Origin of the sequence: Caulobacter sp. HMWF025, from assembly GCF_003060965.1 — a bacterium.
GTDB lineage: Bacteria > Pseudomonadota > Alphaproteobacteria > Caulobacterales > Caulobacteraceae > Caulobacter.
Genome location: NZ_QAII01000176.1, coordinates 10,838 through 62,617, shown reverse-complemented (window position 1 = coordinate 62,617; position 51,780 = coordinate 10,838). Strand labels below are relative to the sequence as shown.

Below are 51,780 nucleotides of genomic sequence, written 5' to 3'. Positions count from 1 at the left end.
CGTCCGCCCCCCGACCCCCTCAGTCGGCTTCGCCGACAGCTCCCCCGAAGGGGAGCATGGGGGCGGATGATCTCATCTTCCCCCTCCGGGGGAAGACGGTCGCGAAGCGACCCGTAGGGGGCCTGCGTCGACCCTACAGCGAAATCCCGAACAGCCGGCAGTCGCGGCGCTCGCCTTCGCGGTGGATGTGGCCCTTCTGATAGCCTTCCTCGATGAAGCCCACGCGCTTGAGCAGGGCCTCGGCGCGGTTGTCGCCGACATGGGTGCGGGCGTTCAGGCGCTTGAGGCCGATCGAGGCGGCGTGGGCCAGGACGGCGCTGACGGCTTCCAGGGCGATGGCCTGGCCCCAGCGGTCACGGGCCAGCATGAAGCGCAGCTCGGCGGTGTGGTGGCGCAGATCGAGGTCGACCAGCTCGCAGCTGCCGAGCACCGCACTGTCCCCGGCCTGGCGGATGGCCCAGGACAGGGCCTGGCCGGCCTGCATGGCCTCGACCTGGGCGGCGACGCAGGCCTCGACCTCGGCGGGCTCCTCGAGGGCGTCATGGTCCCAGTGGGCCATGACCTCGGGATCGCTGAGCAGCGGATAGAGTTGCGCCGCGTCCGCCACCGTCAGGGGCGCGAGGACCAGGCGTTCGGTTTCGAGGATCATCGGCGGTTCCGGACGGGGGCAGGGGCCTTGAGTTCAGGATCCCCCGTTCCCAGCTATGGCGTGAACGCCGCTCTGGTGGTAGAGGGGCCGCTTCGTTTTACACGGCGGACCGTCCCGTCGCCCGGATCGAGATCAGTTTCCTCATGCTCATCGGCATTCTGCTGGCTATCAACATCGTCGTCTGCCTCGGCCTGATCGGCGTCGTCCTGCTGCAACGGTCCGAGGGCGGTGCCCTGGGCATGGGCGGCGGCAATACCGGCTTCATGACCGCCCGCGGGGCCGGCGACCTCCTGACCCGCATCACCTGGATCCTGTTCTCGGTGTTCCTGCTGATCAGCCTGACCCTGACCATCCTGACGGGTCGCATGGGCGGTGGCGGCTCGGTGACCGAGCGTCTGAACATCCAGAACCTCGACACCAAGACCCTGAACGCTCCGGTCGCGCCGATCGCGCCGGCCGGCCAGACGCCCTCGACCGCCCAGCCGGGCGCGATCACGGCCCCGGCCCCGCAGCTGAACCTTCCGACCACGCCGGCCCCGGCCCAGCCGACCGCCCCGGCTCCGGCTCCGGCCCAGTAAACCCTTGATTTGCCTGTTCATCGGCGGCTTTCCGGCGGAAAGCTGTTGATGAACGTCGGTTTCTCCCCGCGACGCCCGAATCGCGGCTAATCTGAGCGCCCATGACGCGGTACATCTTCATCACCGGCGGCGTGGTTTCCTCGCTTGGAAAAGGCCTCGCCTCCGCAGCGCTCGGAGCGCTCCTGCAGGCTCGTGGCTACAAGGTCCGCCTGCGCAAGCTCGACCCCTATCTCAATGTCGATCCGGGCACGATGAGCCCGTATCAGCACGGCGAGGTGTTCGTGACCGACGACGGGGCCGAGACCGACCTGGATCTGGGCCACTACGAGCGCTTCACCGGCGTGTCGGCGACCAAGGCCGACAACATCACCACCGGCCAGATCTACAAGACCATCATCGAGAAGGAACGCCGCGGCGACTATCTGGGCGCGACCGTCCAGGTGATTCCGCACGTCACCAACGAGATCAAGGACTTCGTGCTGTCGCCGGCCCTGGACGAGACGGGCGAGAAGCCGGTCGACTTCGTGCTGGTCGAGATCGGCGGCACGGTCGGCGACATCGAGGGCCTGCCGTTCTTCGAGGCCATCCGCCAGCTGCGCCAGGACCTGCCGCGCGGCCAGAGCTGCTATGTCCACCTGACCCTGCTGCCGTTCATCAAGACGGCCGGCGAGATGAAGACCAAGCCGACCCAGCACTCGGTCAAGGAACTGCGCTCGATCGGCATCCAGCCCGATATCCTGCTGTGCCGCTGCGAACAGGACATTCCGGTCGAGGAAAAGCGCAAGATCGCGCAGTTCTGCAACGTGCGGCCCAGCGCCGTGATCCAGGCGATGGACTCATCGTCGATCTATGCGGTGCCGATCGACTATCACAAGGAAGGCCTGGACGCCGAGGTGCTGGACGTGTTCGGCATGAGCGACGCGCCCAAGCCGGACCTGTCGCGCTGGGAAGCCATCGACGAGACGGTCAACCACCCCGATGGTGAAGTGACCATTGCCGTGGTCGGCAAGTACACCGTGCTGAAAGACGCCTACAAGTCGCTGATCGAGGCCCTGCACCACGGCGGCCTGGCCAACAGGGTCAAGGTCAATCTCGACTGGGTGGAAAGCGAAACCTTCGAGGGCGATCCCGGCGCGGCCGCGGCCCGCCTCGAAAACGCTCACGCGATCATGGTGCCCGGCGGCTTCGGCGAGCGGGGGGCGGAAGGAAAAATTCGGGCCGCCCAGTTCGCCCGTGAACGCAAGGTGCCGTATTTCGGCATCTGCTTCGGCATGCAGATGGCGGTCATCGAGACCCTGCGCAATGTGGCCGGCATCACCGATGCCAGCTCCAGCGAGTTTGGGCCCACCGAACGTCCCGTGGTCGGGATCATGACCGAGTGGATCAAGGGCAATGAACGGGTCGAGCGCCGCAAGGGCGATGACCTGGGCGGCACCATGCGCCTGGGTGCCTTCGACGCCGTCCTGACGCCCGGCAGCAAGGTCGCCGCCATCTATGGCGATACGGCCATCAGCGAGCGCCACAGGCACCGCTACGAGGTCAATATCGGCTACAGCCACCGGATGGAGGAGTCCGGCCTGAAACTGACCGGTCGCTCGCCTGACGGCGTCCTGCCCGAAATCGTCGAGCGCGAGGACCATCCGTGGTTCATCGGCGTGCAGTTCCACCCGGAACTGAAGAGCCGTCCGTTCGCCCCGCACCCGCTGTTCGCCAGCTTTATCGCCGCGGCGAAAGAGCAGGGCAGGCTGGTCTAACAGGCGCTGTTGCATGTCTGAAGAGATTCAGGCATAAGCGCGCCCTCACGCGGCGGCCTGGGTTCTTCCCGAGTCGCCGCTTCCGATTTTCACGCTCAGCGAGCAGAGTCACTTCGATGGCCGTTCCTAAAAGAAAAACTTCGCCTTCTCGCCGGAACATGCGCCGGTCGCACCACGCCCTGGGCGCCAACTCCTTCGTGGAAGACAAGGACTCGGGCGAACTGCGCCGTCCGCACCACGTCGACCTGAAGACGGGCCTGTACAACGGCAAGCAGATCCTGACCCCCAAGGAAGACTAAGCGCTTCCTTTCCGGTCTCTGACTTCGAAAACGCCGCCCGGCTCGCTGGGCGGCGTTTTTCGTCATGGGTGCCAAAAAGGTGGTAGGCTCGGCGGTCAGGGAGGTCCGCCCATGCTCACACGCCGAATCCTGACGGCGGGACTGGGTCTATCGTTGTTGCCCCAGACCGTTCTGGCCAGGCAGACGCTGCCCGCGCCGCCCGAACCCCTGTTCATTCTCGATGCCACGCCGGATGCCGATGACCGCCTGACGGTCGAGGTCTGGCTGAACGGGCAGGGGCCCTTCCAGTTCATCGTCGACAGCGGGGCAGGCCGGAGCGTGCTGTCGGTGGCGGTCGCCGAACGCCTGGGCCTTGCCCGGGGCCCCGACGTGCTGGTCCACGGGATCAGTGGCGCTCAGACCTACCCCACGGCCCAGGTGGCCCAGCTTTTAGTTGGGGATGCCCGGCTGACCCAGGCCAGCCTCCCGGTGTTGCCTGATGACCGCGTGGGCGGCGATGGCCTGCTGGGCGTCGACATCCTCGAAGACCGGAACGTGATCATGGACTTTGCCGGGCACCGGCTTGAGGTCCGCCGAAGCCGGTCGGGCCTCGACAGGGTTCAGATGCCGCGCGAGGTCTCGGTGATGGCGGACGAGCGGTTTGGCCGGCTGACCGTCGCTGACTGCCGTGTGGACGGCACCCGGGCCCTGGCCTTCATTGATACCGGCGGCGGGGTCAGTATCGGAAACATGGCCCTGTCCCGCGCCATCTCCACCCGGCGGCGGCGGTCCTCTGATGACGTCAGGCCGGCGCGACTTCTGACGGCCTCGGGCGAGATGAGCGTCGGCGAGTTCCGCGTCGCGCCGTCCCTGACCCTGGGCGCGCTCAGGGTTACAGACCTGCCCATCGCCTTTGCCGACCTGCACGTCTTTGACGTCTGGGGCCTGAAGGCGCGTCCGGCGGTCCTGCTAGGCGTCGATGTGCTGCGGATGTTCGCCCGGGTCGAACTGGACTTCGGGGCCGGGCGGATCCGGTTCCGGGTGGGCGACGCAAGGGTGCCGCCCACCGCGCGCAGCGCCTGACCTTACTGTGTCCGGCCCCGGGCCTGGATCTGGGCCCGGCGGGCCTCGACCGAGGCCGGTGTTACCTCGCGGTTATGGGCGCTGGAGCGCTTGTGTTCGATCTCCAGTCCCTTGTTGAACGAGCGGCCGTAGCCCTCGTCGATCAGCGACTTGTAGAACGACAGGGTTTCGACCGGGATTGAGGCCATGTCGGCCGCCAGCTTCAGGGCCGTGGGCATCAATTCGGACGCCGGAACGACGCGATTGACCAGGCCCCAGGCCTCGGCCGTCGCCGCATCGATGAAATTGCCGGTCAGGGACAGTTCCTTGGCCCGGTAGATGCCTATCAGGCGCGACAGCTTCTGCGACAGGCCCCAGCCGGGCATGATCCCGACCCGGGCATGTGTATCGGCAAAGCGGGCATTCTCCGAGGCGATCAGGACGTCACAGGCCAGAGCCAGCTCGAAGCCGCCGGTGATGGCGACGCCGTTGATCGCGCCGATCACCGGCTTGCGGCAGACCTCGATGGCCCGGACCGGGTTGCTTTCGGCGTCCTGGTCATTGGCCGCGCTCATCGCCTTGGGGTCGCTGCCCAGTTCCTTGAGGTCCAGCCCCGCCGTGAAGGCCCGCTCGCCGGCCCCGGTCAGGACCACGACGCTGATGGCCGGATCAGCGTCCAGTTCGAACATCACCGTATGCAGGGCCGCCCGAAGCATTTTGGAGAGGGCGTTCATCGCCTCTGGTCGGTTCAGCGTCACGACGGCGATCGGGCCGCTTTTTTCGACGGTCAGCATGGCGTTCTCCCTTTGCGTTACCGATGATCAGTCGGCGTTCAGACGGGAAGTCAAGTTGCGCCGCGCCGCCATGGCGGCTAAGCCTCCCGCGCCTTTCGCCTTGAGGAGCTGCCATGACCGAGATCGTCGACATCATCGCCCGCGAAATTCTCGACAGCCGGGGTAACCCGACTGTTGAAGTCGACGTCGTCCTGGAAGACGGCGCGTTCGGCCGCGCCGCTGTGCCCTCGGGGGCCTCGACCGGGGCTCACGAAGCCGTCGAGAAGCGCGACGGCGACAAGAGCCGCTATCTCGGCAAGGGCGTCCTGCAGGCCGTCGACGCCGTCAATGGCGAGATCTTTGACGCCCTGTCGGGCGTTGACGCTGAAGACCAGCGCCGGATCGATACCCTGCTGATCGACCTGGACGGCACGGCCAACAAGTCGCGCCTCGGGGCCAATGCCATCCTCGGCGTGTCGCTGGCTGTCGCCAAGGCCGCCGCCGAGTCCGCCGGCCAGCCGCTCTACAAGTATGTCGGCGGTGTCAATTCGCGCGTTCTGCCCACCCCGATGATGAACATCATCAACGGCGGGGCCCACGCCGACAATCCGATCGACATCCAGGAGTTCATGATCCTGCCGACCGGTGCGGCCAGCTTCAGCGAAGCCCTGCGCATGGGGGCCGAGATCTTCCACGGCCTTAAGAAGGCCCTGAAGGACGCCGGTCACAACACCAATGTCGGCGATGAAGGCGGCTTTGCCCCCAACCTGGCCTCTGCCGAGGCGGCGCTCGACTTCATCGTCAAGGCCGGTGAGGCCGCCGGCTACCGCGCCGGCGAGGACTTCGTTCTGGGCCTGGATGTGGCCTCGACCGAGTTCTTCAAGAACGACAAGTACGAGCTGGAAGGCGAGGGCAAGTCGCTCGATCCGGCCGCCATGGTCGACTATCTGGCCGGCCTCGTGTCGAAGTTCCCGATCCTGTCGATCGAGGACGGCATGGCCGAGGACGATTTCGAAGGCTGGAAGCTGCTGACCGACACCCTGGGCAAGAAGGTCCAGCTGGTCGGCGACGACCTGTTCGTGACCAATCCCAAGCGCCTGCAGATGGGCCTGGACATGGGCCTGGCCAATTCGATCCTGGTGAAGGTCAACCAGATCGGCACCCTGTCGGAGACCATCGATGCCGTCGATCTGGCTCACCGCGCCGGCTACACCAGCGTCATGAGCCACCGTTCGGGCGAAACCGAGGACAGCACGATCGCCGACCTCGCCGTCGCCCTGAACTGCGGTCAGATCAAGACCGGCTCGCTGGCCCGTTCGGACCGGCTGGCCAAGTACAACCAGCTGCTCCGCATCGAGCAGATGCTGGACGACCAGGGCATCTATGCCGGCCGTGCGGCGCTGAAGGGCCGCTAGGCCAAGCCACACCTCTCGGGTCGGGATCCGGCGCAGCCTCGAAAGGGGCTGCGCCTTTTCTTTGGCCCGGGCTCGCGGCGGGGTTCTACGGTCTTCAGCTGACCGATTCCCGGGTTCGGCTGTCTATTCGGTGGGCAAACGGTGCTCGCTGGCCCACATTTTTTCTATAAGCGTCCGTGCCGGCTTCCGAGAGGCCTTCGCGGGGCGTGTTCGCAGATGCGAACCGGGCGCTGCGATGCGGTATCTAGATGCCGATGAAACCATCTCAAATGAAACCGCGCGCGGCCCGTCCTTCCGGCAATTGGTGCCTTTGCGCGACCCCTGAATTTAGAAGGCGTTAAGCCCCGTCTGCGACTCTGCAGGACCCCATCCGGGATTCTCAGATGTTCGCCCGACTGCAACCCATCCTGCCGACCGCGGCGATCTTCTTTCTGATTTTTTACTTCGTTTTTCACGCCCTGACGGGCGAGCGAGGGCTGCTGTCCATCTCCCAGCGTAACGCCGATCTCTCAGCCAAGACCATGGAACTCAAGAAGATCCGCGCAGAGAGGATGGACCTGGAGGCCCGCGCTCGTCTATTACGCAACGGCAGTCTGTCGGCCGATCTCCTGGAGGAACGTGCGCGTTCACTCCTCGGATATGCCGACCCGAGAGACTTCGTGATCCGGACAAAGCGCTAGCGCCTTGGGGTCACGGTTTCCCGGAGAAGGCTGTTGGTCGATCCCCGATGACGGACATCGGGATCGGTCCGGGCATGACATGACGAGCATTTCCTTCGCGGAACCGACGACACCTTCGGCGGGATATGTTCTGGGATTGAAGGCCGCGATGAAGATTGGCCAGGGAGAGTTGAATGGCGCGTGCGCGCAAGGCTGAGGCCTCCGAGGGCAAGGGTAGTGACACCGGTGTCAACGCCTTTGTCAGCAAGGAAGAGCTTCTGAAGTTCTATCAGAGCATGCTGCTGATCCGCCGCTTCGAGGAGCGGGCCGGGCAACTGTACGGCATGGGGCTGATCGGCGGGTTCTGCCACCTCTATATCGGCCAGGAAGCCATCGCGGTCGGCATGCAGTCGATCTCGTCCAAGGGCGACCAGATCATCACCGGCTACCGCGACCACGGTCACATGCTGGCTGCGGGGATGGACCCGCGCGAGGTGATGGCCGAACTGACCGGTCGTGCCGGCGGCTCGTCGCGCGGCAAGGGCGGCTCGATGCACATGTTCGACATTGAGACCGGCTTCTACGGCGGTCACGGCATCGTCGGCGCCCAGGTGGCGCTCGGCACCGGCCTGGCGCTGGCCAACCACTACAAGGGCAATGGCAACGTCTCCTACGCCTATTTCGGCGACGGCGCGGCCAACCAGGGCCAGGTCTATGAGAGCTTCAACATGGCCCAGCTGTGGAAGCTGCCGGTCGTGTACGTGATCGAGAACAACCAGTACGCCATGGGCACCAGCGTCGAGCGTTCGGCCTCGGAAACCGCCTTCCACAAGCGCGGCGTCTCGTTCCGGATCCCCGGCGAAGAAATCGACGGCATGGACGTGGTAGCCGTGCGTGAAGCCGGGGCCCGTGCCCGCGAGCACGCCGCCAGCGGCCAGGGTCCCTACATCCTCGAGATGAAGACCTACCGCTATCGCGGTCACTCGATGTCGGACCCGGCCAAGTACCGCACCAAGGAAGAGGTCGACGAGGTCAAGCAGACCCGCGATCCGATCGACCACATCAAGGAACGTCTGGCCAAGGCCGGCGTCACCGAGGACGACCTTAAGGGCATCGACGCCGACGTGAAGCGGATTGTCGCCGAAGCCGCTGAATTCGCCCGGACCAGCCCTGAGCCGGATCCGTCCGAACTGTACACTGACGTTTATCTGGAGGCCGCCCAGTGAGCCTGGACATCCTCATGCCCGCCCTCTCGCCGACCATGGAAGAGGGCACCCTGGCCAAGTGGCTGGTGAAGGAAGGCGACACCGTCAAGGCCGGCGACGTGATCGCCGAGATCGAGACCGACAAGGCGACGATGGAAGTCGAAGCCGTCGATGAGGGGGTGGTGGAAGCCATCCTGATTGCCGCCGGCTCCGAGAACGTGAAGGTCAATACGCCGATCGCGCGTCTGGCCGGTGAAGCCGGGGCTGCGCCCTCGGCACCCGCGCCCGTCGTCGTTGAGGCGGCCGCGCCGGTCGTCGCCACCGCGCCCGTCGCTTCGGCCTCGAACTTTGCCGATCCGGAAATTCCGGCCGGTACGCCGATGAAGAAGATCACCGTGCGCGACGCCCTGCGCGACGCCATGGCTGAAGAGATGCGTCGCGATGACCGCGTCTTCCTGATGGGCGAGGAAGTCGCCCAGTACCAGGGGGCCTACAAGGTCAGCCGCGACCTGCTGCAGGAGTTCGGCGACAAGCGCGTCATCGACACCCCGATCACCGAGCACGGTTTTGCCGGCATGGGTGTCGGCGCGGCGATGGCGGGCCTCAAGCCCATCGTCGAGTTCATGACCTGGAACTTCGCCATGCAGGCGATCGACCACATCATCAACTCGGCCGCCAAGACGCTCTACATGTCGGGTGGCCAGATCAAGTCGTCGATCGTGTTCCGCGGCCCCAACGGCGCGGCCAGCCGCGTCGGTGCCCAGCACAGCCAGGACTATGCGGCCTGGTACGGCAACGTGCCCGGGCTCAAGGTCATCGCGCCCTATGATGCGGCCGACGCCAAGGGCCTGCTGAAGGCTGCAATCCGCGACCCCAACCCCATCGTCTTCCTCGAACACGAGATGATGTACGGGCTTGAGTTCGATATCCCGGACGTCGAGGACTATGTCGTGCCGATCGGCAAGGCCAAGGTTCGCCGCGAAGGCACGGACGTCACCCTGGTGGCCTATAGCCGCATGGTCGGGTTCTGTCTGAAGGCTGCCGAGGCTCTGGCCGCCGAAGGCATCTCGGCCGAAGTCATCGACCTGCGCACCATCCGTCCAATGGATCACGTGACCATCCTGGAAAGCGTCAAGAAGACCAACCGTCTGGTCACGGCCGAAGAGGGCTGGGGTCCGATGGGCGTCGGGGCAGAAATCGTGGCCCGCATCACCGAGCACGGCTTCGACTATCTGGATGCACCGCCGCTGCGCGTGCACCAGGAAGACGTGCCGCTGCCCTATGCCGCGAACCTCGAGGCCCTCAGCCTGCCGTCGGTCGACAAGATCGTAAAGGCGGCCAAGACGGTCTGCTACCGCTGATGCCGGTGCGGCCCATGTCTGGCAGGATCGCAGTGAACACTGCATATCTGTCGGATGTGGGCCGCATCGAATCCGGCCAAGAACTAAGCCTCGCTGCAAGGCGAGATCGCGCGGACGCCGGCCCGGCCGACAACGTCCCGAACGCTTGAGGAAGACACTCAATGTCGATCGACATCCTGATGCCCGCCCTGTCGCCCACCATGGAGGAGGGAACCCTCGCCAAGTGGCACGTGAAGGTGGGTGACACCGTCAAGGCCGGCGACGTGATCGCCGAGATCGAAACCGACAAGGCGACGATGGAAGTCGAAGCCGTCGACGAGGGCGTGGTCGAGGCCATTCTGGTCGAGGCCGGCACCGAAAACGTCAAGGTCAATGCCCTGATCGCCAAGCTGTCCGGAGAGGGTGAAAGCCTCGCGCCGGCCCCGGCCGCGACCCCTGCCGCTGAAGCGCCCAAAGCCGCTGCACCGGCTGCCGCTGCACCCGTTGCAGCTGCTCCGGCTCCGGTCGCCGCCGACGGCTCGCGGGTGTTCGCCTCGCCGCTGGCCCGCCGTCTGGCCCAGGCCGCCGGTCTGGACCTGAAGTCGCTCAAGGGCAGTGGCCCGCATGGCCGGGTGGTCAAGGCGGACGTCGAAAATGCCGCCAAGGGCGGCCCGGTTGCCGCACCGGCCGCCAAGCCGGCCCCGGCCCCTGCGGCGGCCCCAGCCCCGGCGGCTCCGCGTCAGGTCCTGTCGCTGGAGCAGATGGGCATCCCGGCCGGGTCCTACGACCTGGTACCGCTCGACGGCATGCGCAAGACCATTGCGCGCCGCCTGACCGACAGCTTCCGCGACGTGCCGCACTTCCCGCTGACCATCGATCTCGAGATCGACGCCCTGCTGGCGGCGCGCGGCAAGATCAACAGCCTGCTGGGCGACCAGGGCGTGAAGGTGTCGGTCAACGACATCATCATCAAGGCCGTGGCCGTGGCCCTGAAGCGCGTGCCGGAGGCCAATGCCTCCTACACGCCGGAAGGCATTGCCATGCACAAGCATGCCGACATCGCCGTGGCCGTGGCCATCGATGGTGGCCTGATCACCCCGATCGTTCGCGCCGCCGAGACCAAGGGCCTGGCCCAGATCTCGGCCGAGGTGAAGGATCTGGCGGCCCGCGCCAAGGCCAAGAAGCTGAAGCCCGAGGAGTTCCAGGGCGGCACCTTCTCGGTGTCCAACCTCGGCATGTTCGGGATCAAGGCCTTTGCCTCGATCATCAACGAACCGCAGGGCGCGATCATGAGCGTCGGGGCCGGCGAGCAGCGTCCGGTGGTCAAGAACGGCCAGTTGGCCGTGGCCACCGTCATGACCGTGACCCTGACCTGCGATCACCGCGTGGTCGACGGCGCGATCGGTGCCAAGTTCCTGGCGGCCTTCAAGCCGCTGATCGAAGAGCCGCTGACCCTGATCGTCTGATCAACGGAAAGGGCAGGAGAGCGCCATGTCGGTCTATGACTACTCGGCCAAGACGCTGGACGGCCAGGATGTGAGCCTGGCCGACTATCGCGGCAAGGTTCTGCTGATCGTCAACACGGCCAGCAAGTGCGGCTTCACCCCGCAGTTTGAAGGCCTGGAAGCGCTCTTTCGCGAATACCAGGACCGGGGCCTGACGGTGCTGGGCTTTCCCTGCAACCAGTTTGGTGCGCAGGAGCCCGGCAATGCCGAGGAGATCGCGAGCTTCTGTTCGCTGACCTACGACGTGACCTTCCCGATGCTGGCCAAGATTGACGTCAACGGCCCCTCGGCCCACCCGCTCTACACCTTCCTGAAGAAGGCGCAGAGGGGCGTTCTGGGGACTGAAGGCATCAAGTGGAACTTCACGAAGTTCCTGATCGACCGTGACGGCGAGGTCGTCGAGCGCTTTGCGCCGACCACCAAGCCGGAAGACCTCAAGGCCGCAGTTGAGGCCTTGCTTTAACTCCCGGACCGGCCTTGCGGCCGATCGAACGAGGCCGCCCGGCTCCCCCTGGGCGATGTCCAAGCTAGGGTAAGATGAACATGTCCACCGAATTCGATGTCGTCGTTATCGGCGCTGGTCCCGGCGGCTATGTCGCCGCCATTCGCGCCAGCCAGCTGGGCCTGAAGACGGCGATCGTCGAGCGCGAAAACCTGGGCGGGATCTGCCTGAACTGGGGCTGCATCCCGACCAAGGCCCTTCTGAAGTCCGGCGAGGTCTTCGAGCAGCTGTCGCATCTCGACAGCTATGGCCTGTCGGTCGAGAAGCCGGCCTTCGACTTCAACAAGATCATCGAGCGCTCGCGCGGCGTGGCCAAGACCATGTCGGGCGGCATCGCCTACCTGATGAAGAAGCACAAGATCGAGGTCATTGAGGGCGAGGCCAAGCTCGAAAAGGGTGCGCCGGCTCCGAAGGTCGTGGTGGCCCTGAAGGCCGGCGGCAGCCGCACGATCCAGGCGAAAAACGTCATCCTGGCCAGCGGCGCCCGGGCCCGCAACATCCCCGCCATCGGCGCGGTGTCGGACGGCGACAAGGTCTGGACCTATCGCGATGCCCTGGTGCCCAAGACCATGCCCAAGTCGCTGGTGGTGATCGGCTCCGGAGCCATCGGCATCGAGTTCGCGAGCTTCTACCGCGCCTTGGGCGCTGAGGTGACCGTGGTCGAGGCGGTCGACCGCATCATGCCGGTCGAGGACGCCGAAGTCTCCAAGGCGGCCCAGAAGGCGTTCGAGAGGCGGGGCATCAAGTTCCGCATCGGGGCCAAGGTGACCATGATCGACAAGACTGCCACCGGCGTGTCGGTCTCGGTCGAGGTCGCCGGCAAGGCCGAACAGCTGACCGCCGAGAAGTGCATTGTCGCCATCGGCATCGTCCCGAATACCGAAGGAACTGAGGCCGTGGGTCTCAATCTCGACCGCGGCCATGTCGTTACCGGCAAGCACGGCGAGACCAATGTCCCGGGCCTGTTCGCGATCGGCGACGTCGCCGGCGCGCCTTGGCTGGCCCACAAGGCGAGCCACGAAGGAATCCACACCGCCGAGTTCATTGCCGGCTTCAAGAGCCCCAACGTCCACTCGCCGATCCCCGGCTGCACCTATGCCAATCCGCAGGTCGCCTCGGTGGGCTATACCGAAGCCGGGGCCAAGGCGGCCGGCATCGAGGTGAAGGCCGGTCGCTTCCCGTTCAAGGTCAACGGCAAGGCCGTGGCGGCCGGCGAGACCGAAGGCTTCATCAAGACGGTGTTCGACGCCAAGACCGGGGCCCTGATCGGGGCCCACATGATCGGTCACGAAGTCACGGAAATGATCCAGGGCTTCGTGACGGCGATCACGCTCGAGGCTACCGAAGAAGACATCTTCGGCATCGTCTATGCCCACCCGACCATGTCGGAGGCCATGCACGAGGCGGCGTTGGATTCCTACGGGCGCGTTCTGCACACTTGAGGCCCGACGGCCAGATCAAACAAAAAACGCCGCGCCGGGTTTGCACCGGGCGCGGCGTTTTCATGTTCAGGTGCAACCGTCAGGCGGCGCGGGCGTCCTGGTCAGCCATGCGCTGGATGGCGACATAGTCGGTCTTGCCGCTGCCCAGCACCGGGACCTCGGGAACCTTCAGGATCTTGCGGGGAACCGCCAGTTCAGGGGCTCCGACCGTCTGGGCATGAGCCACCAGCTCCGCGACCGCGGCGTCGTGGCGGTCGGTGACCAGCACCAGCCGCTCACCCTTTTTCTTGTCAGGCATCGAGATCACCGCATGGCGGCCGTCCGGCCAGACCGCTGCGGCTAGGTCTTCCGCGGCGGTCAGGGAGACCATTTCGCCGCCGATCTTGGCAAAGCGCTTTACCCGGCCCTTGATCGTGATCCAGTTATCACCCGTCACGGTCACCACGTCGCCGGTGTCGTGCCAGCCGCCTTCAGGGGCGTCGATGCCGCCGTCCTCGCGAAGATAGCCCAGCATCACGTTCGGACCGCGCACCAGCAGGCGACCGCCCTCCGGGATACCCTCGACGGGCTCGATCCGGTAATCCTGGCCCGGCAGAAGGCCGCCGACGGTTCCCCGGCGGTTGTCCTCGGGCTTGTTCACGGCGATGACCGGCGAGGCCTCCGTGGCCCCGTAACCTTCGAGTACCGGCACGTTGCCGAATTTCTCGTTGATCAGGTTGTGGGTCTCGTCGCGAACCTTCTCGGCCCCGCAGACGATGAACCTCAGCCCTGAAAGTTCATCGCCATCAGAGGCACGGGCATAGTGGTTCAGGAAGGTATCGGTGGCGAACAGGACCGATGCGCCGAGTGCTTTTACAAGCGCCGGGATCTGCTTGGTGTGCAGGGGGGAGGGATACTGGAAGGCCTTCATGCCCTTCAGCAGCGGCAGGATCACACCGCCGGTCAGGCCGAAGCAATGGAAGACGGGCAGGGGGTTGAAGAACACCCAGTCCGGATCAAGCTCGATATGGGCCGCGACCTGCACGGCATTGGTGACCATGTTGGCCTGGCTCAGCACGACGCCGCGGGGAGCCCCGAAACTGCCCGAGGTGAACAGGATCACGCCCCGGTCCGACGGCTTGGCCGGGGCCCGGAACTGACGGGGGAACATGCCGGCCGTTGCGGCGAACAGCTTGTCCGCCAGACCGATGGTGCCGCGCACATCCTCCAGATAGGTGATAGCGGCCTGCCCTTCGAGGGCATCGATGATGTCGTGCAGATTGCCCAGCTCGATGAACTTGTGGGCGGTCAGCACGCGCTTGACCTTGGCCAGCTCGCAGGCCGCCTTCAGGTTCCGCAGGCCCGCCGTGAAGTTAAGCATGGTCGGCACGCGCCCGAAAGCGTGCAGCGCGAAGAAGGTCACCACCGCTGCAGAGCCCGACGGCAGCAGCACCCCGACGTTCTCGCCGGGCTTGGTCATGGCGGCGATCTTGCGGCCCAGGGCAAAGCTGCCACGGATCAGGTCCGTGTAGCTGAGGGGATTGCGATCCTGGTCCTCAAGAATGGGCTTGTTGGCACCGTAGGTGTCGCGCGCGTCGATAAGGGCGTCGAAGAGGGCCTTCTGGCCGTCTTCCGCTTTGAAAACTACCGGCATCCCGGCGAAACCTCCCCGAAAAGCGACATCGCTTTCGTTCGTTGAGGCCGGACTCTGCCGGGGAAGGTCCAGCTTTGCAAGGAAGAGTCACAATCGGTGATGTTAAGGCGTCACCGGTCCGGGTCCGGAGGCTTCCGGCCGGTGCGTGAAGCGTTCAATCTCGGTCAGCCACGGACTGCGGACCGCGTCGGTCTCCATGTGCAGATCCTGACGTCCCGTCGGGAAACGAACCTGTCGGCAGTTCGTGATGGCCTGACAGAGTTGATCCTGCGCCGTTGTGCTGGCGTGGCTGTCGGCTCCGCCGGTCAGGACGAGAACAGGCAGCCGGATCCGCCGGGTGTCCTTGCGAGCCCGCTCGGCGGCTTCGAAAAAGGCTGACCGCCAGCCCAGGCTCGGGGAGCCCGTTCTGAGATCGGGATTGGCCAGCATCCAGGCCTGCTGCACCGATCCGCGCTGCCGGTCGGCGGTCCGCTGGGCCAGGGTGGTGGCGGGGACCTCGCGGATCCAGCCAGGCTCGCCGGGCCACTTCATCCAGCCGAGGCCGAGCCGGTTGGCCCACAGGCCCAGTCGCCGGGTTTCGTCCGGGCTACGGGGCAGGCTGCGCATCTGCAGGGCCGGCGAGGACAGAATCAGGCTGTCGACCGGAAGTCCGTCCTCGACGGCCAGCATGGCCGCAAGGCCGCCCTGGTCATGGCCGAGGACGATCATCGGGGTCTGGCCACCGGGACGTATGACGACCCGGACCATGGCGCGGATGGCCGCGACGTCGGGATCAAAGCTGCGGGCGTGGACCAGATCACGCCAGGGAGTCGCGCGCTCCGATCCGCCCTGGCCCTGCCGCTCCAGGACCCAGACCGTAAAGCCTGCTCCGTTCAGGTGCCGGACGGTCTCGAACCACTTTTCCGCCGTTTCACCATAGCCCGTCAGGATGAGCACCGTCGCACGCGGGCCGACGGGAGGCGAAGAGACGCCGTAGCGCTGAACCGGGCCGTCGCCGACCCGGACATAGCCCCAGGCCCAGTTGTCAGGTGCATAGAAGCGACGGGCGATCGAGGGGGGCGTTCGGCTGTCGGCAAAGGGCGCGCGGGAGCCGGCATCGCCGCAGCCCGCGAGGGTCAGGATCAACAGGGCGGCAAGCAGGCGGCGATGCATCGGGCTCACTCATTTCGCGCCTTTGCGCGCTATGCAAGATCGCGCGCTTGATCCGGAGGCCAAGAAGTCCGATTTAGGCCTCATGGCCACAGTGATCGACACACTGAAGGCACGTAGCCCGGAAGACCGGGCGGCGCGCCATCCCGAAAAGCAGAACCGCCCGGATACGCCGGTGCTGCGCAAGCCCGAATGGTTGCGCGTCCGGGCCCCGGGCTCGCCCGGCTACAATGAGACGCGAGGCATCGTCCGCGATCACAAGCTGACGACGGTCTGCGAAGAGGCGGCCTGCCCTAATATCGGCGAATGCTGGAGTCAGAAGCACGCGACCATGATGATCATGGGCGAGATTTGCACCCGCGCCTGCGCCTTCTGCAATGTCACGACCGGCCTTCCCAATGCGCTGGATCCGGACGAGCCGCGCCGTGTGGCCGAGGCCGTTGCCAAGATGGGCCTCAAGCACGTGGTGATCACCTCGGTCGATCGCGATGATCTGGCCGACGGCGGGGCCCAGCACTTTGCCCAGGTCGTCCTCGCCATCCGCGCGGCCGCGCCAGGGACGACGATCGAGATCCTGACCCCGGACTTCCTGCGCAAGGATCAGGCCGAGAATGTCGTGATCGATGCCCGGCCGGACGTGTTCAACCACAATCTCGAGACCGTGCCGCGCCTCTATTTGAAGATCCGGCCGGGCGCCCGCTACTATCAGTCCCTGCGCCTGCTGGATCGCGTCAAGCAGCGCGACCCCTCCCAGTTCACCAAGTCCGGCCTGATGGTCGGGCTGGGCGAGACTAAGGAAGAGGTCATGCAGGTGATGGATGACATGCGCAGCGCTGGCGTCGATTTCATCACCATCGGCCAGTACCTGCAGCCGACCCGCAAGCATGCGGCCATTGACCGCTTCGTGACGCCGGACGAGTTCAAGGCCTATGAGGCCATCGCGCGCGCCAAGGGCTTCCTGATGGTCTCGGCCAGTCCGCTGACGCGCTCGTCGCATCACGCCGGTGAAGACTTCGCCAAGCTGCAGGCCGCGCGCCGGGCTCTGGACGCCAGGACGGCCTAGGCCCTTGCACCGACACGTCGTAACGCGGGTTCTGCCCTACACCCCCGAGCAGCTATTTGCGCTGGTCGGGGACGTGGAGGCCTATCCGCAGTTCGTGCCCTGGATCACGGCGATGCGGACGTGGAATGCCCGGGAAGACGGCCCGGTGAGCACGGTCGACGCCGAGGCCCAGGTCGGGTTCTCGTTTCTGCGCGAGAAGTTCGCGACCCGCGTACGGCGTGACGCAGAGCATCTGACGGTCGATGTCAGCCTGCTGTACGGGCCGTTCAAGCGGCTGGCCAATCAGTGGCGGTTCGTCGCCCAGGGCGATGAAACCCGCATCGAGTTCGTCATCGACTTTGCCTTCAAGTCGCGGATGCTTGACGGCCTGCTGGCGGCCAATCTCGATCGCGCGGCCGACAAGCTGATCGCCTGTTTCGAGTCCCGGGCTCGGGCGATCCACGGGACAGCGCCGGCCTAGTCGCCGATGCCCTGATGCTCCTCGAGGCGGTCGGCCAGATCGCCCAGATTGGCGTGCAGATTCTCAACCGCAAAGACCAGGCCGAAAACGCGGGCGGCATCGTCGAAGGCCAGGGCCCGCAGCGCGCCTTCGTGCCGCAAGGTTTCAATCGTCGCCTGGAATTTCGCATGGGCCTCGGCCAGGGCCAGCCGGTCGGGGCGTGGCCCGGCGGAAATCAGCCCGATCGCCTGGGTCAGGAAGGCCGTGGCGGCTTCGATCATGGCGGCAGCCGGCTCGGCCAGCGCCGGGATGGCCACGGGCTGGGCGAGCGCGCGACCGATCATCACGATGTCATTGCGCTGCCGCCAGAGCGTCCGGGGCAGGGCCTCCGGGGCCGAGCGCAGGCTCAGGTGGCTTGCGGTCTCGCGATCGGCCTCCGAAAGAGCCGTCTGCAGCTTGGCCATGGCGGCACGATTGGCGTCGTACTGGTCCGCCGTGGACAGCGTGGTGGGCTGGCCGCGCAGCACCCGGACATAGTGGGTCAGGAGTTCGGCATTCAGGGCGCCGATTTCCTGCACCCGGGCAACCACCGCCCCATGCGCTCGCGCCGGGAAGATCAGAAGCGTCGCTGCGACGCCGACCAGACTTCCAAGCGTGATTTCAATGACCCGGTAGAAGGCCGCTGTGAGCGGGTCGATATGGGTCGTCGTTCCGATCAGCATGATCACGACGGTGACCGGCGCGACCTTCAAAGTCGGCCGGACGGCCGCGAGGAAAGCAACCAGGGCCACGGTCGTGCAGAGGATCAGGCCGCCGAACTGGGGCCACCGGCTATGCAGGTATGCGGCGCCTGCCCCCGCGATGGCACCGACCACGGTGCCGAGGAAGCGTTCGACTGACGCGGTGATGGTGGCCCCCAGGCTGGCCTGGACGACGATCACCGCCGTGAAGACCGCCCAGTAGCCCTGTGGCAGGCGGAACAGGGTCGCGAGGGCGAAGGCCGCGCCGACCGCTGCGGAAACCCTTATGGCGTGGCGGATTTCGCTTCGCCGTTGGGCTGCAGCCGTCAGTGCATTTCGCGGAAGCCCGAGCCCGACAAAACGGCGCCAGTCTGAAGGGGGTGTGTTCGGCACGGTCAGGCCACGGCGTCGCGCAGCATTTCCAGTGCGGTGCGGATCGCCGCCAGTTGCACCGCCTCGCGGGTTTCGCCGTCGAAGCGCTCATGGCGATGCACGACCGAGCGATTGGCCCGGGCGACGGCGAAATGCACCGTGCCCACCGGCTTCAGCGGTGACCCCCCGCCGGGCCCGGCCACACCGGTGATGGCGACGGCGACATGGCCGTTGCTGTTGGCCAGGGCCCCTTCGGCCATCATCCGGGCGACAGGCTCGGAGACCGCGCCATGGTCGGCGATCAGATCTCCCGGCACGCCCAGCATCTCGGACTTGGCGCGGTTGGTGTAGGTGACGAAGCCGCGCTCGAAGACGTCCGAAGCGCCCGATATCGCGCAGATCGCGCCGGCCACCAGACCACCCGTGCAGCTCTCGGCGGCGACGATGCGGAGGGAGCGCTCGCGGGCCTCGTCGATCAAAAGTCGGGCGAGGGTCTCGATTTCCAGCGGAAACATCGGCGGCTCCTGCGGTTGGACTTGAGCTTGAGGAACTCAGGCGGGGGTTTCGACAGCGACAATGGCCTGGGCCGCCAGGCCCTCGCCACGGCCGGTGAAACCCATCTTCTCGGTCGTCGTCGCCTTGACGCTGACCCGATCGAGCGGCAACGCCAGGATCGTGGCCAGGCGCTCGCGCATCGCTTCGCGGTGCGGTTTGATCTTGGGCCGTTCGCAGATCAGGGTCACGTCGACATTGATGATTACGCCGCCCCTGGCTCGAACCAGATCGGCGGCATGGATCAGGAAGCGGTCGGAGGCCGCGCCCTTCCACTGCGGATCGGTCGGCGGGAAGTGATCGCCGATGTCGCCTTCGCCTATGGCTCCCAGCAGCGCATCGGTCAGGGCGTGCAGTCCGGCATCGGCGTCGGAGTGACCGATCAGGGTCTCGTCATGGGCGATCTCGACGCCGCACAGCCAGACCGAGTCGCCTGGGCCCCAGCGATGGGCATCGAAGCCCTGGCCGACACGGGTGATCCGGGCCGTTCCGGCAAGCTGTTCGGCCATGGCAAAGTCCTCAGGATAGGTCAGTTTCAGAAGGCCGGGATCGCCTTGCACCAGAGCGATCTGGCCGCCGCTGGCCTCGACCACCTGGGCGTCATCTGTCGGTTCCAGCGGACCTGACCAGGCGACATAGGCTTTTTCCAGTCTGTCACGTGGAAAGGCCTGGGGGGTCTGGGCCCGCCAGAGATGCTCGCGCGACGTCGTGATGGTTCGCTCGCCAGGAAGCGCGCGTTTCAGGGTATCGGCCACGGGCAGGGCCGGGATGGCTCCATCCGCGTCCCTGAGGGCCGCGAGCAGGCTCATGATTGTGGCCTCGCGTACGAAGGGGCGCGCCGCATCATGGATCAGGACGGGTTCGGCTGCGGGACGGTCGGCCAGAGCGGCGAGCCCGGACTGTACGGAGAGCGCCCTGGTGGCTCCTCCACGCACGCTGCGCCAGCCCTCCAGCCCTTCGAGGATGCCGGGCAGGGCAGTCTGGCCCTCATCCGTGGTCACGATCACGATCTCGGCGGCACCCGCAGCGCGAAAGGCCTCGACGGACCAGCGCAGGACCGGCTTGCCGGCGAGCAGGCGCCATTGCTTGGCCTGGCCCGGGCCGGCTCGGGTCCCCGAACCGGCAGCGACGATCACAACGGAGAAGGTCATGGCCTGTGTCTTAGACGCCTCGTTCCGCTTGATCCAGAGATGAAGGCTTTACTGCGCTGCACAATGTGCCTAAAAACATGGCGCTGGGGATGATCACAAAATGAGCAAAGCGCTCGAAGTCGGCAGTGTTGAGGTTCCCGGGCGCGTCTGGATCGCGCCCATGACCGGAGTCTCGGACCTGCCCTTCCGAGAAACGGCCACCGCGCTCGGCGCGCCTTATGTGGCAACGGAAATGGTCGCCTGCGCCGAGTTTGCGCGGGGGCGGCCGGATGTCGTCCGTCGCGCGGCGGTCGGCGATGGCCTGCCGCTGATGGTGGTGCAACTGGTTGGCCGTGACCCCGACCTGATGGCTCTCGGCGCGCGGATGGCGGCCGAAGCCGGGGCCGAAATCATCGACCTGAATTTCGGTTGCCCGGCCAAGGAAGTCTCGGCCGGCCAGCAATCCGGCTCGGCGATCATGCGTGAGCCCGATCTTGCCGAAGCCCTCGTCCGGGCCGCTGTGGATGCCGTTGACGTGCCGGTGACCGTCAAGATGCGCCTCGGCTGGGATGACAGCATGCGCAACGCCGCTGACATTGCGCAGCGTGCCGAGGGTGCCGGAGCCCGGGCTATCACTGTTCACGGTCGCACTCGCAGCCAGTTCTACAAGGGCGTCGCCGACTGGTCGGCCGTGGCCGGGGTCAAGGCGGCGGTGTCGGTGCCGGTTCTCGTCAATGGCGACATCATTGACGGTCAGACGGCCCGCCAGGCCCTGGACCAGTCCGGTGCGGACGGCGTGATGATCGGGCGGGGCGTCTATGGTCGCCCCTGGATCGCCGGGGCCATTGAGGCGGCCCTTGAGGGGCGAGCCTTTGTCGAACCGGACGCCGAGCAGCGCCTGTCGATTGCCCTGACCCATTTCCGGCGCAGCCTCGACTTCTATGGCGAGCGCCTGGGCCTGAAGATGTTCCGCAAGCACCTGGCCTCCTACATCGATGCCGCGCCCTGGCCTGAAACGGCAGAGGCCCGGCGTGCCGCGCGCGCCGAACTCTGCAGGCTCGAGGCACCGGAAGCCGTCGAGCGGGGGCTGACCCAACTATGGCTTCAGGACCGGAGGGCCGCAGCGTGAGCGACCGTGCACGTGCATTGGGGGGCAAGGCGCCGGATGCGCTGAAGACCGCGGCCTTTGACCTGAATCCCGAACCGGCCCTGGTGGTCGATCGGGAAGGGGGTCTGGTTGCCGTCAACGAGGCGGCAGAAGCCCTGTTCGGCCATGGTCTGTCGCTTCTGGCGCGGGGCCGTTTCCGCGCCGCCCTGCCGCCCGGCTCGGTGCTGGTGTCTCTGTTGGATCGGGCCATTTTCGAGGGCTCCCTCGTTCGCGAGCACGGGGTCGAGGTCAACCTCTTCGGCCAGCCGCCGTTTGAGGCCGACGGTGCCGCCGCGCCGCTCGGCGACGGCTCGGTGTTGCTCACCCTGCATGTGAAGGGCGTCCTTGGTGTCGATCGGGGCGCAGACGCGGCCGGGCTGCGGTCAGTCGTGGGTCTCGGCAAGATGCTCGCGCACGAGATTAAGAACCCGCTGGCCGGTATTCGCGGTGCGGCCCAGTTGCTGAAGACCGGGGCGTCCGCGCTGGATCAGCCGCTCGCCCAGCTGATCGTCGACGAGACCGACCGGATCCGCCGTCTGGTGGATCGCATGGAGGCCTTCTCCGAAGACGTCCCGACCCCCAGAGAGCCGGTGAATATCCACCAGGTGCTCGACCGCGTGCGTGCGCTCGTCGCCAACGGCGTCGCCGACGGGCTTTCGCTCCGGGAAAGCTACGATCCGTCCCTGCCGTCGGTCTGGGGTGATGAGGATCACCTGATCCAGATCTTCCTGAACCTGGTCAAGAACGCCGCCGAGGCAGCCCACATGCGCGGTGACGGTCGCGGGGCCATCTCGATCCACACGGCCTGGCGTCCGGGGGTCCGGGTCCGTGGGGCAGACGGCAAGACCACCGCCGGCGCGCCGATCGAGGTGCGGGTGCAGGACAACGGTCCGGGCGTGCCCCAGACCCTCCGGGATCACCTGTTCCAGCCCTTCGTCACCACCAAGGCCAACGGGACGGGCCTTGGCCTTGCCCTGGTCACCAAGCTGGTCACCGCCCATGGCGGCCTGATCGATTTCGAATCCGAGCCGGGACGCACCGTTTTCCGCGTGTTGCTGCCCGTTGCCCCTGAACCCTCCTCTGGAGACGCGTGAGTATGAACGCCGCCAGCAAGAAGATCCTGATCGCCGACGACGATTCCTCGATCCGGCTCGTCCTCAGTCAGGCCTTCACCCGCCTGGGCTACCAGGTCCGGGCCACCGGTAACGCCACCACGCTTTTGAAGTGGGTGACCGACGGCGAGGGCGACCTTGTGGTCACCGATGTGATGATGCCCGACGAGAACGTCTTTGACGTGCTGCCGCGCATCCGCAAGGAGCGGCCCAAGCTGCCGATCATCGTGATGAGTGCCCAGAACACCCTTCTGACGGCCGTCAACGCCGCCGATGCCGGGGCGTTCGAGTATATCTCCAAGCCTTTCGACCTCGATGATGTCACAGCTGCAGCCCGTCGGGCCCTGTCGCGGCCGGCCGATGCCGAGGCGTCCAAGGCCCAGGCCCGCGCGATGCGGGACGAGCGCCTGCCGCTGATCGGGCGCTCGGCTCCGATGCAGGAGGTCTATCGAACCATCGCCCGCCTGGTCGGAGCCGATCTGACCGTGCTCATCCTCGGCGAGAGCGGCACCGGCAAGGAACTGGTGGCGCGGGCCCTGCACGAGCTGGGCCGCCGTCGTGACGGCAAGTTCGTCGTCATCAATCTGGCCGCCGTGCCGCGCGAGCGGGTCGAGACCGAGCTGTTCGGGCGCGGCGAGGGTGACCTCGGCCGGCTGATCGAGGCTGACGGCGGCACTCTGTTCCTCGACGAGATCGGCGACATGCCGCTGGATGCCCAGACCCGCCTGCTGCGGGTGATCGACGGGACCGAGCCTGTCCTCAATCCCAAGACCGGCCGCAGGCCCAATGTGCGGATCATTGCGGCCACCAATCGCGACCTGCGCGGTCTGATCCAGCAGGGCCTGTTCCGCGAGGACCTGTTCTTCCGTCTGAACGTGGCACCGGTGCGCCTGCCGCCCCTGCGTGACCGGGCCGAGGACATTCCCGATCTGGCCCGGACCTTCCTGCTGCGCGCCAACCGCGAGGGCCTGCCCGCCAAGACCATCGATTCCAGTGCCCTGGATCGCCTGAAGGTCCACTCCTGGCCGGGCAATGTCCGCGAGCTGGAAAACCTGATCCGGAGGATGTGCGCCCTTTACGCCGAAGAGCTGATCACCGCCCGGATCGTCGATCGCGAACTTCAGGACCATACGCCGGCTGTAAGGTCCGACGAGGGGCCGGTGACCCTGTCGATGCTGGTTGAACGTCACTTGGCGGCGCACTTCGCCGACCAGCCCGACGGCGTGCCGGCCGCAGGGCTCTATGACCGGGTGCTGCAGGAGGTCGAGCGGCCGCTGATTCAGCTGACCCTGTCGGCCACGCGTGGCAACCAGGTTCGGGCGGCGGAAATCCTCGGCTTGAACCGCAACACCCTGCGGAAGAAGATCCAGGATCTCGGGGTGGAGATGACACGGGGTCGGCGCTGAAGCTTTATTGGCACATAGCTGTTGAATTTGGGGCACACCCCCATCTAGACTGTGTCCATGGCGTCAGTCGTGTCCGTTTCCGGATCTGGTGACTCACCGGCCCGGTTCAGCCGGGCCTGGTGGCGTGCGCTCCTGCGGTCGCGCTATGTGATTGCCGGGGCCTATGCTCTGGCCGCGTTGCTGACCATTACCGGGATCGCACTGGCCTCATCGCCGCCCAAGAGCGGACCGATCAGTCCGGCCAGCACGGCGATCCTCATCGTGCTCGGCTTCAACCTGGTGCTGATCCTCGGGATCGCCACCGTGGTTGGCCTGCAACTGTTCGAGATGATCGACGCCCGGGCCAATGACGCCGGGGCCCGCCTGCACCTGCGGTTCGTCGGACTGTTTTCGTTCGCGGCCGTGGCTCCGGCCGTGATTGTCGCCCTGTTCTTCGGGGTTCTGGTCAACCGGGGCGTGGAGGGCTGGTTCAGCCAGCGGGTTCGGACCGTCGTCGAGAACTCGGCCAAGGTGGCCAATTCCTACGTCGCCGAGCAGATCAAATACATCAGCGAACATATTCGCCCGATGGCCTCCAACCTGAACGACGCCGCGCCCGCGATGTCGCAGGCCCCGGTCGCCTTCGGCCACTTCCTGTCGGACCTGACCAAGGATAACGGGTTTTCGGCTGCCTATGTGCTGGACCGTGACGGCCGGATCCTGGCCCGGGCCGAGACGCGCGGCGCTCCGCCGTTCCTGGCCCCGCCGCCGTCCAGTTTTGCCGGAACCGATACGGGTGAGGCCATTGCCCAGCGGTTCGTCTCTGCCGACCTGTTCCGCGCGCTCTATCGCCTGAAGGCGTTTCCTGACGCCTATCTCTATGTCGTGCGGCCGGTCGACAACGGCATTCTGAGTCACCTGATCGAAACCGAGGAATCCCTGATCTCCTACCGGGATGCCGAGCGCAGTCGTGTCCGGATCCAGGCGATCTTCGGGCTCAGCTATGTCGAGACGGCCCTTCTGGTGCTTGTGGCCGCCGTCTGGGTGGGCATTGCCGCAGCCAACTCAATCGCAGGTCCGGTTGCGGGCCTGGTTGAGGCGGCGGGCCGTGTTTCGGCCGGCGACCTGGATGCCCGGGTCGATGCCTCGGTCGGACCGGAGGAGATCCGGGCCCTGTCCATAGCCTTCAACATGATGACGACGGATCTTCAGGTTCAGCAGGCGGCCTTGAGGGCGGCCAGCCTCGATGCCGAGACCCGGCGGCAGTTCATCGAAACTGTACTGTCCGGTGTCAGTGCAGGGGTCGTCAGCCTGGATGCCCAGGGGCGGATCTCCGCCCTCAATCGCCGGGCCGCAGCCCTGCTGGGTCTGAGGGAGGACGCGGTCGGCCTGGACCTCATTGCAGCAGCACCCGAGTTCGATGTCGTGATCGAGACGGTCCTTGAAGGCCGCTCCGATGCCGAGGTTGAGGTCGATCTGATCCGCGATGGTGAGACTCGCCGGCTGCGCGTGCGCGGGGCCGGGCACGTTGCCGAGGGTCTGGTTTTGACCTTCGACGACATCACCCGCCTTGTGGCCGCCCAGCGCAATGCGGCCTGGAAGGACGTGGCGCGCCGGATCGCCCACGAGATCAAGAACCCGCTGACGCCGATCCAGCTGTCCGCCGAGCGCATCCGTCGCAAGTATCGCAAGGAGATTACCGGCGATCTGGAGACCTTTGACCGCTGCACCGATACGATCATTCGCCAGGTAGGCGACATCGGCCGGATGGTCGACGAGTTCTCGGCCTTTGCCCGTATGCCGGCCCCGCGGTTCGAGCCGGCCAATCTGACCGAGATGCTGCGCCAGGCGGTGTTTGCCCAGCGGTTCATCGATTCCGAGGTCGAGGTCCTGCTCGAGGGGCCCGAAGCCGACGTCTTGATCACCTGCGATGCCCGGATGATCGGTCAGGGCCTGGTCAATATCCTGAAGAACGCCGGCGAAGCTGTCGGGGCACGTCGTCAGGCCTCGCCCGAGCCGGCGGGGCGGATCGTTGCAACCCTGGTGTCCACCGCGGACGAGCTGTCGGTGATCATCGAGGACAACGGGGTCGGGCTACCGGTCCGCGACCGCGACCGCCTGACCGAGCCCTATGTGACGACCCGAGAGAAGGGCACGGGCCTGGGCCTGGCGATCGTCAAGCGCATCATGGAAGACCATGAGGGCAGTCTTGCCCTGACCGATGCACGCGAAGGGACCGGGGCCCGCGTGATCCTGAAGTTTCCCACGACTGTACGCCTGACCGCGGCGGCCGTGGGTGGTGTAGAGGAAGTGATATGAGCGCTGATGTGCTTGTGGTGGACGACGAGGCCGACATCCGCGACCTCGTGGCCGGGATCCTCGAGGACGAGGGCTATGCGGTGCGAACCGCCGCCGACGCCGACCAGGCCCTTGCGGCCTTGCGAGCGCGCAAGCCGGCGCTGCTGGTCCTTGATATCTGGATGCAGGGCGGGGGCATGGACGGGCTGGAACTGCTCGACATGGTCAAGTCTCTGGATCCCGACCTGCCGGTGATCATGATTTCGGGTCACGGCAATATCGAAACGGCCGTCAGTGCGATCAAGCGCGGGGCCTACGAGTTCCTGGAAAAGCCGTTCAAGTCCGACCGCTTGCTGCTCATTGTTGAGCGTGCGCTGGAAGCTGCCGGCCTGAAGCGCGAGAACCGGCGTCTGCGGGCCCAGAGCTTTACGTCAGACGGGCTGATGGGCAAGTCGGCAGCCGCCCAGGCGCTGCGCCAGATGATCGCCAAGGTGGCTCCGGCCAATAGCCGGGTTCTGGTTTCGGGACCGCCTGGTGCCGGCAAGGAACTCGTCGCGCGTCTGATCCACGGCGCGAGCGCCCGGACCCGGCAGGAGTTCGTGGCAGTCAGTGCGGCCGGCATGGCACCCGAGCGGCTGGATGTCGAACTGTTCGGCGAGGAGGGTGAGGGCGGTCGGCCGCGCAAGATCGGCGTGTTCGAACGGGCCCATGGCGGCACGCTCTATCTCGATGAAGTGGCCGACATGCCCCGCGAGACCCAGAGCCGCATTCTGCGGGTGCTGGTCGAGCAGCGGTTCCGGCGGGTCGGGGGCGACAGCGACGTGCAGGTCGATGTGCGGGTCATCTCCTCGACCTCCCGCGATCTCCGCGACGAGATTGCCGCCGGACGGTTCCGCGAAGATCTCTTCCACCGGCTCAATGTGGTGCCCGTGCGGGTACCCGGGCTCTCGGAACGGCGCGAAGACATTCCCGAGCTGATCAGCTTTTTCATCGACCGGATCGTGGAGGCCACAGGCCTGCCGCGTCGCCGGCTGGGCGATGACGCGCTGGCCACGCTGCAGGTCCAGGCCTGGCCCGGCAACGTTCGGCAGCTTCGCAACAATGTCGAGCGCATGCTGATCCTGGCGGCCGGCGAGCCCGGCGACGTCATCACCGCCGAAATGCTGGCCGGGGCCGAACAGCCCTCGGCCGGCCATGCCGGAGCCATCGGGGCCGAGCGGATTATTGCCCTGCCGCTGCGCGAGGCGCGCGAACTGTTCGAGCGGGAGTATCTCAACGCCCAGATCCTGCGGTTCGGCGGCAATATCTCACGGACCGCCAACTTCATCGGGATGGAGCGCTCGGCCCTGCATCGCAAGCTCAAGTCGCTGGGCGTGGCCGGGGCCCGCGTGGAAGAGGAAGAGTAGATGTCGCGTTTCGCCTATGTGAACGGCCGGTTTGTTCGTCACGGCGAAGCCGCCGTCCACATCGAGGATCGCGGCTATCAGCTGGCCGACGGGGTCTATGAGGTCTGGGCGGTTTTTGAGGGGCGGCTAGCTGACGCTGAAGGGCACTTTGCCCGCCTGTGGCGCAGCCTCGACGAGCTGCGGATCGCCCATCCGATGGGTGAGAAGGCCCTGACCTGTGTTCTGAAGGAAGCTGTGCGGCGCAATCACGTGCGGGACGGGCTCGTCTATCTGCAGGTGACCCGGGGCGTGGCGCGACGTGACCATGCCTTCCCCAATCCTGCCGTGCCGCCTTCGGTGGTGATCACGGCCAAGTCGGTCGATCGCAAGGCGGCCGAGGCCAAGGCGGCGCTCGGGGCGTCGGTAATCTCCTTGCCCGAAAATCGCTGGGGCCGTTGCGACATCAAGTCGGTGGGTCTGCTGCCCAATGCCCTGGCCAAGCAGGCGGCGCGCGAACGTGGCGCGATTGAAGCCTGGTTCGTCGATGATCTGGGGCTGGTGACCGAGGGCGCGTCGTCCAACGCCTGGATCGTCGATTCCGAGGGCCGGCTGCGCACGCGCGACACCCAGGCCAACATTCTTCGCGGTGTGACGCGCTCGACCCTGCTGGAGGTGATCCGCGAGGCCGGTCTGCCGATCAGCGAACAGCCCTTCACGATCGCCGAGGCCCAGTCTGCACGAGAGGCCTTCATCACCGGAGCCGGAACCCTGGTGATGCCCATCGTGAGCGTCGACGGCGTGGCCCTGGGGGATGGAAAACCCGGGCCGGTGGCGACCCGGCTGCGCAAGCTCTATGTGCAGAAGGCCACCGAGAAGGCCTGCTGAAACGGGGTATCTGGTCCGTATGGAACCCGGCTGGAAGTGTCGGGGTTTCAGGGAATACGGGCAATTGCCGTCGAATGTTGATCCCATTCGGCGAAAAATGATCTAGCATGAGCTTGTTTGTGTGGGGGGTGCTTTGCCCCCCGAAACAATAAGAGGGGAACCCCCATGTCTGCCGAAAAGAAACAGAACCTGCAGGACACCTTCCTGAACAGCGTGCGCAAGTCCAAGACGCCGCTCACCATCTTCCTCGTCAATGGCGTCAAGCTGCAGGGAGTCGTGAGCTGGTTTGACAATTTCTGCGTGCTGCTGCGCCGCGACGGCCAGTCGCAACTGGTCTATAAGCACGCCATCTCGACCATCATGCCGGCGCAGCCTGTCCAGCTGTATGAGCCGAGCGCCGATTCCGACGATTGAATTAGAGACGCTTGTCCAAATCTTCCTCCAAGTCCGTAGATCACGCCGCGCCGGTTCTGAAGGCGTTTGTCATCCATCCGGTGCGGCCTCTGCGCGGCCCGGCCGCCGCCCTGGCGCGTGACCCCAAGTCACGTCTCGAGGAAGCGGTCGGTCTGGCGATTGCCCTGGACCTCGACGTTGTCGAGACCATGATCGCGCCCCTGCGCGTGGTCACGCCCGCCACCCTGTTCGGCAAGGGCAAGATCCAGGAATTTGCCGCGATCTGCGAGGTCGAGAAGATCGACGTCGCGGTCTTTGATGATCAGTTGACGCCCGTCCAGCAGCGCAATCTGGAAAAGGGCCTCAACGTCAAGGTCGTGGACCGGACCGGACTGATCCTCGAGATCTTCGCCCGGCGCGCCCGGACCCGTGAGGGCAAGCTGCAGGTCGAGCTGGCACGGCTCGACTATGAACGCTCCCGGCTGGTCCGGACCTGGACCCACCTCGAGCGTCAGCGTGGCGGCACCGGTAACACGGGCGGCCCCGGTGAAACCCAGATCGAGCTCGACCGCCGTCTGATCGCCGACCACATTCTGAAGCTGAAGCGGGAGCTCGATGAGGTTCGCCGTACGCGCACCCTGCATCGCAAGGCCCGCAAGAAGGTGCCTTATCCGACCGTGGCACTTGTCGGTTACACCAATGCCGGCAAGTCGACCCTGTTCAACCTGCTTACCGATGCCGATGTCCTGTCAAAGGACATGCTGTTTGCGACGCTTGATCCGACCCTGCGGACGGTCAAGCTGCCGGACGGACGGCCCGCCATCCTGTCAGATACCGTCGGTTTCATTTCCGACCTGCCCCACGAACTGGTCGAGGCCTTCCGGGCGACGCTGGAAGAGGTTCAGGAAGCTGACGTCGTCCTGCACGTGCGGGATATCGCCAATCCCGACAGCCAGGCCCAGGCTCGGGACGTCGAAACCGTCCTGGCCGAGCTCGGCGTCACCTTCGACGAAGGCAAGACCGTCGTTGAGGTCTGGAACAAGTTTGACCTCGTTCCAGATGAGGATCGCGAGGAAGTCGCCGGCAGTGCCCGTCGTGTTGAGGCGTCCCCGGTGTCGGCCGTCACAGGCGAGGGCTGTGAGGCCCTGCTCAAGCGCATTGCGGCGCTGATTGACGATGCCCCGCCGGTCGCGGTGCGCTTGGGACCCGGTGACGGCGAGGCCCTGGCCTGGATCTACCGCAACGGCCGGGTTCTGAGCCGCGAGGACCAGGACGAGGGCGGCGTGGTGCTGGTGGCGCGGCTCGATCCCCAGGCCCTTGGCCGCTTCGAGCGTCAGTTCCCGGACGCCTTCATCATGGTCGCAGCGGAATAGGGCTTTCGGCTAGGAGGCCTTCTCGGCGGCCTTGGCGTCATTCCAGAGCGCGTCCATTTCCGCGAGATCCGACTGGTCCGGCGTGCGTCCGTCGGCGGCGAGCGCCGTTTCGATAAAGGCAAAGCGGCGGCTGAACTTGGCGTTGGTCGCCCGGAGCGCGTCCTCGGGCTCGACATCGAGCTTGCGGGCCAGGTTGGCGCAGACGAACAGCAGGTCGCCCAGCTCTTCCCGCGCCTTGGCCCTGTCGCCGGCCTCGATCTCGACCTCCAGCTCGGCGATTTCCTCGCGCAGCTTGTCGAGCACTTCGCGGGTCGAGGGCCAGTCGAACCCGACCCGGGCCGCGCGCTTGGTCAGTTTCACGGCGCGGGTCAGGGCCGGCAGGCCCGCCGGCACGTCGTCGAGGACGCCGCCCTTGGCCTTGGCCTTGCGTTCCTCGGCCTTCAGCGCCTCCCAGCCGGCCGTCTGGGCGGCCTGGTCGTCGTAGCTGTGATCCCCGAAGACGTGCGGGTGGCGGCGGATCATCTTGTCGGAAATCGTCGCCGCGACATCGCTGAAGTCGAAGACCCCTTGTTCCTCGGCCATCCGCGAATGGAACACGACCTGCAACAGCAGATCGCCGAGTTCTTCCTTCAGGTCCCCCAGATCGCCGCGCTCGATCGCATCGGCGACCTCATAGGCTTCCTCGACCGTATAGGGCGCGATCGTCGCGAAGGTCTGGGCCTGATCCCAGGGGCAGCCGCCGGCGGGGTCACGGAGCCGCGCCATGATCTCGATCAGGCGGGCCAGCGGCGAGGCATCATCGGTCGGCAGGGGTGAGGAGGGCGACATTCGGATCGGGTTCCGGGGCAGGCGGCTGCGGCTCTGGCTGACGCTCCGCGAGCTGCCGCTGGATCTCGGCGACTCGGGTGGCGTCCAGCGGATACCGCAGCATGACGGCAGCCACCACAAGGCCCAGCGCCGCCGGAACGACGGCATAGAGCGCAATCAGCGCCGTTTCACCGGTCGCGGTCGGCAGCTTGGGATCGAAACCCAAAAGGGCCAGAACCGGAAAGGCACCGATGGCCATGGCATGGCCGAGCTTTGCTGTGCCACTGACCAGGGCATAGAGCAGGCCTGTTCGATCGGCCCCGGTGATCAGGCGCTCCTCGTCGCTGATGTCGGCCATCATGGCGCGGACCAGCAGCGGGGCTGCGGAGTAGGGCAGGCCGGCCAGGATCAGGATCAGCATCCCCAGCACCGTGTTCTCGGCCGGGGTCAGGACGGCGAGGACCTGCACGACGGCATAGATGACCGAGGCCACGGCCAGTGCCTTGTGCTTGCCGATCCGACGGGCCAGGACGGGCCAGAGCGGGGCCCCGGCGAGGGCGGCCACGAAATAGACCAGCAGCAGGATTCCGGCCTCGGTCTTGTCGAAGCCCTTGATGCGCTCGAAGAAGAAGAAAAACAGCGCGCCGGCGATGCCCGGGGCCAGGCCCATCAGCAGATCGGCAATCAGCAGCTTCCTGACCGAAACGCGCTTCAGGAGGGCGAGATACTCCACGACACCGGACTTGTGGCGTTGCAGGGGCGCGCTCGTCTCCCCGACGGCGCGGGTCGCCAGCAGGACGGTCAGCGGGATCAGAGCCACGATGAACCAGCCCATGGCGCGGATTCCGGCCCCGTGGTCCCCCTTGAAGACAATGGACATGATCGGCGGCAGGGTCAGCACGAGGATCATGCCGATGACATTGCCGGCCTGCCACCAGCCGTAGACCCGCGAGCGTTGCTGATAGTCGCTGGACAGGACCGCTGCCCAGGCCGTGTGCGACAGGCTCATCATCGAGTAGCCGGCATAGACGACGATCAGCCAGAGCCACAGATATCCGGCACTCATGCCGGGTTGGGCCATGAACAGGAAATAGGCTCCGGCGGCGACCAGCGGTGCCCCGCCAACCATCCACGGCCGGAACCGGCCCCAACGGGTCCGGGTCCGGTCCATGACGCCACCGATCAGCGGATCAAAGATGATGTCGATCAGCCGTACCAGCAGGAAGGCTGAGCCGACCACGGTCAGGGAGAGACCCAGCTCGCTCGTATAGTATTCGGGCAGATAGACCACCAGGGGCAGGCCCAGAGCCGACAGGGGCAGACATGGCGCGGCGAAGGCGGCCAAGGACCAGGACGACCGTTTCTCGGTCATGCGTTTTTCTCTCCCCACGGCGAGTTGGATCCCGCCTTTAAGTCTGCGCGTCTTCTGCCGGCTTGAGCCGGTTCAGTTCAGCTCGCCTTTGGCAACCTTGTCGGCCAGTCGCCCGAACGCGCGGTCTGCATCAGTCCAGGTGCCATAGTCCGGCGTGCGCCGGATATCGGTCTCATACCAGCCATAACGGATCGGAGTGGTCGCGCCGGACGGGTCGCGATACTCGCCACTGATGCGCGCGCCCCCGACCCCGAAGCTGGAATAGGACAGGCCGGGTTTCAGGCTCATCTGCCTCTGGGTGGGGCGGTTGGGCGTGGCGTCCTCGATGACGAGGGCCAGCGTACCGCCTTCGACAGGCATGGCCCCCTTCGCCTTGAGCTTCTTTTCGACCACACGAGTCAGCTCCCGCTTCAGATAGTCAAACTCGCGTGCATCAAGGGTGTCGGTGTTACGGGCGAGGTCCGGGCTGATCTCGACGGTGACCCGGGCGATCGGCGGTGCGCTTTGCGCCGCTGCCGGACCGCCTGCGGCCAGCATCAGTGCGGACATCAACACGACGGTTTTCATGACCCGGCCTCCCGTTGGCAATCTCGTTGAAGAGAGTGTGGGGTGAGACCGGGCAAATTGCCAGCCCGTCAGATCGTAGCCTCGGCTGACATGGCTATCGCACCATCGCAGCGCGTGGCCGCCAGGCCTCCCGACGGGTCTCCCGCAGACAGCCGGACAGGCTGATTGACGAAGAGCGGCGCGACGGCGCGAAACTGGAAGGTCTTGAGGGGGGCACCGCCGGCGCGGCGTACAGCCAGGCCCGCCAGACGGGCGGCCGTCAGTGGACCATGCACGACGAGATCGGGATAGCCTTCGACCGCGCGGGCATAGGGCTGGTCGTAGTGGATCCTGTGGGCATTGAAGGTCGCCGCCGAAAACCTGAAGAGCTCGACGGTGGTCGGAGTCCAGAGGTTTCCCGTGTCCTGATCGAGGGTCGGTGCCTCTGCGACGGGAGGCAGGGGCTCGCCCTGGCCGCGGTAGACAATCGTCTGGCGCTCGATGACCCGCACCTCGCCACGCTGGGTCAGGACGCGATCGAGCTCCACGAACACCAGATCGCCGGTTTTGCCCTGTCTGAGCGTGAGGTCGGCAACGGTCAGGGTGAGGTCCGCGGGCTCGCCAAGGATGAGCGGCGTGTTGAAGCGGAGTTTTGCGGCGGCGAACATCCGGCGGGGCAGGGTGATCGGCGGCAGTAGCCCGTCCCCCCTCTGGGGATGACCGTCCGGGCCGAGCCGGGAGGCTTCGGCTGCGTCCAGGAACCAGGCCCAGTGAGCGAGGGGCGGCGGGCGTTTTTCGACATCCGTGTCGGCACCGACCGCGACGGCGAAGCGACGCAGGCTGGCCTCATCAAGGGTCTGCTGCAAAACAGAGGTCCGCCCGATCGCGCCGCGCCAGTCGGCGATCTGTTCGGCGGAGATGGCGCTTGGGCTGGCCTGGGACATGCGGCCTATTCGACTGGAAAGCGGCCGCGGCGTCCAGCCTGTCGCGCTTCAGGAGAACCCCTGTCGCAAGAGGCTTGGAGTCCCTTGGGGAAGGGCGGCTAGGATAAGGTGAAAAGGAGTCCCCATGGCCACCGCACCGGATCAGAGCTTCCCTGAAATCCGCGACTCGGTGCGCAAGCTGTGTGCCCACTTTCCCGGGCCCTACTGGCAGGCCCTTGATCGCGACCGGATCTATCCGACGGAATTTGTCGGGGCTCTGACCGAAAGCGGCTTTCTGTCGGTCCTGATCCCGGAGGCCTATGGCGGCTCGGGTCTCGGTCTCGGGGCGGCGACAGCCATTCTTGAGGAAGTGCATCGCTCCGGCTGCAACGGCGGGGCCAGCCACGCCCAGATGTACACCATGGGCACGCTCCTGAAGCATGGGAGCGAGGCCCAGAAATCGGCCTATCTGCCGCGGATCGCGTCGGGTGAGTTGCGCCTGCAGGCGTTCGGGGTCACCGAGCCGGGGGCGGGAACCGACACAACCCGTATCTCCACCTCGGCCCGTCGTGACGGCGATCACTATGTGGTCAATGGCCAGAAGCTGTGGATCTCGCGGGCCGAGCATTCGGATCTGATGATCCTGCTGGTCCGGACGGCTCCCCGCGACCAGGTCGCCAAGCCGAGCGACGGGATGAGCGTGCTGCTGGTCGACCTGCGCGAGGCCGTCGGTCGGGGGCTGACCATCCGGCCAGTGCGGACCATGCTCAATCACGCCACGACCGAGCTGTTCTTCGAGGATCTCAGGGTTCCGGTCGCCAACCTGATCGGCAATGAAGGCAGCGGCTTCCGCTACATTCTTGACGGGATGAACGCCGAGCGGATCCTGATCGCAGCGGAATGCATCGGTGACGGCAAGTTCTTTGTCGATCGGGCCAGCGCCTATGCGCGGGATCGTGAGGTCTTCGGGCGGCCGATCGGACAGAATCAGGGCGTCCAGTTCCCCATCGCCCGGGCCCACGTCCAGGTCGCGGCGGCTGAACTGATGGTGCAACGCGCGGCGGCGCTGTTCGACGACGGCCAGGCCTGCGGTTCAGAAGCCAATATGGGCAAGATGCTGGCCTCTGAGGCGTCCTGGGCGGCCGCTGATGTCTGTCTGCAGGTCCACGGGGGCTTTGGCTTTGCCGAGGCCTATGATGTCGAGCGGAAGTTCAGGGAGACCCGCCTCTATCAGGTGGCCCCGATCTCGACGAACCTCATTTTGAGCCATGTCGCGACCCATGTTCTGGGTTTGCCGAAGTCCTTCTAGCGGTCGTTACGTCAGAGTGCTTGCAGGAGAGGGGCGGATCACTCCACCATGCACGCTCGCGTGGCCCTGAAGAGTGGGGCCGCAGGGGCTTGGGCGTCGACCCTCGTTCCAAAATCGGGGAAGCGACATGAGTGCGACACAGGACACCGGTGCGGGTTCGAGCGTAGCAGCGATCTTGGCGGCAGTTTCGTCCGAGATGGCCATTGCCGCCCAGGCTTGCGGCGAGCTGGACAACGCCCTGGGTCAGATCCTGGCGGCAACCCCGCCCGAGGGGCAGGCCCGGGTGATGCAGGAGCTGCATACGGTTGACCTGCTGGCCCAGCACATCACGGCGATCACCGACTTCACCCATCGTATTGCCCTGATCGCCCCGACCGAGGATCGCATGACCGTGGATGACGCCCTCTCGGCGATCACCCTGGGGGCGGTTGCCGAACGTCTGCGCAATCAGCTCGCCCAGTCTGAGATGGCCTGAGCCGGGGGCGTGCCTCGCGCACGCCGTCGGGTTTGTTCCAGGAGGGCATCGCATTGGCCGTGACGATCTATGGCATCAAGGCCTGCGACACGATGAAGAAGGCCCGTGACTGGCTTGACGGTCACGGGATCACTTACGCCTTTCATGACTACAAGGTGGCCGGAATTGACCGGAGCCGCCTGGAGGCCTGGGTCGGCGAGCTGGGTTGGGAGGTCGTTCTGAACCGCGCCGGCACCACGTTCCGCAAGTTGCCTGACGCTGAAAAGCTTGATCTCGACGCAGCGCGGGCCGTGAACCTCATGCTGGATCAACCCTCCATGATCAAACGGCCGCTGCTCGATTCGGGTGGACGGCTGCTGGCGGGGTTCAAGCCCGAAGCCTATGCCGGGATGTTCGGGACGGGGGCTTGAAGCCCGGTCACCGTCTTCAATTTGCGCGGCCTCCCGGTTTCGCGCGACAAACAGGGTAAGGTTGGGCTAATTCCGCCGACGCCCGGCCAGTTCAGACCAAAGAGCGCAGGAAACATCGCGTGGGAGCCCATCCCGTCCCGTCGTACGACATGGTCATCTTTGACTTCGACGGCACGCTGGCCGACAGCGCCGCCTGGATGATCGGTGCCATCAATCCGATGGCGCGCCGGTTCGGGTTCAAGACGGTCACCGACGAAGAGATCGATATGCTGCGGGGCCGTAGCACGCGGGAAGTGATCCGCTATCTGGGTATTTCGCCCTGGAAGCTGCCGATGATCGCAGCCCACGGTAAAAAGCTGATGCAGGCTGACACGGCTTCGATCCCGCTGTTCCCCGAAACACCCGGTATGCTGCAGGCCTTGCATGCAGCCGGCCTGCGGTTGGCGGTTGTCAGCTCCAACAGCGAGAAGACCATTCGGGCGGTCCTCGGCCCGGATCTGTCGGGGCTGATCGAGCAGTTCTCCTGCGGGGCGTCGCTGTTTGGCAAGGCCCGCAAGTTCCGCAAGGTGACGTCCGGTCTCCCGTCCCGGGACCGGGTCATCTGCATCGGCGATGAAACCCGCGACATTGAAGCGGCGCGGGTCATTGGACTGGCCAGCGGTGCCGTGACCTGGGGCGCGGCCAAGCGCTCGATCCTGGTCGAGCACGGCCCGACCATCGTATTTGAATCACCGGCCGAAATTATTTCGCATCTCACTGCATCCACCGCGCCGGTCGGCGGCGTCTAACCTTCAGAAGACGGGGCCATGGGGCACCGCACTGGAGACAAGACGATGCTGGCGCTGTTCCGCGATTTCTGGTGGTTGGCTTTCCCGCTGAGCTGGTTCGCCATGGCCGGTTTGCGCGCCTGGCTGTCGCACAAGGTCCGTCGCGACACCCTGGACCTTGTCCAGACCTATGTCCGCCATGGGCGCGAGGCACCGCCCGAACTGATGGCGCGCCTGAACCGCGCCTGATCGATCACCGTCTGCATTTCTTCTCGCGGCCTGCATCCAGTCGATGCTCCGGCGGCGACTAACACCCAGAGCGCGCACTGCTCGCGCTGGCCTTTGAGGGGGCAATGTCATGGAAGACCTGTTTCGTTCGTACTGGTGGCTGATCTTTCCACTGAGCTGGTTCGTGTTCGGTGGTTTTCAAAGCTGGCTCTCCTACCGGGCCAATCGCGATACGCTCGACCTGCTGAAGTCCTATGCGGCGAGTGGTCGGGAGCCGCCGCCGGAACTGGTGGCCCGGCTCAACAAGCGCTGGAATGAAGAGGACGAAGACAGCTCGGGCCGCGTTCCGCGCCGGTATCGCCGCCGCTATCGCGAGGAGCACCCCGTCTATCGTGCCGTCCTGTTTGGCGCGCTCTGCGCCGGCTTTACCTATGCGGCCGTGACCGATCTCTACGGAGCCGGTGAGGCCTTCACGATCGTCGCCTTCGTGATGGGGGCCCTCGGGCTCGCCTCACTGGTGTCGCTGCTGGTCGGCCGTGGGCCGAAAATCTGATGGAGGCGCCGCTCGTCAGGGCGGCGCGTGGTGGGTCCCAGGCGGCGTTCGCCCGGCTGGTCGCCCTGCACGAAAAGCCTCTCAGGGGCTTTCTGCGCAAGAGCGGCTGGACGGATGCCGATGACATCGCCCAGGAGGCCTTCGTGGCGGCCTGGACGAGTCTGGGGCGGCTGCGGGCCGACGAAGGCTTTCGGGCCTGGCTCTATGGCATCGCCTGGCGCAAGGCGCTGGACCAGCGGCGGGCGGCCCGGCGGTCGTCGCAGCGGGACGAGGCCTGGCGCGAGCTTGAGGCCCAGGAGGCTGTGGGATCGGTCGGGGCCGAGGACCGCATGGCCCTCGAGGCAGCCCTGCTGACCCTGCCGGAGGACCAGCGGGCCTGTGTGACCCTCTGTCTGGGCCAGGGCTGGTCGCACGCCGAAGTCTCCCAGGTGCTGGACCTGCCTCTGGGAACTGTGAAGTCGCATGTCACGCGCGGTCGTGAGAGACTGCTGTCGGTCCTGGGAGAAGCGTCATGACAACCGATGATCGTTTGGCCGCCTTTCTGTCCGAAGCCCCGGCGTCGCCGTCGGGCGACCTGTTCGTCGCCGAAGTCATGGAGGCTGTTGAGCGCAGGGTGCTGGTCGACAGACTGTTGACCGCAGGCGCTGCGGCCCTGGCGGCAAGCGCCGTGCTGTGGGCCTGCGCGCCGGTCCTGGATCTGGCGGTGGCGGCCCTGGCCCCGGCCCTGGTTCCAGTCGGCGGAATCCTGGCTCTGGTCCTTGCAACAGCCATGCTGGTCGGCCGACCGGTGGACCAGGCCTAGCCTTACGAAAGTTTCATCCCGGCAGGCGCCTCCAAACGCCATCCCCGATGCCTCTTATCATCAGAAGGCGGCGCTCACGGGGGCGCGCCCACCAAAAGGAGTTTCGTCATGGATGAGGTCTGGATCCCGATCATCATGTTCTTTGTCATCGGCGCGATCGTTATCGTGCCGATCTGGCTGAAGAGCCGCGAACGTCTCGAAATGCAGGCGACTCTGCGCGCCGCGATCGACAAGGGTCAGCCGGTCCCGGCTGAAGTCATCGAAGCCCTGACCCGCAGCGTCAAGGTTCCGCCTACCTCGCTGAGCGACATGCGCGCGGGTGTGATCTGGCTGGCGGTCGGCATCGGCATCGGGCTGTTCGGCTTCTTCGTCAGCTTCGACAAGCACGACTTCCACTTCCCCTCGATGGGCTTTGCCGCCATCCCGGTCGTGATTGGCCTGGCCTTCATCGCCCTCAGCTTCTTCAACCCGAACAAGCCCAAGCCGGTCTGAGATCGGCTTTCGGGGGAGGGGCAACCATGACCAGCGATCGATCACCGACGGGTCACGACGTGGAACTCGCCGCCCTTGCGGCGGCGGGCGACCGCCGGGCCTATGGTGAACTGGTCCGGCGGCATGGCTCCTCGGTTCGGGGTCTGCTGCGCCGGATGGGCGCGGACTCGACCACGGCCGATGACCTGGCCCAGGACGCGTTCCTGGCCGGCTTCGAGCAGGTGGCAGAGTACCGGGGCGAGGGCGCTTTCGCCGGATGGATCAAGCGGATTGCCGCGAGGCTCTATCTGCGCCGGGTCAAGCGAGAGGCGCGACTGGTGTTCACGGATGCAGCCCAGGACGGCGACGATCCTGCGGCCCTCAATGAGCCCCGGACGGCCAATCGCATCGATCTGGACGAGGCCCTCAAGAGCCTCTCCCGGGGCGAGCGGCTTTCGGTTTCGCTCTGCTACGGGGGCGACTGGTCCCACGCCGAGGTCGCCGAGGCCTTGAACATCCCGATCGGCACGGTGAAATCCCATGTCAAACGTGGTTTGGATAAACTCAGGGTCAGACTGGCCCAACCGCCGGAAGGCGCGAGGAGGGAAGCTCATGGCTGAACCCGATTTCGAAGCCCAGCTGGTGCGCCTGTTCAGCGACGCACCGTCGTTTCCTGACGCAGAGCTCTTCAATGCGGAGATCTCTGCCAAGCTGGATCGCGGCTGGGCCCTGCGTCGCATGCTGATCGGGGCTGCCGGCGTGGCCGCAGGGCTGTTTGCTGCCGTCCAGATCGTGGCCACCCGCTTCTCGAGCGAGCTGCAGGTGCTGTCGCGAGACGGTGCCCGTGATGCGTCGTCCGAGCTGAGCGCAGCCTTGAACAGGCTCAACGACCTGGTGGTGACTCCAGGCAGTGGGGAAGCGCTCTGGCTGGCTGCCGGCCTGGCCGTGCTGGCCATCGGATTTGCTGTGACCCGGGCCATGGAAGAATTCTGATCATCGTTCATGTTGCGGCGCGGCGCGTTCTGACAGACAACTGCGCCGCGTCGTCCCTGGGGCGGCCTGTTCAGGAGCTCCGTTCTGTCCTCGCATCGTGAAGACCTGGTCCGCCGTCTGGCAGCCCCCGACATCGCCGCCCGCAAGAGCGGTGTGCCCATTGTCTGTCTCACCGCCTATACCGCGCCTGTCGCGGCGGCGCTGGACGAGGCCTGCGACCTGCTGCTGGTCGGCGACTCGGTCGGCATGGTCGTGCATGGCCTGCCCAACACTGTCGGCGTCACGATGGAGATGATGATCCTCCACGGTCAGGCGGTGATGCGTGGCTCGCGCAAGGCCATGGTCGTGGTCGACATGCCGTTCGGCTCCTATGAGGGCTCCGTTGAGGAGGCCTATGCCAATGCCGTCCGGATCATGAAGGAAACCGGGGCCCAGGCGGTCAAGGTCGAGAGCGGTCCGACGGTTCCGGCCACCATCGAATATCTGACCAAGCGGGGCGTGCCGGTCATGGGTCACGTCGGTCTGCGGCCCCAGGCCGTGCTCGTCGACGGCGGCTTCAAGGCCAAGGGCAAGGACGAGGCCGGTCGGGCCCTGATCCTCGACGAGGCCCGGCGCACGGCTGATGCCGGAGCGTTTGCCGTTGTGGTCGAGGGCGTGGCCGAGAGCCTGGCCCGCGAAATCACGGCCGCGATCGCCCCGCCCACGATCGGGATTGGGGCCTCGGCAGGCTGCGACGGCCAGATCCTGGTGACCGACGACATGCTGGGCCTGTTTGACTGGACGCCGAAATTTGTCCGCCGCTATGCCGACCTGAAGGGCGAGATCGAGCGGGCCGCCCGGGAGTATGCGCTCGACGTCAAGGCCCGGACCTTCCCCGGTGAGGCCGAGACCTATTATGCCCGCAAGGGCTAGGGTCGGGCGTTTTCAGGCTTTTGGAGCCGTTGCGGCAGGCCCGGACACGCTATAGGTTCGCCGCCTGCGCCGGCGGCCCCTTGCTGGCCACATTCTGTTGTAAACCCTGTGCCGCCGCCGGTTGTCCGGCGCCGGCGCGCAAGGGGTGCGTTCGCCGCGCCCCGTTTCGGAGCCTCGTTCGTGGTCGATGTGTTTGACGAGGTCGAAGAGCAGCTTCGCTCCGACCGTTACAAGACCCTCGCGCTGAAGGCGCTGCCGTGGATCGGCGCTGCGACGGTTGCGGTCGTCATCGGCGTTGGAGCCTACTGGGGCTGGACGTCCTACCAGGCCCGCGAAGCGGACAAGGCGTCAGAAGCCTACCAGGCTGCCCTGGAGACCATGGGGCGCGAGGGCGTTGCCAAGGGCTTCCCGGCCATGCAGGCCGTCGCCAAGGGCGGTGCGCACGGCTACCGCGCCCTGGCCCTGATGCACATGGGCGGCATTCGCCTTGACGAAGGCAAGACCGCCGAGGCGGTGGCCTATTTCGACGAGGCCGCCAAGCTTGCGGATGATCCGGTCCTCGGCGATCTGGCCCGCCTCAAATCCGCCTTCGCGCTCATGGACACAGCCCCCTTCAAGGAAATCGAAGCGAGGCTGACGCCGTTGGCGGGTGAAAAGAGTCCCTATCGGGTGAAGGCCAAGGAAGCCCTGGCGTTCGCCAAGCTGCAGGCCGGCGATGCCAAGGGCGCGCGCGAGGACTTCTCGGTCCTGGCCAATCTCCTCGACAATAGTTCGGACGATGTCCGCCAGCGCGCCCAGGCGGCGATGCAGGTCATCGACTCCGGCGGTTCGACGGCGCTCCCGGCCGCGGTCAAGGCCTCGATCGCCCTGCCGCCGGCCCCCCGCATGCCTACCGGTCCGCAACTCGCGCCTAACGGCGCCCAATGAGCCGCTCCATGATCACCAAGCGTTCTGTTGCGTTGATCGCGCTGATGTCGGCCTCGGTCGCGATCACCGGTTGTTCGACGATCACCAAGCTCAACCCCTTCGACAAGCCCGAGAAGGACAAGGCGACGGCGACCCAGGGCCAGCGGATCTCGGTTATCGCCTTCGATCAGAAGGTCGAGACATCCGAGACGCTCAAGGGAACTGATTTCTTCCTGCCCGATCCAGCGCCGCAGACGGAATGGCGCCTGCCCGGCGGCAATGCCGAGCAGTCGGTCGAGCATGTCGACGCCGCCAAGGCCTTCGAAATCGCCTGGCGCAAGGGTTTCGGTCAGAAGGGCAACCGCAAGTTCCACGTCACGGCACCGCCGGTGGCGACGGCGGACCGGATCTACGTCATGGACGGCGAGTCCACCGTGGCTGCCCTGAGCACGCAAACCGGCTCGGTGGACTGGCGCAAGGACCTGCGGCCTTCGGCCGGTCCGGGCAAGGGTGGCTTCTTCGGCATCGGCGGGGTCAAGAACGACCGCCTCGGCTTCGGCGGGGGGCTGGCGCTCAGCCCGGACAACAAGCTCTATGTTTCGTCCGGTTTCCGGTTTGTGGCGCAACTCGATGCGGCCACCGGGGCTGAAGGCTGGCGCCAGACGACCTCCACCCCGATCCATGCGGCGCCGACCGTCGTTGACGGCCGGGTTTTCGTGGTGTCGACCGACAACGAGCTTCTGACCTATGCCGCCGCGACGGGAACGCCGGGCTGGACCTACCAGGCCCTGATCGAGCCGGCCCGCATCCTGTCGGCGCCGAGCCCGGCGGTCAGCGGCGACACGGTCGTTTCCGGCTTTGCTTCGGGCGAACTGGTCGCCCTGCGGACCACCAACGGCAATGATCTCTGGAGCGAGGCCCTGTCGCGCGCCAGCCGGACCAATGCCCTGTCAGAGATCCGCGACATTCCGGGCCGGCCGGTGATCTACAAGGGTGACGTGTTCGCCGTCAGCCATTCGGGCGTGTTCTCGGCCACCGATCTGCGGACCGGCCAGGCGCGCTGGAGCCTTCCTGTCACCGGGATCACCAGCCCCTGGGCCGCCGGGGACGTGGTCTTTGTCGTCGACAAGTCCGGTCAGGTGATTTGTGCAGCCCGTGAAACGGGCGCGATCTACTGGATCCGGGATCTCAACGAGGGTCTGGCCCTGACCAAGGGGCAGAAGAAAAAGTACGCCAAGCACCCGCGCCTCTGGTCGACCCCGATCCTCGCTTCGGGGCGCCTGATCACAGTGTCCAGCGATGGAGAGGCCGTCGCGCTGAACCCGAAAACCGGTGAAACGGTGAAAAAGCTGAAGATCGGTTCGCCGGTGCTGCTGGCTCCGATCGCTGTCGGGTCGATGGTTTATATCGTGACGGACGACGCCCAGGTCGTGGCGATCCGCTAGAACCCCGGCGGTTCTCCGGAGCCGCCTTACATCCCTGAAACGGTCCCGAGGCCCGGGTCGGTGCAAGCCGGCCCGGGCTGTTGCTTTGCGGGAACGGGAAAAATCGACTACTGCAAGCCCATGCCTTTGAAACTCGCCATTGTCGGCCGCCCCAATGTGGGCAAGTCCACGCTGTTCAACCGCCTCGCCGGAAAGAAGCTGGCCATCGTGGATGACCAGCCGGGGGTCACGCGCGACCGCCGCTACGCCTCGGGACGCCTCGGCGACCTCGAGCTTGAACTCATTGATACCGCCGGCTTCGAGGACGTGTCCGACGAGAGCCTTGAGGCGCGGATGCGCCACCAGACCGAACTGGCGGTGGAAGAAGCCGACGTCTCGCTGTTCATCTACGATGCCCGCGAGGGCGTTACGCCGCTCGACGAGGTCTTTGCGACCCTGCTGCGGCGCCGCGGCAAGCCGGTGATCATCGCGGCCAACAAGGCCGAGGGCAAAGCCGGGCAGTCCGGCATCGGCGAGGCCTACAAGCTGGGTCTGGGCGAACCGATCCCGATCTCCGGCGAGCACGGCGAGGGCATGGCCGAGCTCTATGCCGCCATGCTCGCTGCGTTTCCCGAAGACCAGTATGCCGATGACGACGACGATGACGACAAGCCGATCCGGCTGGCCATTGTCGGGCGCCCCAATGCCGGCAAGTCGACCCTGGTCAACCGCCTGATCGGCGAGCAGCGCCTCCTGACGGGACCCGAGGCCGGCATCACGCGGGACTCGATCTCGGTGGACTGGGTCTGGGGTGACAAGAAGGTTCGCCTGGTCGATACGGCCGGGCTGCGCAAGAAGGCCAAGGTCCAGGAGAAGCTCGAAAAGCTCTCTACCCAGGACACCATTCGGGCCATCACCTTTGCCGAGGTCGTGGTTCTGGTGATGGACGCAACCCACCCGTTCGAGATCCAGGACCTGCAGATTGCGGACCTGACCGAGCGGGAAGGGCGGGCCCTGGTCTTCGTCCTGGCCAAGTGGGATCTGGTTGAAGACCCGGCCGGACAACTCGCCGCCTTCCGCGAACATGCCGAGCGCATGCTGCCCCAGGTGCGCGGTGCCCCGGTGGTGGCCCTGTCCGGCGAGACCGGCAAGGGCGTCGAGAAGCTGATGCCGGCTGTTCTCAAGATCCACAAGGACTGGTCGACCAAGGTCAAGACCCGCGATCTGAACGACTGGCTGCAGATGGCCATGCAGCGGCATCCGCCGCCCGCCGTCAGCGGCAAGCGCGTGAAGCCCAAATACATGGCCCAGACCAAGGCCCGTCCGCCGACCTTCGTGCTGTTCTCCAGCCGCGCCGATCAGATGCCCGATCACTACCGGCGCTATCTGATCAACTCGCTGCGCGAGAGCTTTGATCTGCCCGGTGTCCCGCTGCGCATCACGATCAAGTCGGGGGCCAACCCCTATGCCGACGGCGAGGCCAAGGGTCATAGCGGTCGGGGCAAGCGCGAGTTCGAACGCCGCGAGCGTGAGGAAGAGCGGATCCGCGCCTCGCGTAACACGGTCAAGAAGTCCAAGCGCCTGGCCGACGAGGCCGCAGCTGCCGCGGCTCTCGCGGCCGGCAAGCCGTTGCCGGAGCCCGGCAAGGCCGCCGTCAAGCCGGTCAAGAAGCAGGGCCCGACGGTCATGCCGGCTGTAGGCGCAGCAGCAGCCCCGGCTCCGGCGTCCGAGCCCGGCAAGGCGGCGGTGAAGTCGGTCAAGAAGCAGGGCCCGCGCGCTCAGAAGAAGGTCTCGACCACGCCCAGCTACAAGGTCGGGGCCAAGGCGGCCGGCGGCAAGGCTGCGAGCGGCCCACGGCGGCCCGTGGCCGGCTCGGGCATCGTGCGCGGCAACAAGGGCCCGGGCAAGCCCAAGGCCCGCTAGGGCCGCTTTCCGGGCGGGTTTGAGGGCGACTTCTGGACCTGCTGGCGTGGCTCTGGTTTTTAAACCTCGAGCACGTTCGGGAAAGGGCTGTCGCCATGGAGCTTGATCGCCGTCAATGGCTGGCCCAGGGCGGGGCTATTGCGGCCCTGTCGCTGGCTGGACCTGTCAGCGCAGATGCGGTTGCACCCGGCCGCACCCGGCTCATCCTGCTGGGAACCGGCGGTGGCCCGACGCCCAAGAAGAACCGTTCGGCTCCGGCCCTGGCCATCGTGGTCGACGGTGTCACCTATGTCGTGGACTGTGGTGACGGGGTTGCCCGCCAACTGGTCTCGGCGGGGCTGAAGCTGTCGTCCATCAACAGCGTTTTCCTGACCCACCACCACTCTGACCACAATGCTGACTACGGCAACCTGCTGCTCCTGGCCTGGGCCGCCGATCTTGCGCACCGTGTGGATACCTATGGACCGCCACCGCTCAGGGCGATGACGCGGCAGGCCCTGGCCCTGAACGCCGTCGATATTCGCACCCGGATCGGCGATGAAGGCCGTCCGCCCCTGGCCCCTCTGATCCATCCGCACGAGATCAGTCGCCCGGGACCGGTCATGCAGGACAGCCGGGTCAGGGTGCGCGCTGCCCTGGTCCGTCATCCGCCCGTGGAACCGGCCTTCGCCTATCGGTTTGACACGCCGGACCGCTCGATCGTCATTTCGGGCGACACCGCGCCATCAGAGGCCTTGGTGGATCTGGCAAGAGGCGCTGATGTCCTCGTGCACGAGGTCATGTATCTGCCGGCCCTTGAAGCCCTGCTGGCTACCGAGCCCAATGCGGCACGTCTGAAAGAGCATCTGCTGGCCAGCCATACGACCACCGAACAGGTCGGCAACATCGCCACCCAGGCCGGGGTGAAAACGCTGGTGCTGTCGCACTTCGTCCCCGGGGGCTATCCCTTCATCGAGGATCAGGTCTGGCTGGAGGCGGTACGACCCCACTTCTCGGGCAAGATCGTCGTTGGCCGGGACCTGCTGGAGCTCTGAGTTCAGCCGAGGCTGGCCGATTCCTGGCCGCGGTCCTTGAAGCGGACCACGCCACGCGGCGGCTCGCGGTCAGGCCGGACCAGGTCGACCATGAACGGGACGAGGGTCTCGGGCGCGGGGACCGTCATCGGATCCTCGCCCGGGAAGGCCCCTGAGCGCATCTTGGTGCGCATGGCCCCGGGGTCGACGCACAGGGCCCGCACCGGGGTGTTCTCCATCTCGTCCGCATAGCAGTCGACGATGGCCTCCAGACCGGCCTTGGAGGCGGCATAGCCGCCCCAGAAGGCCCGGTGGCTGGTCGCGACGCTGCTGGTCAGGAACACGGCCCGACCGGCGTCGGAGGCGCGCAGCAGCGGATCCATGGCCCGGATCAGCCGCCAGTTGGCCGTCAGGTTGGTGGCCATGATCATGTCCCAGCCCTTGGGGTCCAGATGGCCTACCGGGGTCAGGGCTCCGAGGACACCGGCCGCTCCGACCAGGATGTCCAGCTTGCCCCAGCGGGCATGCAGGGCTGCGCCCAACTGGTCCAGACCTTCGGGCTCGCGCAGGTCCAGCGGCACCAGGGTCGCGTGTTCGCCGGTCGAGGCGAAGATCGCATCATCCAGCGCTTCCAGCGCGCCCTGGGTGCGGCCCAGGGCGATGACCTGGGCTCCAGCCTCGGCCAGGCCGAGGGCCAGGGCCGCGCCAATTCCGCGCGTGGCGCCGGTGACCAGGGCCAGGCGGCCCGCGAGCGGTTTTTGAGAGTCGGTCGTCATGCAGGCCTTTTAGGGCATGGGCAGCGGAAACTGAACCACTGGCTGCGGGCTTCCGTCGTGATGCGGAGGTGGGTCGGTTCAGGTCTCGTCGCCGGTCCGCTTGGCATAGTGCTGGGCGATCACCGAACAGGCCATCAGCTGGATCTGGTGGAAGATCATCAGGGGCAGGACCAGCACGCCAGCGGTGGCGCTCGGAAACAGGATGCCGGCCATCGGCACGCCTGTCGCGAGGCTCTTCTTCGAGCCGCAGAACACGATGGCGATCTCGTCCGCCTTCGAGAAGCCCAGGCTGCGGGCTCCGAAGGTTGTGGCCAGCAGGACGACCACCAGCAGCACGCCACAGACCAGGACCAGCGCCAGTAGCTCAAGCGGCGAAACCCGCTTCCACAGGCCGCCATAGACGGCCGCGCTGAAGGCCGCATAGACCACCAGCAGGATCGAGCCGCGATCGACATAGCCGATCAGGGGCTTGTGGCGGTCTAGCCAGCCGCTGATCAGGGGCCGAACCAGCTGCCCGGCCACGAAGGGCAGCAGGAGCTGGACAATGATGTCCTGGATGGCCTTCCAGCCTCCGGCTCCGCCCTGGGCGTGCATCAGCAGGCTGACCAGGACCGGGGTCACGAAGATCCCGAGCAGGTTGGAGGCCGAGGCGGCGCAGACCGCGGCAGCGACATTGCCCCGGGCCATCGATGTGAAGGCAATCGACGACTGCACGGTCGAAGGCAGGCAGGCCAGGAACACCATGCCCGCCGCCAGGGTCGGGGACAGCAGGCCGCTGCGGCTGGCCAGCAAGCCCAGCACGGGGAACAGCGCGAAGGTGAAGGCCAGGATGGTCAGATGCAGCCGCCAGTGGGTGACACCGGCCACAACGGCCTCACGCGACAGCTTGGCGCCGTGCAGGAAGAACAGCAGTCCGATGGCCAGCTTGACGACAATGGCCAGCACGCCGGCTGCCGGGCCGTGGATCGGCAGGAACGAGGCGAGCACCACCATGCCGATCAGGGCCAGGATGTAGCCGTCGATCTTCAGGCTCGCGAGAAGTTTGGAAAGGCTCATCTGGTCCGTTCAGGCCGCCGGGCTCCCCGCGTTCGCGGGGAGGAGCGGGCCGGGCTTATGCGCTGAGCAGCGACAGTTGCTTGTCGTTGGACTCGTTCCGCCCTTCGGCGATCTCGCGGTCGGTCAGACGGGTGGGATAGTCGCCGGTGAAATAGTGATCGGTGAACTGCGGCGTCACCGGATCGCGCGGCCCGGCCTCGAGGGCCTGATAGAGGCCGTCGACCGACAGGAAGCCGAGCGAGTCCACTTCCAGGAAGCGGGCCATTTCTTCCAGCGACTTGTTGGCGGCCAGCAGCTGTTCGCGCTCAGGCATGTCGATGCCATAGAAGTCGGGCCACTTGATCGGCGGGCTGGCCGAGCGCAGGTGCACCTCGGAAGCGCCGGCCTCGCGGACCATGCGGACAATCTTCAAAGACGTGGTGCCACGCACGATCGAGTCGTCGATCAGGATGACCCGCTTGCCTTCCAGCACGGCGCGGTTGGGGCTGTGCTTCATGCGTACGCCCAGTTCGCGCACGCCCTGGGTGGGCTGGATGAAGGTCCGGCCGACATAGTGGTTGCGAATGATGCCCAGATCGAAGGGCAGGCCGCTCTGCTGGGCATAGCCGATGGCCGCCGGCACGCCGCTGTCGGGCACGGGGACCACGACATCGGCCTCGACGCCGGTCTCAATAGCCAGACGCTGACCCATGCGCTTGCGGACGTCATAGACCGATCGGCCGTTCACGACGCTGTCGGGGCGGGCGAAATAGACATATTCGAAGACGCAAGGACGCGCGGCCAGGGCGTTGAACGGCTTCAGCGACTTCACGCCGGTGTCGGAGATGATGACCATCTCGCCGTGCTCGATGTCGCGCACGAAGCGGGCCCCGATCATGTCGAGGGCGCAGGTTTCCGAGGCCAGGATCGGCTGGCCGTCAAGGTCGCCCAGCACCAGCGGCCGGATGCCCAGCGGATCTCGGACGCCGATCATCTTCTTGTTGGTGATCGCCACCAAGGCATAGCCGCCCTCGATCTGGGCCACGGCGTCGATGAAGCGGTCGACGATCCGGGCCTTCCGCGAGCGGGCGATCAGGTGGAGGATCACCTCGCTGTCGCTGGTGGACTGGAAGATCGCGCCTTCCTGCACCAGGCGTTCGCGAAGCGACAGGAAGTTGGTCAGGTTGCCGTTGTGGGCGATGGCCACGCCGCCGGTCTCGAGGTCGGCAAACATCGGCTGGACATTGCGGATGCCGCTGCCGCCGGCCGTCGAATAGCGGGTGTGGCCGATGGCCATGGCTCCGGGCAGACGTTCGACCAGGTCATTGCCGGTAAAGGCGTCGCCGACATGCCCCATATGGCGCTCGGTGTGGAAGCGCTGGCCGTCGAAGGCGGCGATGCCGCAGGCTTCCTGTCCCCGGTGCTGCAGGGCGTGCAGGCCGAGGGCGGCCACTGCGGCCGCATCCCGGACCCCGAACACGCCGAACACACCGCATTCTAGGCGCAGGGTGTCGTCTTCGGGGTCACGCCAGGGGGCGGAGGAATATCGATCGGTCGATTGGCCGATAACGCTCATCGCGATTTCTCCACCAGGTCATCGAGAGTCTGACGCTGGTTCTGATCATAGCCGGAGTCGGACGGTTTGCCGTCCGGCGAGTTGTCGCTGCCCTCACGGACGGCATTCTTGATGGCCGGGGCCAGTTTACCGGCCAGGGCCTCACCCTTGGGAGCAAAGACCTTCAGGACCCGGGCGCTGGCCTGGGACACCGGATAGAATACGGACTTGCCGACCCAGGCCGGAACCCGATCCGGCGGTGTCGCCATGTGAAACAGCAGGTTGAAGACCCCGAGAATCACCAGGGCGCGCATCAGGCCAAAGCCCGCGCCGACGGCCCGGTCCAGCAGGCCGAGCGCGCCTTCCTGCAGGCCCTTGGTGAGGTGCCCGGCAATCAGGCGCAGCAGGATGAAGCAGACCACGAAGACCACGATCAGGGCACTGGCCGTGGCGGCCCAGTCCGGATCCATGAGCGCCCGGAAGATCGGGCCGCTGATCCGCAGGCCGAAGAGCGCTATGGCGGCGGCAAAAATGAACGACAGGGCCGAGGTCAGTTCGCGCGAGGCACCGCGGCCAAAACCGACCGAGGCGGAAACCAGCAGCAGCAGGCCGGCGATGATGTCGAAGGGCGTCACGTCAGCTGGCCCCAGATCTCGTCACCGATCCGCCGAACCGCATCGGCCAGTCGCGCGACTCCGGCGACCGGCAGGGCACCGCCGCCTTCGGGCAGGCCGGAAAGCGGACCCAGCGCCCGGCCAAATCCCAGCTTTGCGGCTTCCTTCAAACGCGTCTCCATCCGGCTGACCGGTCGTACCTCGCCCGACAGGCTGACCTCGCCGAACACGACGCAGTCCTGGGGCAGGGCAATATCGAGCGCCGAGGAGGCCAGGGCCGCCGCAGCTGCGAGATCCGCCGCCGGCTCGGTGATGCGCAAGCCGCCAGCGACGTTCAGATAGACGTCCTTGTCGCCAAAACCAAGGCCGCAACGCGATTCCAGCACGGCAAGCACCATGGCCAGCCGACCGGAATCCCATCCGACCACGGCGCGTCTCGGCGTGCCATAGGCCGAGGGGGCCACCAGGGCCTGGAATTCGACGAGAACCGGCCGCGAGCCCTCGATGCCCGCAAACACGGCCGCGCCCGCCGCCCGTTCTCCACCCTCGTTGAGGAACAGGGCCGAGGGATTCTTCACCTCCCGCAGGCCGACATCGCCCATCTCGAAGACCCCGATCTCGTCGGTGGCTCCAAAACGGTTCTTGGCACCACGCAGGATACGGAACGGATAGCCGCGCTCGCCCTCGAACGAGAGCACGGCATCGACGAGGTGTTCGACCACGCGCGGGCCGGCGATCTGGCCGTCCTTGGTGACGTGGCCGACCAGCAGGATCGCAACGCCCTTCTTCTTGGCCAGGCGCACCAGTTCGGTGGCGCAGGCCCGGACCTGGGTGACCGTGCCGGGGCCGGCCTCGTGAGCGTCGCTCCACATGGTCTGGATCGAGTCGATGACCACGAGATCGAAACTGTCGCGCGTCAGCCCGTCGAGGATGTCGCGCAGGCTGGTCTCTGCCGCCAGACTGACCGGCGACTTGGCCAGGCCCATGCGGTCGGCGCGGGAGCGGATCTGTTCGACGGCTTCCTCGCCGGAGATGTAGGCGCAGGAGACGCCGCGCGAAGCCGCATTGGCGCAGACCTGCAGCAGCAGGGTTGACTTGCCGACGCCCGGATCGCCGCCGATGAGGATGGCCGAGCCGGGCACCACGCCGCCGCCGCAGACCCGGTCGAATTCGTCGACGCCGGTGACGATGCGGGGCGGGGCGGGTGTGTCGCTTTCAAGGCCCTGGAACTGCAGGCCCCGGGTCCGTGTCGCCTTGGTCGCCGCCAGGGCTCCAGGCGGCCGCGCGCTGACTTCCTCGACCAGGGTGTTCCAGCTCTGGCAGGCCGGGCACTGGCCCGACCATTTGGACTGGACCGCCCCGCAGGACTGGCAGGCGTAAACGGCACCGTCTCGGGCCATGGGGTCTCCTGATTCTCGGATGGCTGGAGACTACAGGGTGGCAGACCCCTGCGCCAAAGACGGACGTCGGTTCAGGGGCGAACGAGCAGTTGGGCTCGCGGCGCGATGCGGGTCAGAAGTTCATAGGCCGTCGTGCCGGCCGCCGTCGCCGCATCATCGACCAGCCGGTTGGGACCGATGATCTCGACCATGGCTCCGGGCCGCGCCGCATCGCAGTCGGTGATGTCGATCGCCAACAGGTCCATGGACACGCGACCGAGCAGGGGCCGAAGCGCGCCGTCGAACCAAATGGCTCCGCGCGGGTGGGCGGCCCTCGGCAGGCCGTCGGCATAGCCGGCGGCGACGATG

General features: G+C 66.3%; 54 protein-coding genes. 37 read left to right on the top strand and 17 right to left on the bottom strand.

What is annotated here, in order from left to right; all coding sequences use genetic code 11:
• Positions 1 to 133 precede the first annotated feature (133 nt).
• A complete protein-coding gene (locus DBR10_RS18810; protein ID WP_108504895.1) occupies positions 134 to 649 on the bottom strand; it encodes a GNAT family N-acetyltransferase in 516 nt (171 codons plus the stop codon).
• A 143-nt stretch (positions 650 to 792) separates the two neighbouring features.
• Here DBR10_RS18810 and secG point away from each other — a divergent pair, with 143 nt between their 5' ends.
• The 4 genes from secG (at position 793) to DBR10_RS18790 (ending at position 4,342) form a co-directional block, all read left to right on the top strand.
• Positions 793 to 1,227 (top strand): preprotein translocase subunit SecG, encoded by a 435-nt coding sequence (gene secG / locus DBR10_RS18805; protein ID WP_108504896.1) that lies wholly within the window; start codon positions 793 to 795, stop codon positions 1,225 to 1,227.
• 101 nt (positions 1,228 to 1,328) lie between these two features.
• The gene (locus DBR10_RS18800) at positions 1,329 to 2,981 is read left to right on the top strand and encodes a CTP synthase (protein ID WP_108504897.1); all 1,653 of its coding nucleotides are present in this window, start codon (positions 1,329 to 1,331) and stop codon (positions 2,979 to 2,981) included.
• 116 nt (positions 2,982 to 3,097) lie between these two features.
• Positions 3,098 to 3,280, top strand: a complete 183-nt coding sequence (gene rpmF, locus DBR10_RS18795) for a 50S ribosomal protein L32 (RefSeq protein WP_007671126.1) — start codon at positions 3,098 to 3,100, stop codon at positions 3,278 to 3,280.
• A gap of 111 nt (positions 3,281 to 3,391) precedes the next feature.
• Positions 3,392 to 4,342, top strand: coding sequence for an aspartyl protease family protein (locus DBR10_RS18790; RefSeq protein ID WP_108504898.1), 951 nt, complete (start codon positions 3,392 to 3,394; stop codon positions 4,340 to 4,342).
• Between the two features lie 2 nt (positions 4,343 to 4,344).
• Here the strand turns inward: DBR10_RS18790 and DBR10_RS18785 are convergent, their stop codons facing one another.
• Positions 4,345 to 5,115: an enoyl-CoA hydratase gene (locus DBR10_RS18785; protein ID WP_108504899.1), complete on the bottom strand. Its 771-nt coding sequence runs from the start codon at positions 5,113 to 5,115 to the stop codon at positions 4,345 to 4,347.
• Positions 5,116 to 5,228: 113 nt separating this feature from the next.
• On the opposite strand from DBR10_RS18785, the gene eno reads away from it, so the two are divergent.
• The 7 genes from eno (at position 5,229) to lpdA (ending at position 13,162) form a co-directional block, all read left to right on the top strand.
• On the top strand, positions 5,229 to 6,509 hold the full coding sequence (eno, locus tag DBR10_RS18780; RefSeq protein WP_108504900.1) for a phosphopyruvate hydratase: 1,281 nt from the start codon (positions 5,229 to 5,231) through the stop codon (positions 6,507 to 6,509).
• 383 nt (positions 6,510 to 6,892) lie between these two features.
• Positions 6,893 to 7,189 (top strand): FtsB family cell division protein, encoded by a 297-nt coding sequence (locus DBR10_RS18775; protein ID WP_108504901.1) that lies wholly within the window; start codon positions 6,893 to 6,895, stop codon positions 7,187 to 7,189.
• Positions 7,190 to 7,362: 173 nt separating this feature from the next.
• Complete coding sequence (gene pdhA / locus DBR10_RS18770) at positions 7,363 to 8,394, top strand: pyruvate dehydrogenase (acetyl-transferring) E1 component subunit alpha (RefSeq protein WP_108504902.1); 1,032 nt, start codon at positions 7,363 to 7,365, stop codon at positions 8,392 to 8,394.
• Positions 8,391 to 9,734, top strand: coding sequence for a pyruvate dehydrogenase complex E1 component subunit beta (locus DBR10_RS18765; RefSeq protein ID WP_369831687.1), 1,344 nt, complete (start codon positions 8,391 to 8,393; stop codon positions 9,732 to 9,734). Before pdhA ends, DBR10_RS18765 begins: the two co-directional genes overlap by 4 nt.
• A gap of 161 nt (positions 9,735 to 9,895) precedes the next feature.
• Positions 9,896 to 11,179: a pyruvate dehydrogenase complex dihydrolipoamide acetyltransferase gene (locus DBR10_RS18760; RefSeq protein WP_108556575.1), complete on the top strand. Its 1,284-nt coding sequence runs from the start codon at positions 9,896 to 9,898 to the stop codon at positions 11,177 to 11,179.
• A 25-nt stretch (positions 11,180 to 11,204) separates the two neighbouring features.
• The gene (locus tag DBR10_RS18755) at positions 11,205 to 11,681 is read left to right on the top strand and encodes a glutathione peroxidase (RefSeq protein WP_108490146.1); all 477 of its coding nucleotides are present in this window, start codon (positions 11,205 to 11,207) and stop codon (positions 11,679 to 11,681) included.
• Between the two features lie 80 nt (positions 11,682 to 11,761).
• Positions 11,762 to 13,162, top strand: coding sequence for a dihydrolipoyl dehydrogenase (gene lpdA, locus DBR10_RS18750; RefSeq protein ID WP_108556576.1), 1,401 nt, complete (start codon positions 11,762 to 11,764; stop codon positions 13,160 to 13,162).
• Between the two features lie 79 nt (positions 13,163 to 13,241).
• Here lpdA and DBR10_RS18745 read toward each other — a convergent pair whose 3' ends face one another.
• Positions 13,242 to 14,795 (bottom strand): AMP-binding protein, encoded by a 1,554-nt coding sequence (locus DBR10_RS18745; RefSeq protein ID WP_108556574.1) that lies wholly within the window; start codon positions 14,793 to 14,795, stop codon positions 13,242 to 13,244.
• Positions 14,796 to 14,897: 102 nt separating this feature from the next.
• A complete protein-coding gene (locus DBR10_RS18740) occupies positions 14,898 to 15,947 on the bottom strand; it encodes an alpha/beta fold hydrolase (RefSeq protein ID WP_108556573.1) in 1,050 nt (349 codons plus the stop codon).
• An 82-nt stretch (positions 15,948 to 16,029) separates the two neighbouring features.
• On the opposite strand from DBR10_RS18740, the gene lipA reads away from it, so the two are divergent.
• Positions 16,030 to 17,007, top strand: a complete 978-nt coding sequence (lipA, locus tag DBR10_RS18735; protein ID WP_108503851.1) for a lipoyl synthase — start codon at positions 16,030 to 16,032, stop codon at positions 17,005 to 17,007.
• A gap of 4 nt (positions 17,008 to 17,011) precedes the next feature.
• Positions 17,012 to 17,467, top strand: coding sequence for a type II toxin-antitoxin system RatA family toxin (locus DBR10_RS18730; RefSeq protein WP_108503850.1), 456 nt, complete (start codon positions 17,012 to 17,014; stop codon positions 17,465 to 17,467).
• Here DBR10_RS18730 and DBR10_RS18725 read toward each other — a convergent pair.
• From DBR10_RS18725 to DBR10_RS18715, 3 genes are read right to left on the bottom strand one after another with little or no spacing between them, the layout of a single operon-like run.
• Entirely contained in the window at positions 17,464 to 18,579 is a 1,116-nt protein-coding gene (locus DBR10_RS18725; RefSeq protein ID WP_108556572.1) for an FUSC family protein, read from the bottom strand. The two genes, DBR10_RS18730 and DBR10_RS18725, sit on opposite strands and share 4 nt — an antisense overlap.
• A 2-nt stretch (positions 18,580 to 18,581) precedes the next feature.
• A complete protein-coding gene (locus DBR10_RS18720) occupies positions 18,582 to 19,073 on the bottom strand; it encodes a CinA family protein (protein WP_108503849.1) in 492 nt (163 codons plus the stop codon).
• Between the two features lie 36 nt (positions 19,074 to 19,109).
• Positions 19,110 to 20,261 (bottom strand): bifunctional 2-C-methyl-D-erythritol 4-phosphate cytidylyltransferase/2-C-methyl-D-erythritol 2,4-cyclodiphosphate synthase, encoded by a 1,152-nt coding sequence (locus tag DBR10_RS18715; protein ID WP_108503848.1) that lies wholly within the window; start codon positions 20,259 to 20,261, stop codon positions 19,110 to 19,112.
• A gap of 100 nt (positions 20,262 to 20,361) precedes the next feature.
• Between DBR10_RS18715 and dusB the strand changes: the two genes are divergently transcribed.
• The 8 genes from dusB (at position 20,362) to hflX (ending at position 30,218) form a co-directional block, all read left to right on the top strand.
• On the top strand, positions 20,362 to 21,369 hold the full coding sequence (dusB, locus tag DBR10_RS18710) for a tRNA dihydrouridine synthase DusB (RefSeq protein WP_108489640.1): 1,008 nt from the start codon (positions 20,362 to 20,364) through the stop codon (positions 21,367 to 21,369).
• Positions 21,366 to 22,481, top strand: a complete 1,116-nt coding sequence (locus tag DBR10_RS18705; RefSeq protein ID WP_108503847.1) for a two-component system sensor histidine kinase NtrB — start codon at positions 21,366 to 21,368, stop codon at positions 22,479 to 22,481. Before dusB ends, DBR10_RS18705 begins: the two co-directional genes overlap by 4 nt.
• 2 nt (positions 22,482 to 22,483) lie before the next feature.
• Entirely contained in the window at positions 22,484 to 23,905 is a 1,422-nt protein-coding gene (locus DBR10_RS18700) for a sigma 54-interacting transcriptional regulator (RefSeq protein ID WP_108503846.1), read from the top strand.
• A gap of 57 nt (positions 23,906 to 23,962) precedes the next feature.
• Positions 23,963 to 26,203, top strand: coding sequence for a sensor histidine kinase NtrY-like (locus tag DBR10_RS18695; protein ID WP_108503845.1), 2,241 nt, complete (start codon positions 23,963 to 23,965; stop codon positions 26,201 to 26,203).
• Complete coding sequence (gene ntrX / locus DBR10_RS18690; RefSeq protein WP_108503844.1) at positions 26,200 to 27,588, top strand: nitrogen assimilation response regulator NtrX; 1,389 nt, start codon at positions 26,200 to 26,202, stop codon at positions 27,586 to 27,588. The genes DBR10_RS18695 and ntrX overlap by 4 nt, the downstream gene beginning before the upstream one ends.
• Complete coding sequence (locus DBR10_RS18685; RefSeq protein WP_108556571.1) at positions 27,589 to 28,452, top strand: D-amino-acid transaminase; 864 nt, start codon at positions 27,589 to 27,591, stop codon at positions 28,450 to 28,452.
• Positions 28,453 to 28,617: 165 nt separating this feature from the next.
• On the top strand, positions 28,618 to 28,866 hold the full coding sequence (gene hfq, locus DBR10_RS18680; RefSeq protein WP_013079113.1) for an RNA chaperone Hfq: 249 nt from the start codon (positions 28,618 to 28,620) through the stop codon (positions 28,864 to 28,866).
• Between the two features lie 11 nt (positions 28,867 to 28,877).
• Complete coding sequence (gene hflX, locus DBR10_RS18675; protein ID WP_108504546.1) at positions 28,878 to 30,218, top strand: GTPase HflX; 1,341 nt, start codon at positions 28,878 to 28,880, stop codon at positions 30,216 to 30,218.
• A 9-nt stretch (positions 30,219 to 30,227) separates the two neighbouring features.
• Here the strand turns inward: hflX and mazG are convergent, their stop codons facing one another.
• The 4 genes from mazG to DBR10_RS18655 form a co-directional block, all read right to left on the bottom strand.
• Positions 30,228 to 31,046, bottom strand: coding sequence for a nucleoside triphosphate pyrophosphohydrolase (gene mazG / locus DBR10_RS18670; RefSeq protein ID WP_108504547.1), 819 nt, complete (start codon positions 31,044 to 31,046; stop codon positions 30,228 to 30,230).
• Positions 31,015 to 32,397, bottom strand: a complete 1,383-nt coding sequence (locus DBR10_RS18665; protein ID WP_108504548.1) for an MFS transporter — start codon at positions 32,395 to 32,397, stop codon at positions 31,015 to 31,017. Before DBR10_RS18665 ends, mazG begins: the two co-directional genes overlap by 32 nt.
• 72 nt (positions 32,398 to 32,469) lie before the next feature.
• Positions 32,470 to 32,964, bottom strand: coding sequence for a hypothetical protein (locus DBR10_RS18660; RefSeq protein WP_108504549.1), 495 nt, complete (start codon positions 32,962 to 32,964; stop codon positions 32,470 to 32,472).
• Between the two features lie 68 nt (positions 32,965 to 33,032).
• Positions 33,033 to 33,887, bottom strand: a complete 855-nt coding sequence (locus DBR10_RS18655) for a MaoC/PaaZ C-terminal domain-containing protein (protein ID WP_108504550.1) — start codon at positions 33,885 to 33,887, stop codon at positions 33,033 to 33,035.
• 124 nt (positions 33,888 to 34,011) lie between these two features.
• Here DBR10_RS18655 and DBR10_RS18650 point away from each other — a divergent pair, with 124 nt between their 5' ends.
• The 16 genes from DBR10_RS18650 to DBR10_RS18575 all read left to right on the top strand — a co-directional run bounded on the left by DBR10_RS18650 (position 34,012) and on the right by DBR10_RS18575 (position 46,073).
• Positions 34,012 to 35,175, top strand: a complete 1,164-nt coding sequence (locus tag DBR10_RS18650) for an acyl-CoA dehydrogenase family protein (RefSeq protein ID WP_108504551.1) — start codon at positions 34,012 to 34,014, stop codon at positions 35,173 to 35,175.
• Between the two features lie 127 nt (positions 35,176 to 35,302).
• Positions 35,303 to 35,650 carry a hypothetical protein gene (locus DBR10_RS18645; RefSeq protein WP_108504552.1) on the top strand — a complete coding sequence of 116 codons (348 nt, stop codon included), beginning with the start codon at positions 35,303 to 35,305 and terminating at the stop codon, positions 35,648 to 35,650.
• Between the two features lie 53 nt (positions 35,651 to 35,703).
• Complete coding sequence (locus DBR10_RS18640; RefSeq protein WP_108490168.1) at positions 35,704 to 36,060, top strand: ArsC family reductase; 357 nt, start codon at positions 35,704 to 35,706, stop codon at positions 36,058 to 36,060.
• 119 nt (positions 36,061 to 36,179) lie between these two features.
• Positions 36,180 to 36,848, top strand: coding sequence for an HAD hydrolase-like protein (locus tag DBR10_RS18635; protein ID WP_335582573.1), 669 nt, complete (start codon positions 36,180 to 36,182; stop codon positions 36,846 to 36,848).
• 18 nt (positions 36,849 to 36,866) lie between these two features.
• Positions 36,867 to 37,076, top strand: coding sequence for a hypothetical protein (locus DBR10_RS18630; protein ID WP_233243488.1), 210 nt, complete (start codon positions 36,867 to 36,869; stop codon positions 37,074 to 37,076).
• Between the two features lie 109 nt (positions 37,077 to 37,185).
• Positions 37,186 to 37,608: a hypothetical protein gene (locus DBR10_RS18625; protein WP_108504555.1), complete on the top strand. Its 423-nt coding sequence runs from the start codon at positions 37,186 to 37,188 to the stop codon at positions 37,606 to 37,608.
• Positions 37,608 to 38,123 (top strand): RNA polymerase sigma factor, encoded by a 516-nt coding sequence (locus tag DBR10_RS18620; protein WP_108504556.1) that lies wholly within the window; start codon positions 37,608 to 37,610, stop codon positions 38,121 to 38,123. The genes DBR10_RS18625 and DBR10_RS18620 overlap by 1 nt, the downstream gene beginning before the upstream one ends.
• Entirely contained in the window at positions 38,120 to 38,410 is a 291-nt protein-coding gene (locus tag DBR10_RS18615) for a hypothetical protein (protein ID WP_108490576.1), read from the top strand. The genes DBR10_RS18620 and DBR10_RS18615 overlap by 4 nt, the downstream gene beginning before the upstream one ends.
• 108 nt (positions 38,411 to 38,518) lie before the next feature.
• On the top strand, positions 38,519 to 38,902 hold the full coding sequence (locus DBR10_RS18610) for a DUF6249 domain-containing protein (protein WP_108490575.1): 384 nt from the start codon (positions 38,519 to 38,521) through the stop codon (positions 38,900 to 38,902).
• Positions 38,903 to 38,928: 26 nt separating this feature from the next.
• Positions 38,929 to 39,501 (top strand): RNA polymerase sigma factor, encoded by a 573-nt coding sequence (locus DBR10_RS18605; RefSeq protein WP_108504557.1) that lies wholly within the window; start codon positions 38,929 to 38,931, stop codon positions 39,499 to 39,501.
• Positions 39,494 to 39,874: a hypothetical protein gene (locus DBR10_RS18600; protein ID WP_199223494.1), complete on the top strand. Its 381-nt coding sequence runs from the start codon at positions 39,494 to 39,496 to the stop codon at positions 39,872 to 39,874. The genes DBR10_RS18605 and DBR10_RS18600 overlap by 8 nt, the downstream gene beginning before the upstream one ends.
• Positions 39,875 to 39,958: 84 nt before the next feature.
• Positions 39,959 to 40,786 (top strand): 3-methyl-2-oxobutanoate hydroxymethyltransferase, encoded by an 828-nt coding sequence (gene panB, locus DBR10_RS18595; protein WP_108489947.1) that lies wholly within the window; start codon positions 39,959 to 39,961, stop codon positions 40,784 to 40,786.
• Positions 40,787 to 40,966: 180 nt separating this feature from the next.
• Positions 40,967 to 41,713 (top strand): tetratricopeptide repeat protein, encoded by a 747-nt coding sequence (locus DBR10_RS18590; protein ID WP_108504559.1) that lies wholly within the window; start codon positions 40,967 to 40,969, stop codon positions 41,711 to 41,713.
• Positions 41,710 to 43,137 (top strand): PQQ-like beta-propeller repeat protein, encoded by a 1,428-nt coding sequence (locus DBR10_RS18585; RefSeq protein ID WP_108504560.1) that lies wholly within the window; start codon positions 41,710 to 41,712, stop codon positions 43,135 to 43,137. The genes DBR10_RS18590 and DBR10_RS18585 overlap by 4 nt, the downstream gene beginning before the upstream one ends.
• Before the next feature lie 120 nt (positions 43,138 to 43,257).
• Positions 43,258 to 45,039: a ribosome biogenesis GTPase Der gene (gene der, locus DBR10_RS18580; RefSeq protein ID WP_108504561.1), complete on the top strand. Its 1,782-nt coding sequence runs from the start codon at positions 43,258 to 43,260 to the stop codon at positions 45,037 to 45,039.
• A 95-nt stretch (positions 45,040 to 45,134) separates the two neighbouring features.
• Complete coding sequence (locus tag DBR10_RS18575) at positions 45,135 to 46,073, top strand: MBL fold metallo-hydrolase (RefSeq protein ID WP_108504562.1); 939 nt, start codon at positions 45,135 to 45,137, stop codon at positions 46,071 to 46,073.
• A 2-nt stretch (positions 46,074 to 46,075) separates the two neighbouring features.
• Here DBR10_RS18575 and DBR10_RS18570 read toward each other — a convergent pair whose 3' ends face one another.
• The 6 genes from DBR10_RS18570 to DBR10_RS20365 form a co-directional block, all read right to left on the bottom strand.
• Positions 46,076 to 46,828, bottom strand: coding sequence for an SDR family NAD(P)-dependent oxidoreductase (locus DBR10_RS18570; protein WP_108504563.1), 753 nt, complete (start codon positions 46,826 to 46,828; stop codon positions 46,076 to 46,078).
• Between the two features lie 78 nt (positions 46,829 to 46,906).
• Positions 46,907 to 47,884 carry a bile acid:sodium symporter family protein gene (locus DBR10_RS18565; RefSeq protein ID WP_108490072.1) on the bottom strand — a complete coding sequence of 326 codons (978 nt, stop codon included), beginning with the start codon at positions 47,882 to 47,884 and terminating at the stop codon, positions 46,907 to 46,909.
• A gap of 55 nt (positions 47,885 to 47,939) precedes the next feature.
• Positions 47,940 to 49,439, bottom strand: coding sequence for an amidophosphoribosyltransferase (gene purF, locus DBR10_RS18560; RefSeq protein ID WP_108556570.1), 1,500 nt, complete (start codon positions 49,437 to 49,439; stop codon positions 47,940 to 47,942).
• Positions 49,436 to 50,053 carry a CvpA family protein gene (locus DBR10_RS18555; RefSeq protein ID WP_108504564.1) on the bottom strand — a complete coding sequence of 206 codons (618 nt, stop codon included), beginning with the start codon at positions 50,051 to 50,053 and terminating at the stop codon, positions 49,436 to 49,438. The genes purF and DBR10_RS18555 overlap by 4 nt, the downstream gene beginning before the upstream one ends.
• A complete protein-coding gene (gene radA / locus DBR10_RS18550; protein WP_108504565.1) occupies positions 50,050 to 51,432 on the bottom strand; it encodes a DNA repair protein RadA in 1,383 nt (460 codons plus the stop codon). The genes DBR10_RS18555 and radA overlap by 4 nt, the downstream gene beginning before the upstream one ends.
• Before the next feature lie 71 nt (positions 51,433 to 51,503).
• Positions 51,504 to 51,780 (bottom strand): alanine racemase C-terminal domain-containing protein (locus DBR10_RS20365; RefSeq protein WP_272482617.1); only part of this gene is annotated, 277 nt, incomplete at its 5' end.

Bases quoted from the DNA above. Each gene is read 5' to 3' on its own strand.
- DBR10_RS18620 (WP_108504556.1), top strand. From the start codon at position 37,608: ATGGAGGCGCCGCTCGTCAGGGCGGCGCGTGGTGGGTCCCAGGCGGCG.
- DBR10_RS18800 (WP_108504897.1), top strand. From the start codon at position 1,329: ATGACGCGGTACATCTTCATCACCGGCGGCGTGGTTTCCTCGCTTGGA.
- DBR10_RS18785 (WP_108504899.1), bottom strand. From the start codon at position 5,115: ATGCTGACCGTCGAAAAAAGCGGCCCGATCGCCGTCGTGACGCTGAAC.
- purF (WP_108556570.1), bottom strand. From the start codon at position 49,439: ATGAGCGTTATCGGCCAATCGACCGATCGATATTCCTCCGCCCCCTGG.
- DBR10_RS18575 (WP_108504562.1), top strand. From the start codon at position 45,135: ATGGAGCTTGATCGCCGTCAATGGCTGGCCCAGGGCGGGGCTATTGCG.
- DBR10_RS18700 (WP_108503846.1), top strand. From the start codon at position 22,484: ATGAACGCCGCCAGCAAGAAGATCCTGATCGCCGACGACGATTCCTCG.
- mazG (WP_108504547.1), bottom strand. From the start codon at position 31,046: ATGTCGCCCTCCTCACCCCTGCCGACCGATGATGCCTCGCCGCTGGCC.
- DBR10_RS18660 (WP_108504549.1), bottom strand. From the start codon at position 32,964: ATGAAAACCGTCGTGTTGATGTCCGCACTGATGCTGGCCGCAGGCGGT.
- dusB (WP_108489640.1), top strand. From the start codon at position 20,362: ATGAGCAAAGCGCTCGAAGTCGGCAGTGTTGAGGTTCCCGGGCGCGTC.
- DBR10_RS18610 (WP_108490575.1), top strand. From the start codon at position 38,519: ATGGATGAGGTCTGGATCCCGATCATCATGTTCTTTGTCATCGGCGCG.
- DBR10_RS18585 (WP_108504560.1), top strand. From the start codon at position 41,710: ATGAGCCGCTCCATGATCACCAAGCGTTCTGTTGCGTTGATCGCGCTG.
- hfq (WP_013079113.1), top strand. From the start codon at position 28,618: ATGTCTGCCGAAAAGAAACAGAACCTGCAGGACACCTTCCTGAACAGC.
- lipA (WP_108503851.1), top strand. From the start codon at position 16,030: ATGGCCACAGTGATCGACACACTGAAGGCACGTAGCCCGGAAGACCGG.
- DBR10_RS18745 (WP_108556574.1), bottom strand. From the start codon at position 14,795: ATGCCGGTAGTTTTCAAAGCGGAAGACGGCCAGAAGGCCCTCTTCGAC.
- DBR10_RS18810 (WP_108504895.1), bottom strand. From the start codon at position 649: ATGATCCTCGAAACCGAACGCCTGGTCCTCGCGCCCCTGACGGTGGCG.
- DBR10_RS18645 (WP_108504552.1), top strand. From the start codon at position 35,303: ATGAGTGCGACACAGGACACCGGTGCGGGTTCGAGCGTAGCAGCGATC.
- eno (WP_108504900.1), top strand. From the start codon at position 5,229: ATGACCGAGATCGTCGACATCATCGCCCGCGAAATTCTCGACAGCCGG.
- ntrX (WP_108503844.1), top strand. From the start codon at position 26,200: ATGAGCGCTGATGTGCTTGTGGTGGACGACGAGGCCGACATCCGCGAC.
- DBR10_RS18740 (WP_108556573.1), bottom strand. From the start codon at position 15,947: ATGCATCGCCGCCTGCTTGCCGCCCTGTTGATCCTGACCCTCGCGGGC.
- pdhA (WP_108504902.1), top strand. From the start codon at position 7,363: ATGGCGCGTGCGCGCAAGGCTGAGGCCTCCGAGGGCAAGGGTAGTGAC.
- DBR10_RS18630 (WP_233243488.1), top strand. From the start codon at position 36,867: ATGGGGCACCGCACTGGAGACAAGACGATGCTGGCGCTGTTCCGCGAT.
- DBR10_RS18625 (WP_108504555.1), top strand. From the start codon at position 37,186: ATGGAAGACCTGTTTCGTTCGTACTGGTGGCTGATCTTTCCACTGAGC.
- DBR10_RS18715 (WP_108503848.1), bottom strand. From the start codon at position 20,261: ATGACCTTCTCCGTTGTGATCGTCGCTGCCGGTTCGGGGACCCGAGCC.
- secG (WP_108504896.1), top strand. From the start codon at position 793: ATGCTCATCGGCATTCTGCTGGCTATCAACATCGTCGTCTGCCTCGGC.
- lpdA (WP_108556576.1), top strand. From the start codon at position 11,762: ATGTCCACCGAATTCGATGTCGTCGTTATCGGCGCTGGTCCCGGCGGC.
- DBR10_RS18665 (WP_108504548.1), bottom strand. From the start codon at position 32,397: ATGACCGAGAAACGGTCGTCCTGGTCCTTGGCCGCCTTCGCCGCGCCA.
- DBR10_RS18760 (WP_108556575.1), top strand. From the start codon at position 9,896: ATGTCGATCGACATCCTGATGCCCGCCCTGTCGCCCACCATGGAGGAG.
- radA (WP_108504565.1), bottom strand. From the start codon at position 51,432: ATGGCCCGAGACGGTGCCGTTTACGCCTGCCAGTCCTGCGGGGCGGTC.
- DBR10_RS18565 (WP_108490072.1), bottom strand. From the start codon at position 47,884: ATGAGCCTTTCCAAACTTCTCGCGAGCCTGAAGATCGACGGCTACATC.
- DBR10_RS18605 (WP_108504557.1), top strand. From the start codon at position 38,929: ATGACCAGCGATCGATCACCGACGGGTCACGACGTGGAACTCGCCGCC.
- DBR10_RS18720 (WP_108503849.1), bottom strand. From the start codon at position 19,073: ATGTTTCCGCTGGAAATCGAGACCCTCGCCCGACTTTTGATCGACGAG.
- DBR10_RS18655 (WP_108504550.1), bottom strand. From the start codon at position 33,887: ATGTCCCAGGCCAGCCCAAGCGCCATCTCCGCCGAACAGATCGCCGAC.
- DBR10_RS18600 (WP_199223494.1), top strand. From the start codon at position 39,494: ATGGCTGAACCCGATTTCGAAGCCCAGCTGGTGCGCCTGTTCAGCGAC.
- DBR10_RS18695 (WP_108503845.1), top strand. From the start codon at position 23,963: ATGGCGTCAGTCGTGTCCGTTTCCGGATCTGGTGACTCACCGGCCCGG.
- DBR10_RS18775 (WP_108504901.1), top strand. From the start codon at position 6,893: ATGTTCGCCCGACTGCAACCCATCCTGCCGACCGCGGCGATCTTCTTT.
- rpmF (WP_007671126.1), top strand. From the start codon at position 3,098: ATGGCCGTTCCTAAAAGAAAAACTTCGCCTTCTCGCCGGAACATGCGC.
- DBR10_RS18755 (WP_108490146.1), top strand. From the start codon at position 11,205: ATGTCGGTCTATGACTACTCGGCCAAGACGCTGGACGGCCAGGATGTG.
- DBR10_RS18650 (WP_108504551.1), top strand. From the start codon at position 34,012: ATGGCCACCGCACCGGATCAGAGCTTCCCTGAAATCCGCGACTCGGTG.
- DBR10_RS18790 (WP_108504898.1), top strand. From the start codon at position 3,392: ATGCTCACACGCCGAATCCTGACGGCGGGACTGGGTCTATCGTTGTTG.
- DBR10_RS18570 (WP_108504563.1), bottom strand. From the start codon at position 46,828: ATGACGACCGACTCTCAAAAACCGCTCGCGGGCCGCCTGGCCCTGGTC.
- DBR10_RS18685 (WP_108556571.1), top strand. From the start codon at position 27,589: ATGTCGCGTTTCGCCTATGTGAACGGCCGGTTTGTTCGTCACGGCGAA.
- DBR10_RS18615 (WP_108490576.1), top strand. From the start codon at position 38,120: ATGACAACCGATGATCGTTTGGCCGCCTTTCTGTCCGAAGCCCCGGCG.
- der (WP_108504561.1), top strand. From the start codon at position 43,258: ATGCCTTTGAAACTCGCCATTGTCGGCCGCCCCAATGTGGGCAAGTCC.